This is a genomic window from Aeromonas sp. FDAARGOS 1402 (assembly GCF_019046925.1).
In the GTDB taxonomy this organism is placed as follows: Bacteria; Pseudomonadota; Gammaproteobacteria; order Enterobacterales; family Aeromonadaceae; genus Aeromonas; species Aeromonas caviae.
The window spans coordinates 2724583-2779114 of the sequence record NZ_CP077201.1 but is presented as its reverse complement, the minus strand read 5'-3'; the positions used below and the strand labels follow the sequence as shown (position 1 = coordinate 2779114).

At 62.5% G+C, this 54532-nt stretch carries 60 protein-coding genes and 1 other RNA gene (2 of these 61 running past the window's edge); 27 read left to right on the top strand and 34 right to left on the bottom strand.

All coding sequences use genetic code 11. The annotated features are described in order from the left end of the window. Together I6L32_RS13370 and I6L32_RS13365 are read right to left on the bottom strand one after the other, a co-directional pair. Positions 1-442, bottom strand: partial view of a hypothetical protein gene (locus tag I6L32_RS13370; RefSeq protein ID WP_216943999.1) — the 5' portion only. The gene continues 503 nt to the left of window position 1, outside the view; the window shows 442 of its 945 coding nt (coding positions 1-442); the start codon lies at positions 440-442; the stop codon falls past the left edge of the window. Positions 443-468: 26 nt separating this feature from the next. Then, positions 469-2175, bottom strand: coding sequence for a recombinase family protein (locus I6L32_RS13365; protein ID WP_216943998.1), 1707 nt, complete (start codon positions 2173-2175; stop codon positions 469-471). Between the two features lie 241 nt (positions 2176-2416). Between I6L32_RS13365 and I6L32_RS13360 the strand changes: the two genes are divergently transcribed. The 6 genes from I6L32_RS13360 to I6L32_RS13335 all read left to right on the top strand — a co-directional run bounded on the left by I6L32_RS13360 (position 2417) and on the right by I6L32_RS13335 (position 7938). Beyond that, positions 2417-2791, top strand: a complete 375-nt coding sequence (locus I6L32_RS13360; RefSeq protein ID WP_053288949.1) for an ArsC family reductase — start codon at positions 2417-2419, stop codon at positions 2789-2791. A 22-nt stretch (positions 2792-2813) separates the two neighbouring features. Beyond that, entirely contained in the window at positions 2814-3941 is a 1128-nt protein-coding gene (gene dapE, locus I6L32_RS13355; protein ID WP_010674050.1) for a succinyl-diaminopimelate desuccinylase, read from the top strand. Positions 3942-3970: 29 nt separating this feature from the next. Then, the gene (locus I6L32_RS13350) at positions 3971-4657 is read left to right on the top strand and encodes a M15 family metallopeptidase (RefSeq protein ID WP_128342928.1); all 687 of its coding nucleotides are present in this window, start codon (positions 3971-3973) and stop codon (positions 4655-4657) included. Beyond that, positions 4657-4803 carry a hypothetical protein gene (locus tag I6L32_RS13345; protein WP_010674048.1) on the top strand — a complete coding sequence of 49 codons (147 nt, stop codon included), beginning with the start codon at positions 4657-4659 and terminating at the stop codon, positions 4801-4803. Before I6L32_RS13350 ends, I6L32_RS13345 begins: the two co-directional genes overlap by 1 nt. 258 nt (positions 4804-5061) lie before the next feature. Further along, positions 5062-6789, top strand: coding sequence for a potassium/proton antiporter (locus I6L32_RS13340; protein ID WP_010674047.1), 1728 nt, complete (start codon positions 5062-5064; stop codon positions 6787-6789). A 45-nt stretch (positions 6790-6834) separates the two neighbouring features. Then, positions 6835-7938, top strand: coding sequence for a beta-N-acetylglucosaminidase domain-containing protein (locus tag I6L32_RS13335; protein ID WP_102948164.1), 1104 nt, complete (start codon positions 6835-6837; stop codon positions 7936-7938). A 125-nt stretch (positions 7939-8063) separates the two neighbouring features. Here the strand turns inward: I6L32_RS13335 and I6L32_RS13330 are convergent, their stop codons facing one another. Then, positions 8064-8696, bottom strand: a complete 633-nt coding sequence (locus tag I6L32_RS13330; RefSeq protein ID WP_039039878.1) for a LysE family translocator — start codon at positions 8694-8696, stop codon at positions 8064-8066. Between the two features lie 164 nt (positions 8697-8860). Here I6L32_RS13330 and I6L32_RS13325 point away from each other — a divergent pair, with 164 nt between their 5' ends. From I6L32_RS13325 to I6L32_RS13315, 3 genes are all read left to right on the top strand, one after another. Beyond that, positions 8861-10483: a methyl-accepting chemotaxis protein gene (locus tag I6L32_RS13325; protein WP_202014213.1), complete on the top strand. Its 1623-nt coding sequence runs from the start codon at positions 8861-8863 to the stop codon at positions 10481-10483. Positions 10484-10667: 184 nt separating this feature from the next. Beyond that, the gene (locus I6L32_RS13320; RefSeq protein WP_202014211.1) at positions 10668-11198 is read left to right on the top strand and encodes a DUF1523 family protein; all 531 of its coding nucleotides are present in this window, start codon (positions 10668-10670) and stop codon (positions 11196-11198) included. Next, positions 11195-11491: a helix-turn-helix domain-containing protein gene (locus I6L32_RS13315; protein WP_039039881.1), complete on the top strand. Its 297-nt coding sequence runs from the start codon at positions 11195-11197 to the stop codon at positions 11489-11491. The genes I6L32_RS13320 and I6L32_RS13315 overlap by 4 nt, the downstream gene beginning before the upstream one ends. Positions 11492-11587: 96 nt before the next feature. Here the strand turns inward: I6L32_RS13315 and I6L32_RS13310 are convergent, their stop codons facing one another. Beyond that, on the bottom strand, positions 11588-12064 hold the full coding sequence (locus I6L32_RS13310; protein ID WP_029314217.1) for a hypothetical protein: 477 nt from the start codon (positions 12062-12064) through the stop codon (positions 11588-11590). A gap of 29 nt (positions 12065-12093) precedes the next feature. Further along, positions 12094-13029 (bottom strand): pyrimidine-specific ribonucleoside hydrolase RihA, encoded by a 936-nt coding sequence (gene rihA, locus I6L32_RS13305; RefSeq protein ID WP_039039882.1) that lies wholly within the window; start codon positions 13027-13029, stop codon positions 12094-12096. A gap of 161 nt (positions 13030-13190) precedes the next feature. Between rihA and I6L32_RS13300 the strand changes: the two genes are divergently transcribed. Then, positions 13191-13955 carry an RluA family pseudouridine synthase gene (locus I6L32_RS13300; protein ID WP_181824795.1) on the top strand — a complete coding sequence of 255 codons (765 nt, stop codon included), beginning with the start codon at positions 13191-13193 and terminating at the stop codon, positions 13953-13955. A gap of 107 nt (positions 13956-14062) precedes the next feature. Here the strand turns inward: I6L32_RS13300 and udp are convergent, their stop codons facing one another. After that, a complete protein-coding gene (gene udp, locus I6L32_RS13295; RefSeq protein WP_010674037.1) occupies positions 14063-14818 on the bottom strand; it encodes a uridine phosphorylase in 756 nt (251 codons plus the stop codon). A gap of 392 nt (positions 14819-15210) precedes the next feature. Between udp and yiaY the strand changes: the two genes are divergently transcribed. The 3 genes from yiaY to I6L32_RS13280 all read left to right on the top strand — a co-directional run bounded on the left by yiaY (position 15211) and on the right by I6L32_RS13280 (position 17569). Beyond that, a complete protein-coding gene (gene yiaY, locus I6L32_RS13290; protein WP_216943997.1) occupies positions 15211-16362 on the top strand; it encodes an L-threonine dehydrogenase in 1152 nt (383 codons plus the stop codon). Between the two features lie 132 nt (positions 16363-16494). After that, complete coding sequence (gene bamE / locus I6L32_RS13285) at positions 16495-16833, top strand: outer membrane protein assembly factor BamE (protein WP_216943996.1); 339 nt, start codon at positions 16495-16497, stop codon at positions 16831-16833. 100 nt (positions 16834-16933) lie between these two features. After that, entirely contained in the window at positions 16934-17569 is a 636-nt protein-coding gene (locus tag I6L32_RS13280) for an NAD-dependent epimerase/dehydratase family protein (RefSeq protein WP_041212681.1), read from the top strand. Positions 17570-17636: 67 nt separating this feature from the next. On the opposite strand, the gene I6L32_RS13275 is transcribed toward I6L32_RS13280, so the two are convergent. Both I6L32_RS13275 and I6L32_RS13270 read right to left on the bottom strand, forming a co-directional pair. Then, a complete protein-coding gene (locus I6L32_RS13275) occupies positions 17637-17993 on the bottom strand; it encodes an RnfH family protein (protein ID WP_102948158.1) in 357 nt (118 codons plus the stop codon). After that, the gene (locus I6L32_RS13270) at positions 17986-18420 is read right to left on the bottom strand and encodes an SRPBCC family protein (RefSeq protein ID WP_202015530.1); all 435 of its coding nucleotides are present in this window, start codon (positions 18418-18420) and stop codon (positions 17986-17988) included. The genes I6L32_RS13275 and I6L32_RS13270 overlap by 8 nt, the downstream gene beginning before the upstream one ends. 248 nt (positions 18421-18668) lie before the next feature. Between I6L32_RS13270 and smpB the strand changes: the two genes are divergently transcribed. Then, positions 18669-19157 (top strand): SsrA-binding protein SmpB, encoded by a 489-nt coding sequence (gene smpB, locus I6L32_RS13265; RefSeq protein WP_010673973.1) that lies wholly within the window; start codon positions 18669-18671, stop codon positions 19155-19157. Between the two features lie 122 nt (positions 19158-19279). Continuing rightward, positions 19280-19639: a transfer-messenger RNA gene (gene ssrA / locus I6L32_RS13260) on the top strand. A gap of 283 nt (positions 19640-19922) precedes the next feature. On the opposite strand, the gene exuR is transcribed toward ssrA, so the two are convergent. The 4 genes from exuR to I6L32_RS13240 form a co-directional block, all read right to left on the bottom strand. Beyond that, entirely contained in the window at positions 19923-20702 is a 780-nt protein-coding gene (exuR, locus tag I6L32_RS13255; protein WP_043154540.1) for a transcriptional regulator ExuR, read from the bottom strand. A gap of 130 nt (positions 20703-20832) precedes the next feature. After that, complete coding sequence (locus I6L32_RS13250) at positions 20833-22134, bottom strand: TRAP transporter large permease (RefSeq protein WP_043154537.1); 1302 nt, start codon at positions 22132-22134, stop codon at positions 20833-20835. Continuing rightward, complete coding sequence (locus I6L32_RS13245) at positions 22134-22655, bottom strand: TRAP transporter small permease (RefSeq protein WP_202015525.1); 522 nt, start codon at positions 22653-22655, stop codon at positions 22134-22136. Before I6L32_RS13245 ends, I6L32_RS13250 begins: the two co-directional genes overlap by 1 nt. Positions 22656-22699: 44 nt before the next feature. Further along, positions 22700-23689: a TRAP transporter substrate-binding protein gene (locus I6L32_RS13240; protein ID WP_045525242.1), complete on the bottom strand. Its 990-nt coding sequence runs from the start codon at positions 23687-23689 to the stop codon at positions 22700-22702. Positions 23690-24125: 436 nt separating this feature from the next. Between I6L32_RS13240 and uxaC the strand changes: the two genes are divergently transcribed. The 6 genes from uxaC to I6L32_RS13210 all read left to right on the top strand — a co-directional run bounded on the left by uxaC (position 24126) and on the right by I6L32_RS13210 (position 30748). Continuing rightward, entirely contained in the window at positions 24126-25538 is a 1413-nt protein-coding gene (uxaC, locus tag I6L32_RS13235; RefSeq protein WP_216943995.1) for a glucuronate isomerase, read from the top strand. Positions 25539-25660: 122 nt separating this feature from the next. Next, positions 25661-27124 (top strand): tagaturonate reductase, encoded by a 1464-nt coding sequence (locus tag I6L32_RS13230; protein WP_202015514.1) that lies wholly within the window; start codon positions 25661-25663, stop codon positions 27122-27124. Positions 27125-27133: 9 nt separating this feature from the next. After that, on the top strand, positions 27134-28621 hold the full coding sequence (locus I6L32_RS13225) for a UxaA family hydrolase (protein WP_128296021.1): 1488 nt from the start codon (positions 27134-27136) through the stop codon (positions 28619-28621). Beyond that, positions 28618-29166: a YgjV family protein gene (locus I6L32_RS13220; RefSeq protein ID WP_139736699.1), complete on the top strand. Its 549-nt coding sequence runs from the start codon at positions 28618-28620 to the stop codon at positions 29164-29166. Before I6L32_RS13225 ends, I6L32_RS13220 begins: the two co-directional genes overlap by 4 nt. Before the next feature lie 21 nt (positions 29167-29187). After that, a complete protein-coding gene (locus I6L32_RS13215; RefSeq protein ID WP_202015512.1) occupies positions 29188-30135 on the top strand; it encodes a sugar kinase in 948 nt (315 codons plus the stop codon). Further along, positions 30128-30748, top strand: coding sequence for a bifunctional 4-hydroxy-2-oxoglutarate aldolase/2-dehydro-3-deoxy-phosphogluconate aldolase (locus I6L32_RS13210; RefSeq protein WP_202015510.1), 621 nt, complete (start codon positions 30128-30130; stop codon positions 30746-30748). Before I6L32_RS13215 ends, I6L32_RS13210 begins: the two co-directional genes overlap by 8 nt. A 133-nt stretch (positions 30749-30881) precedes the next feature. On the opposite strand, the gene I6L32_RS13205 is transcribed toward I6L32_RS13210, so the two are convergent. Next, positions 30882-31322 (bottom strand): GNAT family N-acetyltransferase, encoded by a 441-nt coding sequence (locus I6L32_RS13205; protein WP_128342902.1) that lies wholly within the window; start codon positions 31320-31322, stop codon positions 30882-30884. 182 nt (positions 31323-31504) lie between these two features. Between I6L32_RS13205 and I6L32_RS13200 the strand changes: the two genes are divergently transcribed. After that, on the top strand, positions 31505-32005 hold the full coding sequence (locus tag I6L32_RS13200) for an SRPBCC domain-containing protein (protein ID WP_202015508.1): 501 nt from the start codon (positions 31505-31507) through the stop codon (positions 32003-32005). Between the two features lie 72 nt (positions 32006-32077). On the opposite strand, the gene I6L32_RS13195 is transcribed toward I6L32_RS13200, so the two are convergent. After that, on the bottom strand, positions 32078-32584 hold the full coding sequence (locus I6L32_RS13195) for a GNAT family N-acetyltransferase (RefSeq protein ID WP_010673966.1): 507 nt from the start codon (positions 32582-32584) through the stop codon (positions 32078-32080). Positions 32585-32736: 152 nt separating this feature from the next. Next, on the bottom strand, positions 32737-33927 hold the full coding sequence (locus I6L32_RS13190) for a GNAT family N-acetyltransferase (RefSeq protein WP_234921233.1): 1191 nt from the start codon (positions 33925-33927) through the stop codon (positions 32737-32739). A 261-nt stretch (positions 33928-34188) separates the two neighbouring features. Between I6L32_RS13190 and I6L32_RS13185 the strand changes: the two genes are divergently transcribed. Genes I6L32_RS13185 through I6L32_RS13175 form a run of 3 tightly spaced genes read left to right on the top strand, consistent with a single transcriptional unit; the run spans position 34189 to position 36634 of the window. Further along, a complete protein-coding gene (locus tag I6L32_RS13185) occupies positions 34189-35007 on the top strand; it encodes a DUF3100 domain-containing protein (protein ID WP_010673963.1) in 819 nt (272 codons plus the stop codon). Then, positions 35004-35453 (top strand): hypothetical protein, encoded by a 450-nt coding sequence (locus I6L32_RS13180; protein WP_010673962.1) that lies wholly within the window; start codon positions 35004-35006, stop codon positions 35451-35453. Before I6L32_RS13185 ends, I6L32_RS13180 begins: the two co-directional genes overlap by 4 nt. Continuing rightward, on the top strand, positions 35453-36634 hold the full coding sequence (locus I6L32_RS13175; protein WP_202015506.1) for a M20 family metallopeptidase: 1182 nt from the start codon (positions 35453-35455) through the stop codon (positions 36632-36634). The genes I6L32_RS13180 and I6L32_RS13175 overlap by 1 nt, the downstream gene beginning before the upstream one ends. A gap of 66 nt (positions 36635-36700) precedes the next feature. Here I6L32_RS13175 and I6L32_RS13170 read toward each other — a convergent pair whose 3' ends face one another. From I6L32_RS13170 to I6L32_RS13155, 4 genes are all read right to left on the bottom strand, one after another. Beyond that, positions 36701-37660 carry a LysR substrate-binding domain-containing protein gene (locus I6L32_RS13170; protein WP_216943994.1) on the bottom strand — a complete coding sequence of 320 codons (960 nt, stop codon included), beginning with the start codon at positions 37658-37660 and terminating at the stop codon, positions 36701-36703. Then, positions 37660-38298 (bottom strand): pyridoxamine 5'-phosphate oxidase, encoded by a 639-nt coding sequence (gene pdxH / locus I6L32_RS13165; protein ID WP_010673959.1) that lies wholly within the window; start codon positions 38296-38298, stop codon positions 37660-37662. The genes I6L32_RS13170 and pdxH overlap by 1 nt, the downstream gene beginning before the upstream one ends. A gap of 157 nt (positions 38299-38455) precedes the next feature. After that, positions 38456-38779: a hypothetical protein gene (locus I6L32_RS13160; RefSeq protein WP_010673958.1), complete on the bottom strand. Its 324-nt coding sequence runs from the start codon at positions 38777-38779 to the stop codon at positions 38456-38458. After that, positions 38776-40743 carry a reprolysin-like metallopeptidase gene (locus I6L32_RS13155; RefSeq protein WP_010673957.1) on the bottom strand — a complete coding sequence of 656 codons (1968 nt, stop codon included), beginning with the start codon at positions 40741-40743 and terminating at the stop codon, positions 38776-38778. The genes I6L32_RS13160 and I6L32_RS13155 overlap by 4 nt, the downstream gene beginning before the upstream one ends. Positions 40744-40954: 211 nt before the next feature. Here I6L32_RS13155 and I6L32_RS13150 point away from each other — a divergent pair, with 211 nt between their 5' ends. Beyond that, positions 40955-42166, top strand: coding sequence for an RsmB/NOP family class I SAM-dependent RNA methyltransferase (locus I6L32_RS13150; RefSeq protein ID WP_069652836.1), 1212 nt, complete (start codon positions 40955-40957; stop codon positions 42164-42166). Between the two features lie 67 nt (positions 42167-42233). Here I6L32_RS13150 and I6L32_RS13145 read toward each other — a convergent pair whose 3' ends face one another. Next, positions 42234-42578 (bottom strand): Grx4 family monothiol glutaredoxin, encoded by a 345-nt coding sequence (locus I6L32_RS13145; protein WP_010673955.1) that lies wholly within the window; start codon positions 42576-42578, stop codon positions 42234-42236. A gap of 287 nt (positions 42579-42865) precedes the next feature. On the opposite strand from I6L32_RS13145, the gene sodB reads away from it, so the two are divergent. Beyond that, positions 42866-43450 (top strand): superoxide dismutase [Fe], encoded by a 585-nt coding sequence (gene sodB, locus I6L32_RS13140; protein ID WP_010673954.1) that lies wholly within the window; start codon positions 42866-42868, stop codon positions 43448-43450. Between the two features lie 110 nt (positions 43451-43560). Here sodB and I6L32_RS13135 read toward each other — a convergent pair whose 3' ends face one another. The 14 genes from I6L32_RS13135 to I6L32_RS13070 form a co-directional block, all read right to left on the bottom strand. Beyond that, positions 43561-44373, bottom strand: coding sequence for a VacJ family lipoprotein (locus I6L32_RS13135; protein ID WP_029314176.1), 813 nt, complete (start codon positions 44371-44373; stop codon positions 43561-43563). Positions 44374-44451: 78 nt separating this feature from the next. Then, on the bottom strand, positions 44452-45714 hold the full coding sequence (gene ccmI, locus I6L32_RS13130; RefSeq protein ID WP_104452537.1) for a c-type cytochrome biogenesis protein CcmI: 1263 nt from the start codon (positions 45712-45714) through the stop codon (positions 44452-44454). Next, complete coding sequence (locus tag I6L32_RS13125) at positions 45711-46193, bottom strand: cytochrome c-type biogenesis protein (protein WP_143237236.1); 483 nt, start codon at positions 46191-46193, stop codon at positions 45711-45713. The genes ccmI and I6L32_RS13125 overlap by 4 nt, the downstream gene beginning before the upstream one ends. 10 nt (positions 46194-46203) lie before the next feature. Beyond that, a complete protein-coding gene (locus tag I6L32_RS13120) occupies positions 46204-46734 on the bottom strand; it encodes a DsbE family thiol:disulfide interchange protein (protein ID WP_041215578.1) in 531 nt (176 codons plus the stop codon). Next, entirely contained in the window at positions 46731-48686 is a 1956-nt protein-coding gene (locus I6L32_RS13115) for a heme lyase CcmF/NrfE family subunit (protein ID WP_216943993.1), read from the bottom strand. The genes I6L32_RS13120 and I6L32_RS13115 overlap by 4 nt, the downstream gene beginning before the upstream one ends. Positions 48687-48765: 79 nt before the next feature. Then, entirely contained in the window at positions 48766-49257 is a 492-nt protein-coding gene (gene ccmE / locus I6L32_RS13110) for a cytochrome c maturation protein CcmE (protein WP_048207244.1), read from the bottom strand. Next, positions 49254-49460, bottom strand: coding sequence for a heme exporter protein CcmD (gene ccmD, locus I6L32_RS13105; protein WP_039039901.1), 207 nt, complete (start codon positions 49458-49460; stop codon positions 49254-49256). The genes ccmE and ccmD overlap by 4 nt, the downstream gene beginning before the upstream one ends. Positions 49461-49462: 2 nt before the next feature. Then, positions 49463-50203 (bottom strand): heme ABC transporter permease, encoded by a 741-nt coding sequence (locus tag I6L32_RS13100; protein ID WP_010673946.1) that lies wholly within the window; start codon positions 50201-50203, stop codon positions 49463-49465. 166 nt (positions 50204-50369) lie between these two features. Next, entirely contained in the window at positions 50370-51038 is a 669-nt protein-coding gene (gene ccmB / locus I6L32_RS13095; RefSeq protein ID WP_010673945.1) for a heme exporter protein CcmB, read from the bottom strand. Positions 51039-51041: 3 nt separating this feature from the next. Beyond that, a complete protein-coding gene (ccmA, locus tag I6L32_RS13090) occupies positions 51042-51677 on the bottom strand; it encodes a cytochrome c biogenesis heme-transporting ATPase CcmA (RefSeq protein ID WP_039039903.1) in 636 nt (211 codons plus the stop codon). Positions 51678-51895: 218 nt separating this feature from the next. Then, on the bottom strand, positions 51896-52282 hold the full coding sequence (locus tag I6L32_RS13085; RefSeq protein WP_010673943.1) for a DUF2802 domain-containing protein: 387 nt from the start codon (positions 52280-52282) through the stop codon (positions 51896-51898). Positions 52283-52353: 71 nt separating this feature from the next. Further along, positions 52354-52842 (bottom strand): chemotaxis protein CheW, encoded by a 489-nt coding sequence (locus I6L32_RS13080; RefSeq protein WP_010673942.1) that lies wholly within the window; start codon positions 52840-52842, stop codon positions 52354-52356. Between the two features lie 69 nt (positions 52843-52911). Then, on the bottom strand, positions 52912-53778 hold the full coding sequence (locus I6L32_RS13075; RefSeq protein ID WP_104455537.1) for a chemotaxis protein CheW: 867 nt from the start codon (positions 53776-53778) through the stop codon (positions 52912-52914). Next, positions 53775-54532: the 3' portion of a ParA family protein gene (locus I6L32_RS13070; protein ID WP_010673940.1), read on the bottom strand. The gene runs 37 nt beyond the window's last position; the window shows 758 of its 795 coding nt (coding positions 38-795); its start codon lies off the right edge, out of view; it ends in the stop codon at positions 53775-53777. Before I6L32_RS13070 ends, I6L32_RS13075 begins: the two co-directional genes overlap by 4 nt.

Below are 54532 nucleotides of genomic sequence, written 5' to 3'. Positions count from 1 at the left end.
AATCTATTCGGTAAGGACCGCAAGCGGACTGCGGGATCACTTCGATTCGCAAACCCGGCTGCTGTTCTTCAAACCAAGCAAGCAGCGAAACTAGGTACTCTGTGTAAAATGCTGCCTCATAGCGGCTCTGACCTTCCTCTCGTGGTAATGATTGTCCGGTCAACCGCTCGATCTCCGCTATCAACGCTGCGTTCAGGTGAGAGCTGGGGCCATAGGTCAACACAGCCAAGGCTTGTAAGGGAGTCCATGTCCCCAATCCATTATCCGGTTCGGGAACCTCCGGCAGGTCGAGTCCTCGCACCTGCCGGATGTTGTTGATTGCCCGCCTGACGTACTGACTGTACCGCCGAGTGCTTCGCTGGCTGAACCCAGGTATCTGAGATAGCAATGCTTCTGGGTCGATGATTCCTCGGGCAGGTTGGCCAATGAAAATTGCTGTCATGTTCAATAGCGCCTCCTGACAGCTTTTTACTTGGAATATGCCGAGCTCAAATCTTCGAAATCCGGATCTGTACCATCATCATTCTTCTGGAGATTTCGAATGTAATCGTCCATCTCTTGCTGCATAACAGAAGGGTCAACACCATAAGGAGCTTCAGTTTGAGTCTTTCTTACTAGGTAGCTAGACCCGTCATAAATCGAACTCCCCGCCAACTTGTCTTCAAAGGTCTGCGTCAACACGCGACTACCATCAATGTCCATATACTCAGCCCACAGATAGCCGCCATCAAAGCGGAATCGAATTTCCTTCAACGCTGTTTTCAACTGACCGTTGAATCGTTGGCGTTGCTCCGTACTGCGAAGGTCTTCAGGAGCTACGAAGTATTGGAGCGTTTTCACTGATAGCTCCCGGCTCATAAGGTCACTTTCAGCTCGTTGAATTTGCTTTTCTAAGGCTTGCGTCTTCTTCTTGCATTGCTCGAACAAGACTCGATAATCCGCATCATTATCGTTATCCAGCACAAGTTGAGCTGCCTTCTTTCTCTTCTGGGTCTCAACCTCTAGCTGAACTCGTAATTCGGCTAGCGTGGTTCTAAGAGCGATTGTTTTATCCTCCCCCTCAACCCGTTGCTTCATTACCCTGTTCAGCAAGAACACTGCTTGCAAAAGTTGTGGTTCAATCTTGTCGTAAAGCATGTTCGGTAATTTGCACCCAGCGGTGTTTTGCTTGGGACAAACCAGATAGTTTCTTGGGCTCCCTGCTCGCCCTTTGTTTTGATAACGTAATGACTCACCACACTGACAGCGAAGTACACCACTGAAGAGATTGTTAAAAGTTCCCTTGCGATAGGAACCACTATGCTTGTTTCTCTTGCTGATAAGGTGTTGCACCTCTTCAAACAAGGCTGGGGAGACTATCGTGGGGTAGTACCCCAAGATTGGCTCATCAGCAGGCACTCGCTCACCGTTCTCGATAACATGTGGTTGGAAAACACCGATCACCGCTTGACTCTTGATGACCGCTTGAATACCTGCCGGACGCCAGTCAGCCTCTTTGCCGAATGTTTTGTAGCCCTTTTCTAGGAAAACCTTGGCAATCTGCTCATAGCCACAGCCTGACTTCGCCATTTCAAACATCTCGTTCACAATAGCTACTCGTTCGGATATAGGGACGATCTGCTCCCCATCCCTAGTGAGCCATGAAGGTAGACGGGAGTTAGCTATCACTTTGTTGTTCTTTCTTGCCTGCTCACGGCCATTTGACCATGCTGCACGGCTCCGACGGCTTTTCATCTCTGACTCATCATTAGCACGGGCCATGTAGACGATTGAGACTATCAGCTTGGTGAAGTCCACCTGACCTCTACGAAAGACCTGCTTATCGGAGAGGGTTACAATGACAATCCCCGCCCTCACAATAGCCAGGAACTGTTCAAGGGCCTCTTCTACTGCTTGTCTGCTCAGACGATCTACTGACTCAACCAGCAGGTATGACCCCTGTTCAATCTCACCATGCTTCACAGCATCAACGAAGCGACCTAACGCCCCTTCAGACATGTTGGCACCACGAAATGCACTCGTGCCGAAATCATCAATCGTCTTGTCATCAAGCTGGAGGTTGTGCTCAGCACAGTAATCCATAGCTTGCTGAAGCTGGCGGCGATAACTATCCCCTTGCGCCTGCTTGGGGGTACTGAACCGAATATAGGAATAGGCTTTGATGGGGCGACTCATGGCAACTCCTTTGCGATTGGCTCACATCGGAAGCAAGTGAGCACGGCTGAAAATTAAGATGGGATGAGCCTACCAGTAGATCGGCACTTTACACAATATGCAGTTGAAGTTATTTTTGCCGAATGAGCCACGATGCAGCAGAACCAGCCCATCGCCAGACGACCAGCCCAAGGCAGCCACGTTTCCCTGCATAGTGATCGTCTGTATGCTATGGCCCATTGAACGGAACACGGCGAACTCCATGGAAAACAAGACCGAATGTAAAGTCGTACTATACGGCATTTCCCCCAAGAACTGCGACACCATCAAGAAGGCCCGCAAGTGGCTGGAGGAGGCGGGTATCGATTACCGCTTTCACGATCACCGCGCCGACGGTCTGAGCCCGGAGCAGCTCGATCTCTGGCTCGCCAAGCTGGGCTGGGAAGCCCTGCTCAACACCCGTGGCACCACCTTCCGCGCCCTGCCGGAAGCAGAAAAACAGGGGCTCGACACCGCCAAGGCCCGTGACCTGCTGCTGGCCCACCCGGCCATGATCAAGCGCCCGCTGCTGGACCAGGACGGCACCCTGACCCTGGGCTTCAAGGCAGACCTCTATCAATCCCTCTTCTCCCGTTAACTTTTTCTGTTAAGGAACACCGATGTCGGACGTCATCACACTGGCCAAGGATCTGATCAGCCGCCCCTCCGTGACCCCCCTGGATGAAGGGTGCCAGACCCTGATGGCGGAGCGCCTCGCGCGCCTGGGGTTCGTCATCGAACCCATGGTCTTTGAGGACACCACCAACCTCTGGGCACGCCGTGGCAGCGAGGGCCCCCTCTTCTGTTTCGCCGGCCACACCGACGTGGTGCCCGCCGGCCCCCTGGAGAAGTGGGACACCCCGCCATTCGAGCCGACCATCAAGGACGGCATGCTCCATGGCCGGGGCGCCGCCGACATGAAGGGGTCCCTGGCCGCCATGGTGGTGGCGACCGAGCGCTTCGTGGCCGAGCACCCGGACCACAAGGGCTCCATCGCGTTTCTCATCACCTCGGATGAAGAGGGGCCCTTCATCAACGGCACGGTACGCGTCATCGACACCCTGGAGGCACGCAACGAGAAGATCCGCTGGTGCATCGTCGGCGAACCCTCCTCCACCGCCCAGGTCGGGGACGTGGTGAAGAACGGCCGTCGCGGCTCCATCACCGGCGATCTGCTGGTGCGCGGGGTGCAGGGCCACGTCGCCTACCCCCATCTGGCGGACAACCCCATCCACAAGGCGGCCCCGGCGCTGGCGGAGCTCGCCGCCATCGAGTGGGACAAGGGCAACGCCTACTTCCCCCCCACCAGCTTCCAGATCGCCAACATCCAGGGCGGCACCGGCGCCTCCAACGTCATTCCGGGGGAGTTGCAGGTCCAGTTCAACTTCCGCTTCAGCACCGAGCTCACCGATGCGGCTATCCGCGAGCGGGTCGAGGCGCTGCTGACCCGTCACGGCCTGGACTTCGAGCTGAAGTGGACCCTCTCCGGCCAGCCCTTCCTGACGGACACCGGCGCCCTGCTGGACGCCACTGTCGCCGCCGTGGCGGCAGTGAATGGCCAGCAGCCGGCCCTACTCACCACGGGGGGCACGTCCGATGGGCGCTTCATTGCTCCCACCGGGGCGGAAGTCATCGAGCTCGGCCCGGTCAACGCCACCATCCACAAGGTGAACGAGTGCGTGAAGGCGGACGATCTGGATCTGCTGGCGGACATGTACCAAGGGGTGCTGGCACGACTGCTGGCATGAGCGGCGCTCCGGACAAGAGAGACCAGACCATGAATCAGGATCAACTGCTTGGGCTGGATGAGAGCCACCTCATCCTGGTGGGGCGCGGCCCCCATCGTCTGACCGCCGCCACCGCGGCGGCCTTCAACGACATGCAGGTGGCTGCCGCCCATGCCGGTTTCAACCTGCAGGCGGCCTCCAGCTGGCGCGGCTTCGAGCGCCAGCTCGCCATCTGGAACGGCAAATGGCGCGGGGAGCGCCCTCTGCTGGATGCGCACAACCAGCCCCTCGATGCCCTGCAACTGGGCGAGACCGAGCGACTGCACGCCATCCTGCACTGGAGCGCCCTGCCCGGCACCAGCCGCCATCACTGGGGCACGGATCTCGACATCTACGATCCGGACTGCCTGCCCGCCGGCACCCGGCTCGCGCTGGAACCCTGGGAGTACGAGGCGGACGGCTGGTTTGCCGATTTGCGCGAATGGCTGGACGATCACATGAACGACTTCGGCTTCTTCCTGCCCTATGCAAAAGGGGAGCAACCGGATCAGGGGGTGGCCTACGAGCCCTGGCACCTGAGCTTCGCGCCCGAATCCGACGGGCTGGCCCTGGATCCGGCGGCGCTGGCGCTTTGTCTGGAACGGGCGGATATTGAAGGCAAGGAGTGCATCCTGGCTCATCTCGACGAGATCCTGGCCCGCTATGTCACCCCGGCACACCACGAAAGGAGATTCTGATGAGCTTGTGGTTATGGATAGGCTTGCCGCTGCTGTTTCTGCTCGGCCTGTTTCTCAACGCCATCAAGGACATGAAGCAGCTCGAGAAACAGCTGCCCAAGTACAAGGACAAGATCCGGGAGGTCAAGGACGACGAGGACGACTGACCCTCCTCGCAGGAGCCCGTCGGCGCTCCTGCCCCCTCCCCGACCACGGCATTTTTCCGCCCCCTGAGCCGGCCCTGAAAGCCCCATCCATTGCCCCCTTTCCCTGCGCTTTCCCGCGCGGGCACGCCGCCCTCGCCCTGCTTGAAAACTGCGCAACAAACGTAAAAAACTGCAAAACAATGCACAATTAAGCCACACAAAGGGGGTCAATCTGCATATAATGTGCCTGTTTTGCAGCCCGCCATAAGGAGTTCGCCATTGGATGCCACCACCGTCAACAGTTTCTTCTTCATCGGTGCCCTGTTGGTGGGCGCCAGTGTCCTGTTGAGCGCACTCTCCTCCAGAGTCGGCATCCCCATCCTGGTCATCTTCCTCGCCGTCGGCATGCTGGCGGGTGAGGATGGTCCCGGCGGCATCCACTTCGCCGACTACTCGGTCGCCTACCTGGTGGGCAACCTGGCGCTGGCCATCATTCTGCTGGATGGCGGCATGCGCACCCGGGTCTCCTCCTTTCGGGTCGCACTCTGGCCCGCGCTCTCGCTGGCCACGGTCGGGGTGGCCATCACCACCGGCCTCACGGGCCTCGCCGCCGCCTGGCTGTTCGACCTCAACCTGATGCAGGGGATGCTCATCGGTGCCATCGTCGGCTCCACCGATGCGGCGGCGGTCTTCTCCCTGCTCGGCGGGCGCAGCCTCAACGAGCGGGTCAGCGCCACCCTGGAGATTGAATCGGGCAGCAACGATCCCATGGCGGTCTTTCTCACCGTCACCCTGATCGAGGTGCTGGCCACCGCCCAGCAGGGGCTGGATGCCGGCTTCCTGCTGCTGCAACTCGTCAAGCAGTTTGGTCTGGGCGCTGGCATCGGCCTTGCGGGGGGCTGGCTGCTGTGGAAACTCATCAACAGTGCCAAGCTCGCCCCCGGTCTCTATCCCCTGCTCACGGTGAGCGGCGGCCTGCTCATCTTCGCCCTCACCACGGCGGTGGGGGGCAGCGGCATCCTGGCCATCTACCTCACCGGCCTGCTGCTTGGCAACCTCTCCCTGCGCAGCCGCAGTACCACCCTCTCCGTGCTGGACGGCCTGACCTGGCTCAGCCAGATCGGCATGTTCCTGGTGCTGGGGCTGCTCGCCTCTCCCCACAAGTTGCTGCCCATCGCCCTGCCGGCGCTGGCTCTGGCCATGTGGATGATCCTGTTTGCCCGTCCGGTGTCGGTCTGGATTGGACTGCTGCCGTTCAAGAACTTCGCGCCGCGCGAGCGCTGGTTCATCTCCTGGGTGGGGCTGCGCGGCGCCGTGCCCATCATCCTGGCGGTCTTCCCCATGATGGCGGGGCTGCCCAATGCCCAGCTCTACTTCAATGTCGCCTTCTTCGTGGTGCTGGTTTCGCTCATCCTGCAGGGCAGCTCGCTGCCGCTGGCATCAAAGCTGGCGCGAGTGGAGGTGCCCGCACCGCCCTCTCCCATCAACCGCTCTGGGCTGGAGATCGATCTCGACAGCCAGTGGGAGACCTTCGTCTATCGCCTGAGCGCCGAGAAGTGGTGCATCGGCTCCCCCTTGCGGGAGCTGCGCATGCCCCAGGGCACCCGCATCTGCGCCCTGTTCCGCGGCCAGGAGCTGCTCCACCCCTCGGGCAGTACCTGCCTGCAATCCGATGACATCCTGTGCGTCATCGGCCACGAGCACGACCTGCCCGCCCTCGGTCAGCTCTTCAGCCAGGCGCCGGAGCAGGATCTGGGCCCGCGCTTCTTCGGTGACTTCCTGCTGGAGGCCAACGCCAGGCTGGTGGATCTCGCCCCGCTCTACGGGCTGGATGTGAGCGAGGTGGCGGATCAGAGTCTCGGCGATTTTATTGCCCATCAGTTGGGCGATAATCTGGTGGTCGGTGACCATGTCGCCTGGCAGGGACTGCTCTGGACGGTGGCGGAAATGGAAGAGGGTGAACCCCGCAAGATAGGGGTACGCTTCCTGGAAGAAGACCCCGTCTAGGCGCCGGCCATCGTAGCCCGCATTTGTGTGAGAAGGGAGTGAACCATGCCTTATCAAACCCTGTTGTCCGGTCTGTATCCTCCCTCGCCCAAGCTGGGCCTCATCGAGGGTTTCTTTGGCAAGGGCTGGAGCTGGGAAGCCCGTGCCCGCTACGCCCAGTGGCTGCCCCGCCACGGCTATGGCTTCTACCTCTACGCCCCCAAGGAAGACGGCTACCTGCGCAAGCACTGGGCCACACCCTGGCCCGCCGACCAGCTTGAAGCCCTGTGCCAGCTCGCCCGCCAGTGCCGGGAGAACGGTCTGGCCTTCGGGGTGGGCCTGAGCCCCATGGGAGCCCATCACGACTATGCCCGCCAGCGACCCGCCCTGCTGGAGAAGGTGAGGCTCATCGAGGAGGCGCTCAAGCCCGATATCCTGGCGATCCTGTTTGACGACATGAAGGGGGACACCCCGGATCTCGCCCACTGGCAGCTCACCATCGCCCACGACATCGCGGCCCACACCGACGCAGGCCGCCTGCTGTTCTGCCCCAGCTACTACAGCACGGATCCGGTGCTGGAGAAGGTGTTCGGTGCCATGCCCCCCCACTATCTGCAGGATCTGGGTCAGGGGCTCGACAAGCGCATCGATGTCTTCTGGACCGGCCCCAAAGTCTGCTCCACCGAGTATCCGGCTGCCCACCTCAAACAGGCCGCCGACTGGCTCCATCGCAAGCCCTTCCTGTGGGACAACTATCCGGTCAACGACGGCAGCAAGGCGAGCAGCTTCCTGCACCTGCGCGCCTTCGAAAACCGTCCGGCAGAGCTGGCGGATCTCGTGAGCGGCCATGCGGTCAATCCCATGAAGCAGGCGGCCCTCTCGGCCCTGCCGCTCGCCACCCTGCCCATGAGCTACAAGCTCGGCAAGCAGTACGATCCTGACAAGGCGCTGCACGCCTCCCTCAACGCCACCTGCGGGCCGCAGATCTCCGCCATGATCCAGGCCGACCTGCCGCTCTTCCAGGACATCGGTCTGGCCCAGCTCACCCCCGAGCAGGTCATCCACCTCAAGAGCCGCTACCTGCCGTTCCAGGATCAGGCCTGCGTGAACGAGATCCTGCGCTGGCTGGCCGGGGAATATGTGTTCGATCCGGACTGCCTGACCGACTGACCCCATGAGTCCATGAAAAACGGGCCCATGTAAAAGGCCACCTCCCGGGCAGGGAGGTGGCTTTTTGCATGATGTCTCTTCAGGTGCCCCATGGCGTCACATAGGGCGGCAGATTGAGCGAGTGTTTAGCCGAAGGCCAGCCAGACCCCGACAAACAGCATGAGAGAGCCCGCGATCCGGTTCATCAGAGTGACATTGCCGCTCTTGGCGAGGAAATGGCGCAAGGTGCGGCCACCGCTGGCATAGAGCATCAGGCAGGAGAACTCGATGACCAGGATGAGCGCGACCAGGGCCCCTATCTGGGGTGCCATCGGCTTGGCCGCATTGATGAAGGGGGGCAGCAGGGAGACCATGAAGGCCCACCCCTTGGGGTTGGCGATAGCGGTCACGAACCCCTGCACGGCCAGTCCCATGGGGCTGGTCTGCTGACCCGCCGAGAGATCCGCCGGGATGGCCATCTTGCCCTTGGCCTGCCACATCTGGATGCCAAGCCAGACCAGGTAGGCGCCACCTACATATTTGAATGCAGAGAACAGGGCCGGGTAGTTGAGCATGACTGCCGCCACCCCGACCACCGACAGCACGGAAACCAGGCCGACGCCGACAAGCTCCCCCCACATCATGTGCAGGGTACGGCGCACCCCCAGACTCATGCCCAGGGTCATCGCCAGGGTCATGCACATACCGGGGGTTACTGAGACAAAAAAGAACGTGGGAATAAAGAGCGCCAAGATGGCGGGATCAATCCAGTCGGACACACTACACCTCCAGGGTAACAAGCAGACGATCTTGCCTATCACACTCCTTTAACACAAGAAAAACCTTTTCATTCAGCAAGAATTCAGCATTAAAAACCCTGTGACAAGGATTGTCGCGCCTGTGTAAGATGCCGCCTCACTCCTCTTTCGGGTTAGGATCTTTCATGTCATTGAATAATCTGTCCATTCGTCTTCAAGTGCTTATCCCTCTCCTGCTCGCCAGCCTGTTGATGCTGCTGATGGCCGTGATCAGCAAACAGGAAATCGACGGTGCCATTCAGGACATGAATGAAACCACCGCCAGCGTCACCCGCCACAAGGACGACATCGCGGCCCTGATCCACGCCACCTACCGGCTGCGCACCAACGCCATCTACGGCCTGTACGATGAGGCCCTCTTCGCCCAGTTGCCGGCCCAGCTCTCCGCCGCCGAACAGGAGATTGGCGCCATCTTGACCAGACTGGTTGTCACCGGAGCCGAGCAGGACAACCGTCAGGTCGCGGCCGCCCTGCAGGCCTACCTCGGCCATACCCGCAGCAGCATGCTGCCCCTGCTGACCGCCAAGTACCAAGGCAGTGGCGATCCCGCCGCCTATGAGCAGGCCCGCCTGCACTTTCGCGATCTGGGGGAGGCGCTCATCAAGCAGATCGATGCCATGTCCGTCCACATCAATCAGCTGACCCAGACTGAGATTGCCGAGGAGCAGGCCCACTACCGCGCGACCCTGCTGCGCACCCTGCTGCTGATGGGGGGCACCCTGATCGCGGCCCTGCTGGGTGGCTGGTGGATCTCCGGGCGCATCGTGCAGCCCATCGGCCAGTTGCAGGAGGTGATGCACGCCGTCGCCCTCGGCCGCTTCAACGTGCGTGCCAATGCCGAAGGCAACAACGAGCTGGGCCAGCTCGCCAGGGATATCAACCGGACCCTGAGCCAGCTTGCCAACACCATCCAGACCCTGACCGGCATCAGCGGCAATGTGGCCTCCGCCGCCACCGAGCTTGCCGCTGTGATGACCCAGGCAGAGGTCAACGCCCAGCAGCAGCGCGGTGAGACCGAACAGGTGGCCTCCGCCGTCACCGAGCTGGCCAGCACTGCCGACAACGTCAACCACAATGCCGCCCTGGCCGACGAGCTGGCCCGGGATGCCAACAGTCGGGTCGAGCAGGGGCTGACCCTGTTTGCCGAAAGCATCGAGGCCAACGGCCGCATGGCGGGCAGTCTGGAGAATGCCGCGACTGTGGTGGCCAGGCTCAAGTCCCAGTCCGAGCAGATCGGCAAGGTGATCGAAGTCATTCAGAGCATTTCGGAGCAGACCAACCTGCTGGCCCTCAACGCCGCCATCGAGGCGGCCCGCGCCGGTGAAAGCGGCCGCGGCTTTGCGGTGGTGGCCGACGAAGTGCGCCTGCTGGCCGCCCGTACCCAGGACTCCACCAAGGAGATCCAGGCCATCATCGAGCAGTTGCAGAGCCAGTCCCTCTCCGCCAACAGCGGCGTGCAGCAGACCCTGGAGATCCTCGGCCACAACCGGCAGCTCTCCGCCGAGGTACAGGCCTTGCTGGGGGGCATCACGGACGCGGTCAACCAGATCAACGGTGCCAACGCCCAGGTGGCGACCGCGGCAGAACAACAATCCTGCGTCACCGCCGACATCAGCCGCAACCTCACCAACATCCACGAGATCGTGAACCAGAACGCTGCCGGCATCAGCCAGAGTGCCGCCGCCAGTCACGAACTGTCACAGCTCGCCGAGCAGCAGCGCAGGCAGCTCGCCCAGTTCCAGCTCTGATCCCGAGAGGGTCTCTTCGATACCGCGGGGCCCGGCGCAGGCCCCGCACTTGCACTTGCCCCTCCCCCTTCACGCCTCCTGTTTAAAACGGGTTTTTGCCATCAAGGTGCCATTGGGGGCTGGGCTGCATTCACAAATGTGGGTATGGTAGAGGCACGTCACTCCCCCTCATCGAGAGATCATCATGAGCCTGAAGTTCAAGAAACCCGCTTTTATCACGCTCGGCCTCATCGCCCTGCTCTCCGCACTCTGGCTCGATTTCTATCTGCCGGAACACACCATCGCCACCATCACCGGGGTGGAGGTGAAGCGCACCGACAAGGATGGCCCCATCAGCCAGAAGAACCCGGCTGACGGCCCCACCACCGACGTCTATTACATCTACACCGAGCGCCCCGGCGAGAAGATCCGGGTGTTTCGCAATGAAGACACCGAATGGGGCTGGCCCTTCTACTTCAAATTCAACGCCGCCGACGTCCAGGCCAAGGCCAAGTCCATGGAGTTCGAAAAACGCCTGGCCATCATCACCTCCTACGGCTGGCGCGTGAACATGTTCTCCATGTTCCCCAACGTCACCAAGATCGCGAGCACCGAGCCCGATGCCTCCACCTGGAGCTTCTTCCGCTGGTTCTGGTTCGGTGTCTGGGCCCTGGTGATGGGCAAGGCGGCCATCGCCACCTGGCGCTACTTCGATCACCTCGAGGACGAGATATGAGCGAGCCGAGCAAGACCCGCACCAGCTTCTATCGCCGGCTCTACGTGGCTCACCTCATCAGTCAGGGCACGGACACCGTGCCCGCCATCATGGAGGCGACCGGCATGCCGCGCCGCACCGCCCAGGACACCCTCAGCGCCCTGGCGGAGCTCGACATCCAGTGCGCCTTCGAGCAGACCGAGGGGGCTCGCCATCTGCAGGGGCACTACCGCATCAGCGACTGGGGGCCCATCAATCCGGCCTGGATTGCTGCGCAGCTTCCCGTCATCAGGCAGACCCTGGGGTATCCCTGACACCCCGGACCCGGGTCTGCTCCCATAGAGAAGGGGCCAGCCTTGCGGCTGGCCCCTTTCTTGTCTGGCCTGATATCCCGTTGCCCTCCCCCGGACTCACTCCCCTTCGCCGAAAGACTCTTCCGGCAGCGGCTCCGCCGACTCACCCCGGGTGCAGTCGATGATGGAGCGCTTGGGATTGTTGGGGTCGCGCAGCAACAGGGGGGCCATCCCCTCGTCATGCAGCCTCTCGTCGGAAAATTCGCTGCCATAGGCGTTGTGGGTCAGCCTGCGGGCATTGGCGATGGGGGTATCCACGAAGAGGGCATGTACCTCGAAGGTGGAGGCCGGCACCAGGAAGCCGACGATGGGCAGGCCGTGCAACTCCTGATGGACCTTGTACCAAGCAAAGCCCTCGCTCACCTTGTCAGGGGTATACATGGCGAGCTGCGGATTGGCCGGGCGCCCGGTCTCGATGTCGAGATGAAGGGTGTCCAGCTCGCAGGTCGCCAGCCCCTGCCACATCTTCTCGAACGGGGTCGCGCAACCCGTCAGTTGCATGCATGTCAGCAGCGCCAACGTCCCTTTCCACATTCCCAACCCCTTATCCGATGTCCAGGATGTCAACCAAATGAGCGCAGTCGCTGCACCAGCAACTCGATGAAACCGACCCTGTCGAGCCCCAGCAGCACCAGGGCATTGGCCGGTTTGCCGGTCAGGTCGTAGCGATCCACCACCGTCATGCCCAGGGTATGGGTTCCGCCGGTTTCGATATCGACCCGGCACTCCACCCCGTGAAACAGGGAGGGCGCCAGCAGCCAGGCGATGGTACAGGGGTCATGGAGCGGCGCGCCAGCAAATCCCCACTTGGGATCCCGATGATAGATCATGAAAAAGTCGAGCAGTTGTGCCACGCACTGCGCCACCGGGTTGGGAATGGCGCGTACCCGCTCGATATCCTCGTCCATCACCTGGGCCTCGTGGGTCACGTCCAGCCCGCACATGGTGATGGGCAGCCCCGACTTGAAGACCATATCGGCCGCTTCGGGATCCACATAAATATTGAATTCCGCCGCGGGGGTCCAGTTGCCCGCACCGGCGGCGCCCCCCATCAGCACAATGCGGGCGATCTTCTGCTTGAGCTCGGGGTGGGTCGCCAGCAAGAGGGCAATGTTGGTGAGCGGCCCGGTCGGCACCAGGGTGACCGGCTCCGGGCTCTCGCGCAGACACCTTGCCATCAGTTCAAGGGCGCTCATCGCCCGGGGAGCAAAGGCGGGATCCGGCAGCTCTGGGCCGTCCAGCCCCGATTCGCCGTGGACGTTGTCGGCGATGATGAGCTCACGGGCCAGGGGCTTGGCAGCCCCCGCCGCCACCGGGATGTCGTCGCGGCCGAGCAGGGTCAGGATGCGCAGGGCATTGTTGAGGGTCTTGTCCGGGGTCTGGTTGCCCGCGCTGGTGGTGACCGCCAGCACCTTCAGCTCGGGGCTCGCCAGCGCCAGAATGAGGGCGATGGCATCATCGTGGCCGGGATCGCAATCGAGAATAACGGGCAACGCCATGGACAGACTCCTTACAGCATGACAGGGAGCCATACCTTAGCAAGAGATGGCCAGATGAACTCAGGAGGGAGTCACAAAACGCCTCAACCAACGAGATCAAGTACTTGGCGACAGGCCTTGGGAGCGGACACCCAGATTCGCCGCGCCGCCATCGTTCGGGTATGATCCCCCCCCCTTCATCGTCCGGTTGCCCCATGTCCGCCATCATCGACACCTTTGTTGCTCCGCCCTGCGCCGCCACCATCGAGATCCTGTTTGAGGATGCGCATCTGCTGCTCATCAACAAGCCGAGCGGCCTGCTGAGCCTCTCGGGCAAGAACCCGCAGAACCTCGATTCGGTCCATTACCGGCTGGTACAGGATTACCCCGGCTGCACCCTGGTGCACCGCCTCGACTTTGGCACCTCGGGCGTCATGGTGGTGGCCAGAAACAAGAGCATCAACGCCCTGCTCTGCCACCAGTTCAGCCAGCGCACCGTGAGCAAGGCTTACGAGGCACTGCTCTGCGGCCATCTGGCGGCGGATGAGGGCGTCATCGACGCATCCATTGCCAAGGATCCGGCGCGGTTCCCGCTGATGAGCATCTGCGCCGCCAGCGGCAAGCCCGCCCGCTCACGCTATCGGGTAATGGAGCGGCTCACCCTGGAGGGGGCAGGCCAGCCGGTGCCATTGACCCGGGTCAGGCTGGTACCGGAAACCGGGCGCACCCACCAGCTGCGCATCCACAGCCAGTGGCTGGGCCATCCCATCCTGGGATGCGATCTCTATGGCGGCCTGCTCCCGCCCGGCTGCGAACGAGCCCCCAGACTGATGCTGCACGCCAGTGAACTCGGTTTTGTGCACCCGGTGAGCGGCGAAGCGGTACAGATCCGCTGTGAAGCGCCCTTTGCGCAGGCACTGGCGGCCATGACGGGGCAACAGGGGTAACGAAGAAGGGGGAAAGCAGAGCCAGGAAGGTAAAAGGGGCAAACGGCGGATAAAGATAGGGGCCGCGCTTTCGCAACGGCCCCCACCCCCCACTCGGTGTGGTGCTATCAGATCAGCTTGCGGGCGGCGCCCAGCACGATCTTGATGGCATCAGATTCGGTTTTCGCCATGGTTTCGGCGTTCGGGATTTCCTGCTGGGTACGGTTCACGATGACACCGGCCACCATGCCCGCACGCAGGCCCTGGCTGGTACACATGGTCAGCAGAGTGGCGGACTCCATCTCGTAGTTCAGCACGCCCATGGCTTGCCACTCTTTCATGGAACCCTGGAAACGTTGTACTACGCGGCCGGATACGGTGTCGTAACGCTCCTGACCCGGGTAGAAGGTGTCAGAAGAAGCAGTGACGCCCACATGCAGCTTCGAGCCCAGCTCCTTGGCGGTGTTCACCAGGGCGGTGGTGCAGTCGAAGTCGGCCACGGCCGGGAACTCCATCGGCGCGAAGTGCAGGCTGGCACCGTCGAGGCGCACGGAGCCAGTGGTGACGATCACGTCGCCCACGTTCAGGTGCGGCTGGATGGCGCCGGTGGTGCCGATGCGCAGGAAGGTACGGATGCCCAGCTGGGCCAGCTCTTCCACCGCGATGGAGGTGGACGGGCCACCGATACCGGTGGAGCAGATGATCACGGCCTTGCCGTCCATCTCGCCGCGCCAGGTGGTGAATTCACGATGGCTGGCCAGGTGCACCGGGTTGTCCAACAGTTCTGCGATGCGCTTCACGCGCTCGGGGTCACCGGGGACGATCGCCAGGGTGGCGCCTTGCAGATCCGCTTTTTTCAAACCCAAGTGAAATACATCAGACATAGTGGACTCCTGGTTGCGCCCCGCCGCATGGCAGCCGAGTGCAGTTAAGGTGATTCTTTACGGTACTTTCAAGCCGGTGTCCCCTCATCCGGGGAGGCGCCAACTATGGTCGAAAGCGCTTTCCAATTCCTTGATGCGCCTCACACTTCTGCGCTTCAAAGCTGACAAAAATGGCGCGAAACGTTTGCTAAGATGATGAATTTCTTGAAAAACGTTTTTACGCTCCTTTTGCTCTCCCGTCCCTTGTCAAGCCTTGAGCGACCGTCCATTTAAAGAGCGCGATCGAGTCCACAAAGTTGCAAACGAGATACCATTGACCCCTTCTCATCCCCTCCGACGCTGTTATGTTGGCGCCCGAATACCACTTAATGGATAATCATACGGAGTCCATCATGGCGACATTCAAGTTCTACATTCCCGCAATCAACCTGATGGGGGCGGGCTGCCTGCAGGAAGCGGCAGCAGATATCCAGGGACATGGCTATCGCAAGGCGCTCATCGTCACCGACAAGATCCTGGGCCAGATTGGCGTGGTGGGCCGGCTTGCCGCCCTCCTGGCCGAGCACGGCATCGACGCAGTGGTGTTCGACGAGACCAGACCCAATCCCACCGTGGCCAACGTCGAGGCGGGTCTTGCGATGATCCGGGCCCACGGCTGCGACTGCGTCATTTCGCTCGGCGGCGGCTCACCCCACGACTGCGCCAAGGGCATCGCCCTGGTGGCCGCCAATGGGGGCAGCATCAAGGATTACGAGGGGGTGGATCGCTCCGCCAAGCCGCAGTTGCCGCTCATCGCCATCAATACCACCGCCGGCACCGCCTCCGAGATGACCCGTTTTTGCATCATTACCGACGAATCCCGTCAGGTGAAAATGGCCATCATCGACAAGCACGTCACGCCGCTGATGTCGGTCAACGATCCGGAACTGATGCTGGCCAAGCCCGCCGGCCTCACCGCCGCCACCGGCATGGATGCCCTGACCCACGCCATCGAGGCCTATGTCTCCACCGCCGCCACCCCGGTCACCGATGCCAGCGCCGTGATGGCCATCGCACTGATTGCCGAACACCTTCGCACCGCCGTGCATCAGGGGGAGGATCTCCATGCCCGTGAGCAGATGGCCTATGCCCAGTTCCTGGCCGGCATGGCCTTCAACAACGCAAGCCTGGGCTATGTGCACGCCATGGCTCACCAGCTCGGGGGCTTCTACGACCTGCCCCACGGGGTGTGCAATGCGGTGCTGCTGCCCCATGTCCAGGCCTACAACGCCCGGCTGTGCGCCGGCCGGCTCAAGGATGTGGCCCGTCATATGGGGGTGGATGTGAGCGCCATGAGCGATGGGCAGGGTGCGGCGGCAGCCATTGACGCCATCCGGCAACTGGCTCGCGACGTCAAGATCCCCGCCGGTCTGGAGCAGCTCGGGGTCAGGGCCGACGACCTCGACGTGCTGGCCAACAATGCGCTCAAGGATGCCTGCGGTCTCACCAACCCCAGGCAGGCGACTCACGCGGAGATCGTCGCCATCTTCCGCGCCGCCATGTAAGGGGGCAAGATCTGCCAGGGCCGCCACGCGGCACTTTTTATTGGCTGATGGATCAATGGCTTTTTACTTCCGCACGGGGAGTGGGTATGATTTGCCGAGCTAAAAAGACTGTATGGATGATCTGAACCCGATATGCGGATGAAACACCTGATTGCCGCGGCCCTGACCGCCCTCACCCTGTCCGGTTGCAGCCTGGTCTATCGCATCGATATTCCCCAGGGCAACTATGTGGAACAAAAGCAGGTCGACAAGCTGCGCCAGGGCATGACCCGCGAACAGGTCGAGTTCGTGCTGGGTTCTCCCATGTTGCGCGACAGCTTTGACCCCAACACCTGGTACTACGTCTATGAGTTCCAGCCCGGTCGGGGCGACAAGGAGCGCAAGGAGCTGACCCTCAACTTCGTGGGTGACAGACTGGCCACCGTGACCGGTGATTTCCCTCTCCCTGCCGCCTTCACCACACCGCTCTAGATGACATTACAAAACCGGCTTCTGCCGGTTTTGTTCTCTCTGGCCCCGGTGATGTCGCCGGGCCACACTCTGGATGCCTCATTGCCCCGAGGAGATCATCATGAGTCGATTCCTGATTGCCGGCGCCACCGGTCTGATTGGCAAAGCCTTGCTGCGCGAGCTGGGGACGGAACACGACCTCCTCCTGCTCTGCCGCAAACCGGGCGATCCCGCTCCGGGACGCACCTGGCTGCCCACCTCGTTCGACGCGCTGGACAGATTGACGCTGCCCTCCCCTGTGGACATTGCCTTCTGCTGCCTTGGCACCACCCGCAAGGATGCCGGCTCGGCCGAGGCATTTCGCCGGGTCGATCTCGACTATGTGCTGGCCTTTGCCGCGCTCGCCCGTCGCCACGGCTGCCGCCGCCTGCTGGTGGTCTCCAGTCTGGGCGCCAACCCGGGTTCCCCTGCCCTCTATCCCCGCACCAAGGGCGAGATGGAGCAGGCCCTGCTGGCCCAGGAGTGGCAGCGGCTCGTCATCCTGCGCCCGGCCATGCTGCTCGGCCATCGCGAACCTGCGCGCCGTTCGGAGCAGATCATCCAGGCCATCTATCCGCTGGTAAAGCCCCTGCTGCGCGGGTCGCTGCGCCGCTGGCGTGCCATCGAGGCCAGTCAGGTGGCGCACGCCATGGCGCGCCTTGCCATCCAGGAGAGCGGGATAGAGACGGTGGAAAACGAGCGCCTGCTCACCCTGTGATGCCCCGTGCCGGGCGAGACGATCACAAAGGGGCGCCACGGCGCCCCTTGTCACAACCCATCACCCGTCAGGTGCCGGCATCGTCTCGCTTGCGGTGCACATCGGGTCGCCCGCCGGTGACCACATCGGCGCGCCCCTCTTCCTTGGCTTTCTCCGCCCGCTTCTTGCGCATCTCCTTGGGATCGGCGATGAGAGGGCGGTAGATCTCGATGCGATCCCCCTCCTGCACCGGCTCTGCGCCCTTGACCGGACGGCTGTAGATACCGAACTTGTTGACCGACAGGTCGATCTCCGGGTGCTTTTGCAGGATGCCGGACTGTTCGATGGCCGCCAGCACGCTGGTCTCGGGCGCGACCCGGATGCACAGCACCGTCTGCCGCTCGGGCAGGGCATAGGCCACTTCGATATTGAGGAGCTCAGACACCGTAAACCACCTTGGCACGATTGGAGAAGGCGAGCACCATGGAGCTCACCAGCTCGCGGAAGATCTGGCCAAAGGCCAGCTCAATGAGCTTGGAGGTGAACTCGAAGTCGAGATCGAACTCCACCTTGCAGGCATCCACGTCCAGGGGCGTGAAGGTCCACCATCCCGCCAGCTTGCTGAAAGGCCCCTCCACCAGCTCCATCTTGATGGCACGATTGGCATCGAGCTGGTTGCGCGTGGTAAAGGTCTTGGCGATACCCGCCTTGGCCACATCGACCGAGGCCATCATGTAGTCTTCACCCGACTCATGAACACGGCTGCCGACACAGCCGGGCAGGAACTCAGGATAGGCATCAACATCATTGACCAGCCGGAACATCTGTTCCGCGCTGAACATCACCAGGGCACTGCGAGTAATACGGGGCATGGGTTTTCCTCATCCAATCGGCCCGATTTTATCACCTTGTCAGCCAAAATCACCGCCGAAACTGTTCGCGGGTCACCAAGCACGGCAATCGCACACTTTCCGGCCAGTGTGGCCTGCTCTCGCCCCGCCCTTCCCTCAAAATCGTCATCGAACTGCTCACAAAGCCGCCACTCGGAGCGCTGTGCGTTTTACAGCCGCCGCCACCCACGTATAATGCGCCTTCCTAAACATTGCCTAAGGCCCCCGTCATGAGCAAAAAAAACAGTAAAAACAAAGCCGGGTCCAGCACCATTGCACTCAACAGAACCGCCCGTCACGAGTACTTCATCGAAGAGCGCGTGGAAGCCGGCCTGTCCCTGCAAGGGTGGGAAGTGAAGTCCCTGCGGGCGGGCAAGGCCAACATCAGCGAAGCCTATGTCATCTTCATGCAGGGAGAAGCCTTCCTGTTCGGCTCCAGCTTCCTGCCGCTGAACGCCGCCTCCAGCCACGTGGTATGCGATCCGACCCGCACCCGCAAATTGCTGCTCAGTCGCCGTGAACTCGACAAGCTCGAGAGCCTGACCGCTCGTCAGGGCTACACCATAGTGCCGCTGGCCCTCTACTGGAAAGCGTGCTGGGTCAAGGTCGAGATCGGCCTGGTGAAGGGCAAGAAAGAGCACGACAAGCGGGAAGACACCAAGGCACGGGAATGGGACCGTGAGAAGGCCCGCATCATGAAGAACAAGCACCGCGGTTGATTGTGCGCCGCCGGCCCCCATGCGGCGACCAATAAACCAGCAATCGACCGGCCAAGGCCGGTCGATTGCCATCAACGCCTTGCTATGACAGGATTTTTGCGTACAATCCCTTTTGACAACTTGGGGCTGATTCTGGATTCGACAAGATTCACGAAACCCAAGGTGCATGCCGAGGTGCGGTAGGCCTCGTTAATAAACCGCAAAAAAATAGTCGCAAACGACGAAAACTACGCACTCGCAGCTTAATAACCTGCGCTGAGCCCTTCTCCCCTAGCTTGCCTGTGTCCTAGGGAAATGGAAGGTCATCCTTCACAGGATCGTGTGGAAGTCCTGCTCGGGGCGGAAGCATTAAAACCAATCGAGCTAGTCAATGCGTGGCGTGTCTCTCCGCAGCGTGTTGGCGAATGTAAAGAGTGACTAAGCATGTAGTACCGAGGATGTAGTAATTTTGGACGGGGGTTCAAATCCCCCCAGCTCCACCAAACGTTTGGAAAGGGCCACTTCGCAAGAAGTGGCCCTTTTTGTATCCTTTTTCTCGCCTTCAGAGGATGTATCCGCCCCGCGAGTGCTGTGCATCTCCAGACCAAGGGCCAAAGGCTCTGCGGGTCGTGACTGCATTTGACATGGGCCAGCATCCAGGTGATGCGGCCAGCAAAAACCGGCGAGTGGAACGGCAATTTGCCCGGGAGCTCTGGGCTACGCCATCAGCCCAGCGCCTCCATGGGGTTGAAACAGCCTCGAGGATTCGCCCCCGAGAACTTTCCACTAGCCGTTGGCAGTGGAATGCTGGGTCAGATGAACGACGGGATTTTCGGAGAAGAGGTAGCGGTCATCCTCCATTTCGTCATCGAAGATGGTGGCCTGGAAGAGCATCTGCTTGGTGTTCTCCAGGTGCTGCCACATGGCCAGCTTGGCCGCCTGCGGATCCTTGCGCATCAAGGCCTTGAGGATCTGGTCGTGATCGTCGCACCAGCTGGAGATAGCCTTGTCGTCGATATGCTCGTGGAGCTTGCGCCAGTAGGGGTTGCGCTCGCGATGCAGCCAGAGCTGCTCGGTCAGGATCACCAGCACGGAGTTCTGGGTCGCCTTGGCCACCTGGATATGGAACTGCTTGTCCCACTCCGAATCGCGGGCACGATCCTCCTTGCGGGCCAGGGCCTGGATCTTCAGCAGCTCCATGATGTCCTGCTTGGTCACCTGGGTCGCGGCAAACTCGGCGATGTTGCTCTCCAGCAGTTGCCTGGCTTGCAGCAGCTCGAAGGGGCCCGCCGTCAACAGGGCGTCATCCAGGGTGGGAATCGCTTCGGCATACTGGCTCTCCCGGGCGATCACGTGGATCCCGGACCCTTTCTGCACCGCCACCAGCCCTTCCACTTCCAGCATGATGATGGCTTCGCGCACCACGGTGCGACTCACGTCCATCTCCTCGGCAATCAGCCGCTCGGCCGGCAGACGCTCGCCAACTTGATAACGCTGGCTGGCAATGCGTTGTTTCAGCTCGGCGGCGACTTTCTGATAGAGACGCTTTGATTCAACCAAGTCCATATTCATCTCACTCACACCCCAGCCTCATACTCTTCAAGTGCCGGGACTGTCCCCCGGATACGGTAACTTGTTATACCAATTTACATGAAAATGAACAAGTGAGCCCTGGGCTCACTTGCTCTCTCATGACTCAATGCATGCCAAACAGTCCCGGCAGGAAGAGGCTGAGTGACGGTATGTAGGTCACCGCCATCAGGCTCAGCAGCAAGACGAAGAAGAAGGGCAGCATGGGCCGGATCAGGGCCTGCAGCTTGACCCCCGAGACCGAACACCCCACAAACAACGCACTGCCCACCGGCGGTGTACAGAGCCCGATGCAGAGGTTGAAGATCATCATGATGCCGAAGTGGACCGGATCCATGCCGAGCTCGGTGACGATGGGCAGGAAGATCGGGGTGAAGATCAGCACCGCCGGGGTCATGTCCATGAAGACGCCCACGATGAGCAGGATCACGTTGATGATGAGCAGGATGACCAGAGGGTTATCGGAGACATTCATCAAGGCGTCACTGATGGTGTAGGGGATATCCGCATTGGTCATGGCCCAGGACATGCCCACCGAGATGCCGATCAGCAGCAGCACGATGGCGGTGGTGATGACCGAGTCCAGCATGATGGCCGGCAGATCCTTGAACTTCACTTCGCGGTAGATGAGCACCGAGAGCACGAAGGTGTAGACCACGGCGATGGCGGAGGCTTCGGTGGCGGTGAAGATGCCCCCCAGGATCCCGCCCATGACCACCACCACCAGCAGCAGGCTGGGGATGGCATCCCAGAAGGCGCGCATCACCATGGCAAAGGAGGGTCGCTCCGCAACCGGGTAGCCACGGCGCTTGGCGATGATGGCTCCCACGGCCATGATGCTGAGCCCCATCAGGATGCCGGGGACGTAACCGGCCATGAACAGGGTGGCCACCGAGATGCCGCCGGCGGTCAGGGCATAGATGATGAGCACGTTGGAGGGCGGGATCAGCAGACCCGTGATGCAGGAGGTCACGTTGATGGCCGCCGAATAGGCCGGATCATAGCCGGACTTCTTCTGCATGGGGGCCATGGTGCCACCCACCGCGGCCGCGGCTGCCACCGCCGACCCCGAGATGGAGCCGAACAGCATGTTGGCCATGACATTCACGTGGCCGAGCGAGCCCGGCATGCGGCCCACCAGCACCTGGGAGAAGTTGATGAGCCGCTGGGCGATGCCGCCGCAGTTCATCAGGGTCCCCGCCAGGATGAAGAAGGGGATCGCCAGCAGGGAGAAGCTGTCGAGGCCGGTGGCCATCTTCTGGCCGACCACCGCAAGGATGGTTTCCATCGGCAGCATCATCATGCCGGAGGCCAGGGTCGCCAGGCCGATGGAGAAAGAGATGGGCACGCCCGCGAACACCAACACGAAGAAGGAGCCGAACATGACCAGGGCTATGGTCCAATCCATCAGATGTTCTCCTCTGAGGGGGCAAGATCGGGGGTGGGCGCCAGACTGTCGAGCAGGGTCTCCAGCATGAAGAGCACACAGTAATAACTGATGATGAGGCCGCTCAGGGGCAGCACGGCGTAGACATAGGCCATCGGCAGTTGCATGGCCGGGGAGACCTGGCCGGTGCTGTAGACCTTGGTCACCAGGGTCAGGCCGCCCCACACCATGGCGCTGCTGGAAAACAGCAGCACGCAGAGATCCACGAACAGCTGGTTGGCGAGCTTGCGCCCTCCCTTGAGGTCGGAAACGAACAGGTCGATGCTGAGGTGGCGACGCTTGCCGGTGGCGTAGGCCGCTCCCAGCAATCCCACCCAGATCATGCTGAAGCGGGCTATCTCGTCGGTCATGGTGCTCGGCTGTGCCAGCACGTAGCGACTGAACACCTGCCAGACCACGCAGACTACCAGCATGGCCATCACGGCGACGGTAAACCCGGCGAGCAACCTGTCGATGGGTTGCTTGAACTTTTCAAGACGCATTGCGGTTCTCCCGGGAGGGCGATCTCGTCGCCCTCCCCTCATGATTACTGACCGGCTTCATTCTCGATCTTGGTGAGCCACTCACCGCGTACCGGATCCTTGCGGAAATCGTCATACAGGGGGGCCAGCGCAGTGCGGAAAGCCTCCTTGTCGACCTGGATGAAGGTGGCCCCCGCGTCGGTCGCCTGCTTGCGAGATGCCGCGACCTCCTTGTCCCACAGCTCCTGTTCGTAGGTTTCCGAGTGCTTGGCGGCAGTGGTGAGGATGGCCTTCTGCTCGTCGGAAAGCTTGTCCAGCACCTTGCTCGAGATCACCAGGAAATCGGGCACAGAAGTGTGCTGATCTTCGGCGTAGAACTTGGCCACCTCGACATGACGAGTCTGCACGTAGGAGGGCTCGTTGTTCTCGGCGCCGTCGATGACCCCTTGCTGCAGTGCGGTGTAGACCTCACCGAAGGGGATCGGGGCCGGGGCCGCACCCAGCAGTTCGATCAGCTTGATGGTGGTGGGGGTGGCGACCACCCGGATCTTCATCCCCTTCATGTCGGCCGGGGTGTGAATAGGCTTGTTGGCGTAGAAGCTGCGGGTCCCCGCCACGTAGGCGGCGATGGAGACGAAGCCCTTGTCACGGGTCTGGGCCATCATGGATTCGCCCACGGGGCCGTAAATAACCTTGTTGAAGTGGGCCTGATCCTTGAACAGGTAAGGCAGGCTGAAGATGGAGAAGGCGGGCGAGAAGGGTTCCATCTCGCTGGCACTGGCCTTGGTCATGTCCAGGGCGCCGTTTTGCAGCAACTCCAGGGTCTCACGGGGACCGCCCATCTGGCCACCCGGGTAGATGCGCAGCTTCATCTTGCCGTCGGAGGCGGTGCTGATCTCCTTGGCCATCTGGGCCAACGCCTGGTGTACCACATGGTTGGTGTCCAGGTTATGGGCCAGCTTCAGCGTCACTCTCTCCATGGCATGGGAAGAGAAGGCTGTCAGGGCCAGGGGGGCGGCCATCAGGATGGCGGCGGCGATGGTTTTCATTTTCATTGGAGCGGGACCTCAAGTGTGTGCGTTTATCTGCTAGACCTCTTCCCTGAGGAGTCAGTCTTAATGTCCTACATCTTTGTGATGCACACTGTAATTGGTAGAACATCTATGAATATTGAGAACCATCACAAAAACGGCATACCCCCACAAATGGGCTGTGATAAACCCAACGCAGGTCACATTTTCCCGATCCACAAGAGTAAAAAGGTGTCATACAAACCTCTCATCCAGCCTCTTCATCCTCTTTCCCGCTCTTTCTCACCCTGTTAGGCACCATTGAAGGCCCTCTTTGAGACTCAAAATGGTTTAATTCGACGATTTTGTGAGCCGACCGGTGTTTTTTCAATATGGTGACTGGACGAGATGTCTGGCAATGAGAATAATTGGTCCAACAACTATCTCCACTTCACCGAGCACTCTCGTAGGGAGCAAGCGAATGACCGCCTTCATGACCGATGACTTTCTGCTGGATACCGAATTCTCGCGCCAGCTTTATCATGGCTTCGCCGCCGGACAGCCCATTTTCGACTATCACTGCCACCTGCCGCCCCAGCTGATTGCCGAGGATCACCGCTTCGCCAACCTGTATGAGATCTGGCTCAAGGGGGATCACTACAAGTGGCGCGCCATGCGCTCAAACGGAGTGGATGAACGCTTCTGCACCGGGGATGCCGACGACTACGCCAAGTTCGAGGCCTGGGCCCGCACCGTGCCCCACACCATCGGCAACCCCCTCTATCACTGGACCCATCTCGAGCTCAAGCGGCCCTTTGGCATCACGGGCCAGCTGCTGGGGCCGCAGACCGCACAGGCCATCTGGCACCAGTGCAACGACAAGCTGGCCCAGCCCGACTTCTCGGCCCGCGGCATCATGAAACAGATGAACGTCAAGATGGTGGGCACCACGGACGATCCCGTCGACGATCTGCGCCACCACGCCGCCATCGCGGCCGACGGCGGCTTCGACATCAAGGTGCTGCCGAGCTGGCGTCCGGACAAGGCGTTCAACATCGACGCCCATGGCTTTGCTGACTACCTGGCCGAACTCGGCCGGGTCAGCGACATCCAGATCCGCACCTTTGCCGATCTGACCCGGGCCCTCGGCGTGCGGCTGGATCACTTCGCCGCACACGGCTGCAAGATTGCCGACCATGCCCTGGACGAAGTGCCCTTCGGCCAGGCCGGCGAACAGGCGCTCGACGCCATGCTGACTCGACGTCTGGGGGGCGCCGTACTGGAGAGCGCCGATGTGGCCGCCTTCAAGACCGCCGTGCTGCTCTATCTGGCGGGCGAATACCACCGGCGCGGCTGGGTGCAGCAGTACCACATCGGGGCGCTGCGCAACAACAACAGCCGCCGCCTGCTGACCCTGGGGCCGGACACCGGCTTTGACTCCATCCACGACGCTCCCGTGGCCAAGGCGCTCTCCCGCCTGCTCGACGCCCAGGACGCGCAAGGGACGCTGCCCAAGACCATCCTCTACTGCCTGAACCCGAGGGACAACGAGGTGCTCGGCACCATGATCGGCAACTTCCAGGGGGACAACCTTCCCGGCAAGATGCAGTTCGGCTCGGGCTGGTGGTTCAACGATCAGAAGGATGGCATGGAGCGCCAGATGACCCAGCTCGCCCAGCTCGGCCTGCTCAGTCGCTTCGTCGGCATGCTGACCGACAGCCGCAGCTTCCTCTCCTACACCCGTCACGAATACTTCCGCCGCATCCTGTGCCGCATGATCGGGCACTGGGTCGCGGACGGTGAGGCCCCGGCCGATCTCGCGCTGCTGGGCCAGATAGTGGAGAACATCTGCTTCCACAACGCCCGCGACTACTTCGCCATCGAGCTGAACTGACCAGAAATAAAAAATGAGGCGGCGGGCATGTCCCGCCGCCGGAGCGGACCATTCCATGGGTCAAACCGCGCCCATCATCCATATCCGCCACAGGGGCACAGCCCCATGAGGACCACAACAAGATGCAACGCCTGAATCGTGATGCCTTCCCGGGGGCCCAATATCCGGACCGCGTGATCCAGTTTGGCGAGGGGAATTTCCTGCGCGCCTTCATCGACTGGCAGCTGGACCTGCTCAACGAGCACACCCGCCTCGACGCCGGCGTGGTCATAGTGCGCCCCATCGACAGCGACTTTCCCCCCAGCCTGAGCACTCAGGACGGCCTCTACACCACCGTCATCCGCGGGCTGGACGAGTCCGGCAAGGCCATCAGCACCCAGCGCCTGATCCGCAGCGTCAACCGCGAACTGAGCTGCTATCGCCAGTTCGACGAGGTGCTGGCACTGGCGCGCAACCCGGATATCCGCTTCCTCTTCTCCAACACCACGGAAGCCGGGATCAGCTATCACGCCGACGCCCAGTTCGACGACGCTCCGCCCGCGAGCTTCCCGGCCAAGCTGACCCGCTTGCTGTTCGAGCGCTTCAGTCACTTTGACGGCGCCGCCGACAAGGGCTGGGTGCTGCTGCCGTGCGAGCTCATCGACTACAACGGCGACGCCCTGCGCGAGCTGGTGCTGCGCTACGCCGCCCAGTGGCAGTTGCCAGACGCCTTCCAGACCTGGCTGCGCGAACACAACACCTTCTGCTCCACCCTGGTGGATCGCATCGTCACCGGCTTCCCCCGGGACGAGCACGCCGAGCTGCAGGCGCAATTTGGCTATCAGGATCAGTTCGTGGTCACCGCCGAGCACTTCTACCTGCTGGTGATCCAGGGGCCTGCATGGCTGGCGAGCGCCCTCTGCCTCGATCAGCTGCCCGCCGGGCAGGCGCTCAACATCCTCATCGTCGATGACATCAAGCCCTACAAGGAGCGCAAGGTCGCCATCCTCAACGGCGCCCACACCGCCCTGGTGCCGGTCGCCTTCCTGGCCGGGCTCGACACGGTGGGCGAGGCCATGGCCGACGAGGAAATTGGCGAGTTCGTCGAGCGCATCATGCGCGATGAGATAGTGCCGACCTTGAGCCTGCCGCAAGAAGAGCTGCTCTCCTTCGCCCGCGACGTGCAGGGGCGCTTTCGCAACCCCTTCATCAAGCACCAGTTGCTCTCCATCGCCCTGAACGGCATGACCAAGTTCCGCACCCGTTTGCTGCCGCAGTTGCTGACCTATCAACAGCAGCAGGGCACACTGGCGCCGCGCCTGAGCTTTGCCCTCGCCGCCCTGCTCGCCTTCTATCGCGGGGAGCGCAACGGACACGCCTATCCGCTGCAGGACGATCAACCCTGGCTCGACGCCTACGCCCGCCTCTGGCCTGCGGTGGAGCGCGGCGAGATCCCCCAGCGCGCCCTGGTGCAAGAGGTGCTCGGCCAGGAGGCCCACTGGGGCCAGTCCCTGTGCGAGGTGCCCGGCCTGGTCGAGCGAGTCGATGCCTGTCTGACCCGGATCCGCGAGCAGGGCCTGCGCGCGGCGCTGGCCGCCTGCTGCTAAGGAGTGACCATGCAAGCCGTGATTCGCATCCACCCCGCCGACAATGTGCTGGTGACCCTGAGAGAGCTCGCCGCCGGCGAGCAGATAGCGCACGAAGGTGTTGCCTTCACCCTGAGCGACCCCCTCCCCCGCGGCCACAAGCTGGCGCTGGTGGCCCTCAGTGAAGGGGATCAGATCATCAAGTACGGTCTGCCCATCGGCCACGCCACCCGCGCCATCGCGGCGGGGGAGCATATCCATCACCACAATCTCGCCACCAACCTCAGCGAGCTCGACGAGTACAGCTACCAGCCGGAACTCATCGACGTCAGCACCGCGCTGCCGGACCGGGAGATCCAGGTCTACCGCCGTCACGACGGCCAGGTCGGCATTCGCAACGAGCTGTGGATCCTGCCCACCGTGGGCTGCGTCAACGCCCTCGCCAAACAGATGAAGCAACAGCTCGAGCGCGACACCGATCTCGGCGCCATCGACGGGGTGCATCTGTTCAGCCACCAGTACGGCTGCTCCCAACTCGGTCAGGATCACCTCAACACCCGCACCCTGCTGCAAAACCTGGTGCACCACCCCAACTCGGGGGGGGTTCTGGTGGTGGGGCTGGGCTGCGAGAACAACCAGATCGCCGCCTTCAGGGAGACCCTGGGCCCGATCGATGCCGCCCGGGTGCGCTTCATGGTGTGCCAGCAGCACGATGACGAGGTGGAGCACGGGCTGGGACTGCTGCGCGAGCTGCTCGCGCAGATGCAGCAAGACAGGCGCCAACCCGGTCGGCTCGGCGAGCTCAAATTCGGGCTGGAGTGCGGCGGCTCGGACGGCCTCTCCGGGATCACCGCCAACCCGCTGCTCGGCTGCTTCTCCGACTACGTGATCCAGCACGGGGGCAGCTCGGTGCTGACCGAGGTGCCGGAGATGTTTGGCGCCGAGCGCATCCTGATGTCCCGCTGCCAGGACGAGCAGACCTTCGACAAGACGGTGCAGATGGTCAACGACTTCAAGCAGTACTTCATCGACCACCAGCAGCCCATCTACGAGAACCCCTCCCCCGGCAACAAGGCGGGCGGCATCTCGACCCTGGAGGAGAAGTCCCTCGGCTGCACCCAGAAGGCGGGGCACAGCCAGGTGGTGGACGTGCTGCCCTACGGCGCCCGCTTGCAGCGCCCCGGGCTGAACCTGCTGAGCGCCCCGGGCAACGACGCCGTCGCCACCAGCGCCCTGGCCGGCGCAGGCTGCCACATGGTGCTGTTCAGTACCGGGCGCGGCACTCCTTACGGTGGCCCGGCCCCCACGGTCAAGCTTGCCACCAACAGCGATCTGGCCAGGCGCAAGCCACACTGGATCGACTTCAACGCCGGCACCCTGATTGAGGGCACCCCCATGAGCAGTCTGCTCGCCCAGTTCATCGACCTCATCGTCGATATCGCCAACGGCAAGCCGACCTGCAACGAGCGCAACGACTTCCGGGAGCTGGCCATCTTCAAGAGTGGTGTCACCCTGTGAGTCTCGAGCTTGGCTGGCTGCAACCGGTCTGGACCCTGATTGAACAGCAGCCCCTGGCGCAAGGCATCGGCCTTGCCGCCATGCTGGTCGGGGTGAGCGCCTTCCTGCAACGGGATGACAGCCGCTTTCGCTGGCGGCTGTGTCTCTACCAGGGAGCCATCGCGGTCCACTTCCTGCTAATGGGTGCCAGCACGGCGGCTCTCAGCGCCGCCCTCAGCTGTGGTCGCACCATCGCCTCGGGGCGCACCCGCAACCCCTGGGTGATGCTCTTCTTCCTCGTGCTGGTGTGGGTACTGGGCATCCCCGGGATCACCAGTGCGGTGCAGTGGCTCCCCATCATCGGCACCACCATCGGCACCTGGGGCCTGTTCCGGGCCCGCGGGCTGGCGCTGCGGCTGTGCATGCTGGCGGGCGGCCTGTGCTGGACCAGCCACAACATACTGATCGGCTCCATCGGCGGCAGCCTGATTGAGACCACCTTCCTGTTCGTCAACTGCCACACCATGTATCGCATGTGGCGTCATCCCCTGGCGAACCCCCTGTAACGATTGCAAGGAGTCGAAACCATGACCCGACAGATAGCCGTCATCGGCGAATGCATGGTGGAGCTGCGCCGAGCCGGGCAAGGCCTGCTGGCACAAGGTTTCGGGGGCGACACCCTCAACACCGCCCTCTATCTCGCCCGCCTGGGGAGCCAGGCGTTCGCGGTGCACTATGTCACAGCCCTCGGCCAGGACGGGTTCAGCAGCCAGATGCTGGCCGCCTGGCAGCAAGAGGGCATCCACACCGACTGGGTGCTGCGCCTGGCAGACAAGGCCCCTGGTCTCTATCTCATCGACACCGCGGCCGACGGCGAGCGCTCGTTCACCTACTGGCGCAGCGACGCCGCCGCCCGCTACTGGCTGGCGCAACCCGAGGGCGAGGCCATTCTCGCCGCCCTGAGCCAGTGCGATCTTGTCTACGTGAGCGGCATCAGCCTGGCCATACTGCCGCCCGCCTCGCGCCAGCGCCTGCTGGAAGGACTCGCCGCAGCGCGCGCCCGGGGGGCCAGAATTGCCTTTGACAACAACTACCGCCCCCGCCTCTGGCAAGACAAGGAGACCGCCAAAGAGGCCTACACCGCCATCCTGCGCCTGGCGGACATCGCCCTGCTGACCCTGGATGACGAGCAGGCACTCTGGGGCGACGCGGAGGTCGAAACCTGCCTCGCCCGCAGCCAGGGCTTCGGGGTGGGCGAGATCGTCGTCAAGCGCGGCTCTGAGCCTTGCCTGGTGGTCACGGCAGCGCAGCGGATCGAAATCGCCGCCCTGCGGTTGTCCGCCGAACAGGTGATCGACACCACGGCGGCGGGCGACTCCTTCAGCGCCGGTTATCTCGCCGCACGCCTGCAAGGGGCCGACGTCACCGACGCCGCCCGGGCAGGCCACCGCCTGGCGGCGGCCGTCATCCAGTATCCGGGGGCCATCATTCCCCCCTCCCACATGCCATCACTCAAGGAAACGCACCATGTCTGATCTCATCGCCCGCCTCGAAGCCCTCAAGGTGATCCCCGTCATCGCGCTGAAAGATGCTGCCCAGGCCGTCCCTCTCGCCCGGGTGCTGGTGGAAAATGGCCTGCCCGCCGCCGAGGTGACCTTCCGCACCCCCGCCGCCGCAGAGGCCATCCGCCAGATGCGCGCGGCCTACCCGGATCTGCTGATCGGGGCCGGCACCGTGCTCAACCGCGAGCAGGTGGATGCGGCCGTTGCGGCGGGTGCCGACTTCATCGTCAGCCCCGGCTTCAACCCGACCACGGTGCAGTACTGCCTGGACAAGGACGTCACCATCATCCCCGGGGTCAACAACCCCAGCCTGGTGGAGCAAGCCATGAAGATGGGGCTTCGCCACCTCAAGTTCTTCCCGGCAGAGCAGTCAGGCGGCACCGCCATGCTCAAGGCCCTGGGCGCCGTCTATCCGGTGCGCTTCATGCCCACCGGCGGCGTGACGCCGGCCAATCTGAAGGAGTATCTGGGGCTGAATGCCGTGATCGCCTGCGGCGGCACCTGGATGGTGCCGGCCAAGCTCATCGACGAGGGCAGGTGGGAAGAGCTGGCCGCCCTGGTAAGAGAGGCCGTGGCGGCCCTGTGATCATCGGTTGAGCGAGGGAAGGTCTGCCTTCCCCCGGATGTGTTGAAGAGCCACTTCCCGCGAAGTGGCTTTTTTATGCCCTGCGAGGGCTGGAGATCAATGTGCGGTGCGGTTGCCGCAGTCTGCCAGCGGCTTATTCCCCTGCGGCATCGGGCGTCAACACCAGCCTGCGCCAGGGGCCCGTGATGTCGCAATGACCCGTCTCTTCGGTGTTCTCCCAGCCCAGGCGATGATAGAAAGCCATCGCCGTGGTGTTGCGCATGGCCACCTTGAGGGAGGCCGGGGAGGGGTACCCGGCCAAACCGGCGGCAAGCAAGGCCCGCCCCATGCCCTGCCCGTGCCAGTCCGCCACCACGTAGAGATGATGCACGAAGCTCTCGGCCCCCCAGATGGAGACGAATCCGCACGGGCTGCCCCCTTTCTCCGCCACCCAGATCTCCTCGCCCCGGGTCTGATCGGCAAAATCCTCGAGCCGGAACAGGGCGGGATCAACCCAATGGAAGGCCTGGCGCCTTCCCTTGAGGAAGAGCTGCGCCAGCATGGGCTCATCAGCTTCCGTCATCATTCTGATCATGACACCATCCTTGCGTTGCGTGCTTGTCGCTTCCCACTCTCGATGGATCCCGCCGCGCTGTCAAATCGGCAATATGGACCCTCTTGAATACGTAACCCTGTGACACAGGGCTGCCTATTTTATCGCCTCAGGGGCTATACTGCCGAGGTCCCGTCCATGACTGGTTTGAGGTTCACTGATTTATGGATAACAAGCAAATTGAAGGCAGTATTCTGGTACCCGCCCACATTGACGATGTCTGGCGGGCCTGGACCACGGAGAGCGGGCTGCGCGGTTTTCTGGCGCCGGAGTGCCTCATGGTCCCGGAACCCAACGGACCGTTCGAGATTTATTTCAGACCCGATGCTCCCCTCGGCGAGCGTGGCAGCGAAGGGTGCCGGGTGATGGCGGTCATGCCCCATGATCTGCTCAGCTTCAGCTGGAATTTCCCTCCCCAGTTTCCCCACATTCGTCAGCAGAAGACCCAGGTCAGCCTGCGCTTCGTGCCGGAGGGCCAGGGCACCCGGCTCCACTTCCTGCAAACCGGCTGGGCGCAGGATCCAGACTGGGACCAGGGTTATGCCTACTTCCGGGAGGAGTGGCTGGAACTGAGTCTGCCGAGGCTTCAGTACCGTTTCACCCACGGCCCCATCGACTGGAACAACCCGCCGGGCAAGCAGCAGCTGAAATCACTGGCCCAGTGACGTCCATTCAAGCGATGGGCATGGCATGAAAAAGGACCCGCTAAGGGTCCTTTTTCATGGATGGGCAGGCGGTCACTCCACCGGCTCTTCATCGAACAGGGGGTGATAGAGCACCTCGCCCCTTACCCCGTCGAGCCCGCCGGGTTGCAACTCCATCGCCATGAAACACTCCGTCGGCACCTCGTAGATGCAGTGCAGGCCGAAGTCGCTGGCTGGCCGAAACCCGAAACGGGCGTAGTAGGCGGGATCCCCGAGCACCACCACCGCCTTCCAGTCCATCTCCAGTGCCGTGTCCAGCCCTTCCCGCACCAGATCCGAGCCAATGCCCTGCCCCTGCCAGTCGGGATGCACGGCCACGGGTGCCAGTCCCAGCCAGGGCCCTTCCTGTCCCTCAATGGTGATCGGGCTCAGCATCAGGTGCCCCATGAACTCGTACTCTTCCTCCTCGACCATGGTGACCACGGCGGCCCCACATTCTCGCAGGCGGTTGACCAGTTCGGCCTCGTCGGGACGACCAAAGGCGGCACTCACCAGCTCATAGACTGGCAGCATGTCGCCGGGACGCTCGGTTCTCAACATACAGCGTTACTCCTCGTACAGCAGGGCGGCCATTATTCCACAGAAGTGGGGCGCCACTTCACTGCCTTTGTCTGAAAATGGGAGGGCGGACTCAGGAAAACACCTGACAGACCCCGCACCAGGCTTCGCGATGAACGCCCTTGCGCAAGCCATCAGCGTCCGTCGTCAGGCTGTCGCAATCGCCGCAGATAGGCGAGGCCCAGATCCCCGCACTCCTTGAGGAGGGCGCCACCACCATGGGCCTGCACCCCGGGCGCCTCTGGCGCCAGCATGGCCAGGGGATAGCGCCGCACCGTCAGCCCGCTGAGTGTCTGCTCGCCCTCTGTCGTCTCCCCCGCCATGAAGAGCGCCACCTCCTCACCGTGCAGTATGGCCACGACCACCTCCTCGTCATCCAGCCAGGGGGCCAGCGCCTCTTTGCGTGCATCCGTCAGGCGCACCGGGCGATCCAGCCGCCAGTGATCGAGCTCGAGGGCGCCATCGGCCGGATCTGGCCGACGCCCGTCATGGTGCATGCCAGTCTTTTCCATCACCCGGCCTGAGGCGAGGTTGCCCGGCATGTGGCGGGCGGTGAGGGCAGGCAGGTGCCACTGCTCGAAGGCAAACGCCCTGACCAGGCTCGCGGCCCGGGTGGCCAGCCCCCTGTTCTGCCAGGGCACGCCGACCCACCATGCCAGCTCCCCGTGCCAGTGCAGGGAGAGAGAGCCGACCAGGGGAGCGGGCTCGTCTTCACGCCCCTGGGGCAGAGTCAGGGCCCAGGTGCATCCCAGCCCGAGAGCAGCCTTGCGCCCGCTCAGGGCAAGCCAGTCCCGCGCCGCCTCCGGCGAATAGGGGTGGGGGATGTTGAGGGTATAGCGGGCGAGCGCCGCATCCGAACAATAACGCAGGATGGCGCTCTCATCGCCGGGCAGCAGGGGGCGCAGCACCAGCGCGTCCTGCCCGCCAGGCTCGCGCAGCACAGGGGTCATCAGGCGGCGGGCAAGCAGGCGTTGCAGGGCAACCCCGAGGTCGTCATCGGCACCGAGGCGATGATCCGCCCCCGCGGGCCCCAGGGTGAGCAGGCCGCTCTCTCTGGCCAGGGTCAGCAGGGAGCCGGAGGCAGCGATCAGGATCTGCCGGTCCGGCTGTGTCGCCATCAGCGGGGAGGCGGCCTCCCCCAGCCAGGCGGCAAGCAGGTCGCGGGCACGGAGAATGCCATCTGGCGGGCTGACCGACCAGGGTGCCATCTCCCTCGCCTCCCCTTTGCCAAGCAACAGCCACCAGCGGTTTCCCTGGTGCTGCCAGGCCTGCAACGCCGCTTGCCAGGAGGGGCGCCAGAGCGCACCCTCGATCAACAGATCCATTCCTTCCCCCACATCCGCCCCCCGGATCAGGAACCGGGTGCCCGGGCGGCACCACACTCCTGTCTGAGGCAGCATAAGCAGCTACCAATGAGTTGTTAAACCATATGTTTACCATGGTTAAACGGCATACCCCATGAAAAAATGCCATATGGCTGACTTGATGGCGGTCACATTCCTTCCCCTCCTCGCTTCCTATCATGCCCCCATCATGGCGCGACCAAAGACGCCCATGAAGGACAACGGATAACAAGAGAACACACTATGCAGCCAACCAGCCCACTCAAAACGGTAGTAGTCAGTACCCTGGCGACCGCCCTGCTGATCTTCGTGGCCCAATCCCTCATTGGGAAGCAGGAGATCAGACTCGGCATCGCCATCATTCCCATCCTGCCCATGCTCTTTGCCGTCATCATCGGCATGATCGTCTCCGCCAAGCCCGTCAAGGATCGCATTCCCGGCTGGAAGAGGCTCTTCACCGAGCGAGAAGAGGGCTTCTGCGGCAAGATGGTGGGTTTCAGCCTGCTGATCCTCGGGACCCAGTATGCGGGGATGATCATCCCCAACCTCAAGATGATCCTGAGCGTCGGCGTACCGCTCTTCCTGCAGGAGATAGGCAACCTCCTGCCCATCCTCATCGCCATTCCACTGGCGGTGAAGTTCGGCTTTGGCCGCCGCGCCATCGGGGCCTGCTCCTCCATCAGCCGTGAACCCTCGGTCGCGGTGATCCAGGGCAAGTTCGGCACCGGCTCCCAGGAATACATCGGCGTGCTCGCCATCTACCTGTGCGGCTCCGTCATCGGCACCCTCTGGTTCAGCGTGCTCGGCAGCATCGCCCCCCTCACAGGGCTGCACCCCCTGGCCCTGGCCGCCGGTTCCGGCGTGGGATCCGGCTCCATGCTGAGCGCCGCCTCCGGTGCCCTCATCAACGGCCTGGACGAGGCGATGGCCCAGCAGGTGCTCAGCATCGCCGCCGCGTCGAACCTGCTCTCGTCGGCCCTGGGGGCGCTCTCCCTCACCTATCTGGGTCTGCCGCTCGCTGAAAAAATCTATGCCTTGACCGCCAAAGGAGAGAAAGCATGAAAAGCATCGTGATGGATATGCGCTTCGTCTTCCTGGCGATCCTGCTGGCCATGTTCACCCAGACCCTGACCTCGGGCCTGCCGCTGTGGCAGATGGGGGACAGCTTCATCGCCATGTCTCTGGTGGTGTTCGCCTCCCTGGTGACCAAGCGCTATCTGCCCTCCTCCCTGCCGGCCTTTGCCTATGCCACCATCATCGGCATTCTCATCTGCCTGCCCGAGACCCCGGTGCGCGGACTCTTCATCGATGCTGTGGCCAAGATCTCCTTCCTCTCCTGCTGCGTGCCGCTCCTGGCCTTCGCCGGCCTCTCGGTGGGCGGTCAGCTGGAGGAGCTCAAGAAGATGTCGTGGAAGGTGATCCTCATCTTCATGATCGTCTCCACCTGCTGCTTCTTTGGCGCCTCCCTGGTTGCCCAGCTCGGTTTCTCCATTCAAGGGATCATCTGATGAACCACTACCATATCGAACCTGACCTGTTGGCCCTGCGCGACTTCAGCTACGAAGTGCGCCACCACCTGCACCGCATCCCGGAATACTCCGGGGCCGAGTTCAAGACCTCTGCCTACTGCCGTGGGTTGATGGAAGAGTTCGGCTACAGGATCACCCTGTACCCCGGTTTCACCGGTTTTCACGGGGATCTGGCGGTCGACCCCACCCTGCCCACCATTGCCTTTCGTGCCGACATGGATGGCCTGGAGATGCACGACATGAGCGAGGTGGCGTTCAAATCCACCCATGAGGGGATGGCCCACAACTGCGGCCACGACTCCCACATGGCGATCGCTCTGACCGCCGCCAGGTTTCTGGCCGCCAACCGCGATCGCCTGCGGTACAACGTCCGCTTCATCTTCCAGATGGCGGAAGAGGACATGCGCGTCCCCGGTGCCGAAAAGATGGTGGAGCTTGGCTGCATGAAGGGGGTGGACGAGGTCTATGCCCTGCACAACGACGGCGCCATGGAGACGGGCACCATCAAGTTCAACCAGGGGATCATGTCCTCCTGGGGGTCGGCCTGGACGCTTGATGTGCACGGCATCTCCGCCCACGGCTCCACCCCCCACAAGGGGCTGGATGCCATCCGGGAGGCGGTGCGGATCATCGAGGACATGGACTACATCGTCGCCAAGCGCACCAGCCCGTTCAGCCCGGCGGTCTTTGGTTGCGGCATGATCAACGGCGGCACCATTCCCAACGCCATCGCCGATCATGTGCAGGCCCGTGGCACCATCCGCGCCATGGATGCCGAAACCGACCAGATCCTGAAAAACAGCTTCAGGGACATCATCGCCCAGAGCGAGCTGCGCGGCTTCAAGACCACCATGGTCCATGCCGGCTACCCGGCAGTGGAGAACCACCCCCAGGCCTGCGAGCGCCTGCAACAAGCCGCCTCGGAGGTGTTGTCCAGCGACGGGATCAACGCAAAGGGCCAGCCCATGACCGGCAGCGAGGACTTCAGCTACATGATCAACGCCACGCCAAGCCGCATGGGGGCCATGTTCTTCCTCGGCAGCGGCAATCAGGCCAAGGGGATCTGCAACTACCTGCACGCGAACCCCTATTACCTGGACGACGACTGCCTGCTGGTGGGAGCCCAGATCTTCGTCAATCTGGCGACCCGAGCCGCCTGAGGGGTCAGTACAAGGGGATAGCAATGCAAAGAGAGGCCGACGGCCTCTCTTTTTTATGTCTCGGCGTCAGAGCCAGGGCAGGGTCGCAGACGGGGCGGGCGTTCCCTGGTTGAGCAGCGCCAGCTGCACCGTCTCCCGGCTCACATGGGGGGCATAGAGGTGGATGAAGTCGTACATATAGTCCCGCAGGTGGGCGTGCCTGCGCAGGCACACATGGGCCACGCTCGAGGCGATCAGATGATCGATGTTGAGGCAGACCAGGCTCTCCCTGTCCCCTTCGTCGAACGCCGAGGTGGCGATCACCTCGACTCCCATCCCCAGGCGCACATAGTGCTTGATGATGTCGCTGTCGGTGGCTGTCAGCACGATGCGGGGGCTGAGACCATGGCGACCGAACGCCTTGTCCATCTTGGAGCGGCCGGTGAAACCGAACACATAGGTGATGAGGGGGTACCGGGCCAGATCCGCCATGGCCAGCGGCTGGCAGTCCAGCAGCGGATGGCCGTGGGGCACCACCACGCTGCGCCCCCAGCGATAGCAGGGCACGGTCGCCAGCTCGTCGAACAGGTGCATGGACTCGGTGGCGATGGCCATCTCCACATCCCCGTTTTGCGCCATCTGCGCCAGTTGGGCAGGGGCTCCCTGATGCAGCTGGATGCTCACCTCGGGGTAGCGGCGGGAGAATTCGGTAATGACCGCCGGCAGCTTGTAGCGGGCCATGGTGTGGGTAGTGGCGATGCGCAGCACCCCGCTGGTGGCCAGCTGATCCCCGAGGGAAAGCTGACCAATCTGCTCCACCTGGGCCACTACTCCCCTGGCCAGCTCCATTACCTGCTCCCCCATGGGGGTCAGGCCCGCCAGGTTCTTGCCCTTGCGGGTAAACAGCGCCAGCCCCAGCTCCTCTTCCAGCATCTTCATCTGCTTGCTGAGGGTCGGCTGGGAGGTATAGAGCTTCTCCGCCGTCGCCGAGATGTTGAAGTTGTTCTTCACTATCTCGGTGAAGTTCTTGAGCCGGGCGATGTTCATCAGGGCGCCAGGCGCTCGATGTGCCAGCCGTCCCCCTCGCGGGTGTAATAGAAGCGATCGTGCAGACGATGCTCCCCGCCCTGCCAGAACTCGACGGTGTCGATGCGCACCCGGAAACCACCCCAGAAGCTCGGCAGCGGCACCTCGCCATTGGCAAACTTCTGTTTGAGTTCGAGGAACTTGGCCTCGAGCACGCCACGGGCCGAGATGCGGGTCGACTGTTTGGAGACCCAGGCGGCGATCTGGCTGTCCTTGGGACGGCTGTGGAAATACTTCATCACCTCGAAGGTGCTCATCTTCTCCACCCGGCCGGTCACGTGCACCTGTCTGTCCAGGGTGTGCCAGGGGAAAAGCAGGCTGATACGGGGGTTGCCTTCCAGCTGATGCGCCTTGCGGCTGCCCATGTTGGTGTAGAACACCATGCCTTCGGCATCGTAGTGCTTGAGCAGCACGGTGCGCTGCCAGGGCTGACCATCGGCATCCACGGTGCCCACCACCATGGCGGTGGGATCGGTCAGTTTGGCCTCGCACGCCTGGGCCAGCCACTTCTCGAACAGGGCGAGGGGCTCGGCCGGCAGATCGGCCCGGTGCAGTCCACCCCTGGTGTATTCGCGACGCAGATCAGCCACATCCATCATCTTGATTTTCCTTCTCTCTTTCTCTGCCGCCCGTGCGGCGATCGGTGCAGGCATTGTGCGACGAGCGCGCCATGGGTACAAGCCTCGGGGCGGCCAAATGGCGGAGCAAAAAAAGAGGGAGGCTCATGCCTCCCTCTTTATGCCGATGACCGTCAGCCTACTGCTTGCCGTCAACCGGCGGGCAATGGGCCAGCATGCGCCGGTTGTAGTCCGCCGCATAGGCGCTCAGCCTGGCGTGGGCCTCCTTCTGATCCGGCTTGATGACATCCCCGAATCCGTCGAGATAGCGCACGCCGCAGCGCGCCTTGGCCGCCGCCTGCTGATCCGCCGCGATCCCGGGTGCCACCTCGCCGCGCCCGGCCCGCACGATCAGCCGATAATCCTGCCTGGCGAGGCTGGCGCTGACCGCCTGCTCCAGGGTGTCAGCATCGGCCTGACAACCGCCGAGCAGGGTGAGCAGCAGCACCCCGGCCAGTCTCATGCCCGCCTCCGCTGCCAGCCCAGCAACGCCAGGGCCAGGGTCCAGAAGCCGAGGGCACCGCCGCCACCGCTTCCCCCCTCTTCACCGCGCTGGGTGACCGAGAGCTTGAGGGGACTGATGGCGAAGAAGATGTTGTCGCTGCACGCCACCTTCAAGCGGGCAGTGCCATCCTTGCCCGCCGGGATGGTGACGCTCGCCGAGCCCGAGTTGGGTTTGCCGCTGGCAAGGGGAGTCCAGTTTGCCCCCTCGTCCCGGGTCATGAAGAGATCCACCTTGCTGCAGTTGATGGGGGCGGCATTGGTGCCGGCCACTTCCCAACTGATGGTCTGCATCTTGCCCGCCCCCAGGGGGGTCACCACCGGGCTGGTCAGGGCGAAGGCCTTGCCGGTGTTGACCACCTGGATCTTCATGTCATCGCTGGCGACACCGCCCTTGCCGTCCCGCGCCGTGAGGCGGAAGTTCAGGTCCCGGTTGGTGGCAGGCCAGGCCTCCCCTATCGCCAGGGTGTTGGTGAGCAGGGAGGTGAGACTCGGCAGGGTGCGCTCCGGCACGCTGGTCGGCGCCACGAAACGGAACAGCGGGCGGCTGCCGTCGTCCACCATGGTGGCCGGGCTGCTCGACTCCGTCCCCAGATCGATCTGCTCCCAGGTGTAATTCAGCGGATCGCTGTCAAGATCGGCCCCCGCCCCCTTGAGCACGAAGGGGGTGTTGGCAGGGATGACGTAGTCATTGCCTGCCGCCACCTGGGGCGCATTGTTGACCAGCGCCAACGGGGTGCCGCAATTTGGCTCCGTGGCCATGTGGGCCCGCATCTGCTCGATGGACTTGCTGTGGAAATAGGGCTCGCTGTGGGGCTGCAGATCTTCGTCTCCGCAGATCCCCGCATAGGCCATGATGGAGCTGCCGCTGCCCGGCTCCCAGGCTTGGCTTGCCTCCCGGTTGCCGCCGCCACAACTGCCTGTGGTGCCGTTGAAGGTGTGGTCTGCCCCGAACTGGTGACCAATCTCGTGGGCCACGTAGTCGATGAAGAAGGCATCCCCCACCGGCTCGGAGGAGCCCGTCATCCCCGCCGATTTGTCAGGGGTGCAGAGTACGCCCAGTCCCGCCAGGCCGCCGCCACCGGTGTTGACCACATGGCCGATGTCGAAGGCCCCCAGACCCTTGGTCAGGGCATCGGCCTGCACCTGCATGTTGGCATCGACATCGCCGTCATCATTGTTGAAGGGATCGTTCGCCACGTCGGTGAAGATGATGGTGTCGTTGCCGCTGGCCAGCTGGAATTCGGCCGCCACGTCACGCTGGTAGACCTCGTTGACCCGGTTGAGCAGGGTGGTGATGGCGCCAAGACCCGCCTCCACGGTACCGCCGTGATACTGGGTGTACTCCCCCGCCGCCGAGATGGCGATGACATAACGCTTGCGCTCGTTGCCATCCACCAGCACCTGGCGGGCCAGCTTTTTGGCCTCGCCCCCAATCACCTTGTCCGCCTCTTCTTCCAGCCGGCTGTGGGCATCCTGCTGGTAATAGACGGCATAGCCTTCCCCGTTGCGAAGGGGATCGACGAACACCATCTTCCCTTCATGGCTGAACATGGCGTGGAATCCCTGGGGACCGAGATCGAAGCGCCCGGTCTCGCCCGGCGCCGCTTCGTTGTACCCCTTGAAGGCCAGGATATCGGGATATTTGGCGGCCAGATCCGCCGGCAGCAGATCATAGGGTTGCAGGCTGAAGGTCACCTCCTTGCCATCCGGCAGGGGCAGAGTCAGGCGGCGCTCGCCCCCCTTCAGGGCAGCCAGGTAATCGGTGGAGACGGTGACGATACGATACTGGCTGGCCCTCACCTCGTACCCATCGGCGGCGGTGGCCCGCGCCGTGACCGTATGCCACTCGCCGGCCATCAGATTGCCGGACGTCATCAGACCCGCCACCAGCACCGCCAGCGGAGAATATTTCATCAACTGCATCTTTTTAATTCCTTTTTAAACGGATTCACCTGAACTGCCACGGCATCATTTGCCCGCTGGTCCGATTAGTCCAGCAACATCCTCTGTACATTCCCCGAATGGGGAAGGTTGCACCAATGCAGACTAGCCCCTATCATGGCGCGGATTTGTCCGTTCCAGAACCCCTCTTCGACGGGGCCGGTTCACTCTTTCTTTGGCCAAGGTTAATCTCATGCTCAAGTCCCCACTGTTGCCCCGTTTCGGGGATCTGGTCGTTGCCATCGTTGACGATGTGCTGGGTCAGGGTCTTACCCTCGACCGCGCCTATGCACGTCACTTCTCCGGCATCGAACTCAAACCGCAAGAACAGGCAAGGATTGCCCTGGTCACCGGCGATCTGCTGCGCCGCCTCAGCCTCTACTGCTTCCTCACCGGCATCCAGGTCCGTCAGGCGGAGAAGAATGTCTGGCCGCTGCTGCACAGCTGGCACGCCTTCCACAAGATAGATCAGCCCAACCACCCGACCCTGGATCGCTTCAACGAGGAGGCGTTCCGCCGCCGCCTGACCGAGGCCAAGAAGAACCCGGTGCTGATGGACGGCTGCCCTGCCTGGCTGGAAAAGCTCGGCAGCGAGCAACTGGGCGACGCCTGGCCGGCCGAGCGTGCCGCCCTGGCCTGGATGCCCAAGCGTTACCTGCGGGTCAACACCCTCAAGTGCACCCGGGACGAGCTGCAAGCCATGCTGGCCAAAGAGCATGTCACCACAGTGCTCGTCGACGGAGTGGAGACTGCCTTGCAAGTGACCTCGGACGCCGCCCTGTTCCGTACCCAGGCCTTTGCCGACGGCTGCTTCGAGCAGCAGGATGCCGGCTCCCAGCTGGTGGCCGCGGCCCTCGACGTCAAGCCCGGCATGCGGGTCATCGACGCCTGTGCCGGTGCCGGCGGCAAGACCCTGCACCTGGCCGCCATGATGCAGGGCAAGGGCCGTCTGCTGGCCATGGACGTGGAAGAGTGGAAACTGGAGAACCTCAAGCAGCGCGCCCGCCGCGCCGGTGCCCACAACGTGGAGACCCGGGTCATCACCAGCAGCAAGACCGTCAAGCGCCTTAAAGAAAGCGCCGATCGCGTGCTGCTGGACGTCCCCTGCTCCGGCCTTGGCGTGCTCAAGCGCAACCCGGATGCCAAGTGGCGCGACACCGCCGAGCGCCTGCCGGTGCTGGTCGCCCTGCAAGAGGAGATCCTGCAGCGCTACAGCCAGATGGTGAAGGTGGGCGGCCTGCTGGTCTACGCCACCTGCTCCATCCTGCCCGAGGAGAACCGCCAGCAGGTGGACAAGTTCCTCGCCGCCAACGAGCACTTCCGCCTGATCGGCGATCACAACGTCAGCCCGGCCGAGACCGGCTTCGACGGCTTCTACATGGCGCGCCTCGAACGCATCGCCTGATGTCTGTCGTGGGCACAAAGAAAAGGGGAGCCAGTGGCTCCCCTTTTTGCATGGTATGGATGCGGCCTTATTCGGCGGCAGCGTCATCCTGCTTGTGCTTGGCGGCAGTTTCCTTGATCAGGGTCTGCAGCTCGCCGGCCTGGAACATCTCGATCATGATGTCGCAACCACCGACCAGCTCGCCCTCGACCCACAGTTGCGGGAAGGTGGGCCAGTTGGCGAATTTCGGCAGCTCGGCGCGGATGTCCGGGTTCTGCAGGATGTCGACATAGGCGAAAGGCTCGCCGCAGGACATCAGGGCCTGGGAGGCCTGGGCAGAGAAACCGCAGCTGGGCAGCTTGGGGGATCCCTTCATGTAGAGGATGATGGGATTCTCAGCCAACTGCTGTTTGATCTTTTCAATAGTTTCCATAAATGCCTCACTGGAGCGATTTCGGCGGCCATTCTACTGCAATCCGGGCAGACCACAAACTGGCAAACCGTTGCGAATGAAAGAAGTCATGCATCAATACGCCGCAGCTTGATCCGGATCATGGCAAGAATCAAGGGTTGTTCGCCCATCTTTGATACTGCTACAATCGACGGGCTTTGGGCCGTCTGGCCCCCTCATTTCAAGAAAAATTCTTTTCAAGATAGAAAAGAGTACGCAATGTCTTGCAACCGTCGCCTTCGCACGGACCAGCCAATGGAGAGTAGAAAATGGCTTTCGAACTTCCCGCTCTGCCCTATGCAATCAATGCTCTGGAACCGCACATCTCCCAGGAAACTCTGGAATACCACCATGGCAAGCACCACAACACCTACGTGGTCAACCTGAACAACCTGGTGCCGGGTACCGAGTTTGAAGGCAAGTCTCTGGAAGAGATCATCAAGACCTCCACTGGTGGCGTCTTCAACAACGCTGCCCAGATCTGGAACCACACCTTCTACTGGCACTGCCTCTCCCCGAACGGCGGTGGCGAACCCACTGGCGCCCTGGCCGATGCCATCACCAAGGCCTTCGGCTCCTTCGCCGAGTTCAAGGATGCGTTCACCAAGTCTGCCATCGGCAACTTCGGCTCCAGCTGGACCTGGCTGGTGAAAAAGGCTGACGGCTCCCTGGCCATCGTCAACACCTCCAACGCCGGTTGCCCGCTGACCGAAGCCGGTACCACCCCGCTGCTGACCGTCGACCTGTGGGAACACGCCTACTACATCGATTTCCGCAACCTGCGTCCGAAGTACATGGAAACCTTCTGGGCCCTGGTCAACTGGGAATTCGTGGCCAAGAACCTGGCTGCCTGATAAGCCTTTCTTGCCAAAACGCCCCGCACTTGCGGGGCGTTTTTTTATGGTCGAATACCTGCCATCGACAACAAAGGCGCCCGCAGGCGCCTTGTGGAAGATGACCGTGCTTACTGGTCTATCTCGTCCATGTAATCGTCGAGGTTGCCATCATCCGCCGCCTCTGGTTTCTGCTCCTGGAGCTCGGGTTTGCGGCCCGTCACCTTGCCATCGTTGTACTGCAAGTAGAAGTCCTTGGTCAGGGCGTAAGGATCCAGCGCGTTGTCGATGATGCGCTCCTGATCGATCAGCTTGGAGCGGGTACCGAGGCCATCCAGCGCCCAGTGCACTACCTTCAGCGGGAAGGTCAGCAGGGCATAGGGGAAGTAGATGGTATCAATGGTATCCCCTACCAGTTGCCGGGTGGTGGTGGGACCGTAGACCGGCACCATCAGATAGGCGCCATCCCCGATGTCGGCCTTGCCGAGCACGGTGTCCATCTCCAGTGTGTTGCGAGCCAGGCCCGCATGCTTGGCCACGTCGAACAGACCGAGCAGGCCCACAGTGGTGTTGAGGGTGAAGCGGCCCAGGTTGGTACCGGCCCCTTTCAGATCACCCACCAGCAGGTGGTTTACCATGCTGCTCGGCTCGTCGAAGTTGTCCACGAAATTCTCGATGCTGTCCCTCACCCCTTGCGGGACATAGCGGGCATAGCCGTGTACCACGGGGCGCGCCACATAGGGCTCCAGCACGTCATAGTTGACGGCCCACATGGCACGGTTGGGCCCCTGGAAGGGGTCGCGAGGATCGCTGGCCGTGCTGGATGCCCCGGGGCGGCTCGGGGTCTCGCCGAGATCCAGGCTCTCCGGGCCCGGCTTGGGAGGGCCGCCCGCACAGCCCGCGAGCAGCAATGCCACCGCCAATGCTCCTGAACGCAGATACATATGAAAGTCCTAAGATTTTTTTGGGTATTGATATGAATTATACAGGGGGCCCACCCCAAGGGGTGGGCCAAAAGCATATTAGAGGGCGTGATCGATGCGGATGTCAATCGGCGCTGTGGGGATGGTGCTGGTCGGCACGGTGACAGAAACCCCTTCAAAGGCGCCTTCCTTGTTCATGACGTTGCCGCCCCGGGAGAGGCGCGCCTTGAACTGCAGCTCGGCATGGGCCGCCAGCTTGCTCCCCTCCATCATGGCATCCCCGTCCCCCAGGGAGAGGGTGAGCGGGAGATGCGGGCCTGCAATGCGCTTGACCGCGATGGGCATGGGCGGACCGTTGGGGATCACCGCAAAGACGAACAGATGGGCATCTTCCGGCATCTTGATGCCCGGCGCCAGGGTGATGTGCAGGGGGAATTCCCCCTCTTTCACCGCCAGCACCCCGGCTTGTGCCTGGCCTTCGGCAGACGGGGTAGTCACGGCGATGCCACGCTGGCCAAGCTGCTGCCTGGCGTACTCCATGGAGCGCTCCACCATGGTGTAGCGGGCCGAGCCCGGCTCCAGCAGCGGCAACATCCCCTGCCAGCGGTCGAGGGCGGTCTGGAAATCCTCTTTTTGCAGGGCCATGAAGGCGTGGACGGAGCGAGCCTCGATGTTGGCCGGGTCCTCGGTAATGACCGCCTGCAACAGTTGATCCGCACGGGCTTCCTCCCCCGTCATCATCAGGGCCTGGGCATAGGGCACCGCCACCATGGCCTTCTGGGGCGCGAGAGCGTAGGCACGCTCCAGCGCCTCGCGGGCCATCTCGGGATCATTGCCATCCAGGGTCAGACGTCCCAGCAGCAGCCAGCCACGGTAGTCGTTCGGTTCTTGTTTCAGCCGGGTTCGCAGGGCCAGGGTGAAGTCCAGCAGATCCTGCTCGGTCACCCGGGCGTCGCGCTCCACCAGGATGCGATTGCTGAGCTCCCCCAACCGGCTGCTGGCATCCTGCCAGCGGCTCACCTCCTGCCAGGCGCCGAGCTTGGCGTAGAGGCCGATGCTCACCACCGCCAGCACCAGCACACCGGGGATCCAGATCAGGCTCTTGCCGCCACGGGCGGTCTGCTCCACGTCGGGAATGTCGTCCAGGAGGCTGCGCTGCAGCTCCACCAGGGATTCCGGCTCCTCCGCCAGTATCCCCTGCTCCCGCTCCTCCCCTATCTCCAGCAGGCGCTGGCGATAGAGCTGCTTGTTGAGGGCCGAGCGACTGATGCTCTGCCTGCCCTCGCCGCGCCACAGCGGCACGATCAGCGCCAGGCTCGCCAGCACCAGCAGGGCCGCACCCAGTATCCAGAATGGGGTCATGGTTTCTCTTCCTCTTTGAGCAGGGCGGACAGCCTGGCCTGCTCTTCTGCACTCAGGGTGCCTTCAGACTGTTGCAAGGGAGCAGGGGCATGGCGGCGGCTTCGCACCACCACGGTGACGACGCCAATCACGATGACCAGCAAGGGGCCAAGCCAGAGGATCAGGGTCGAGGCCATCAGGGGGGGATCATAGAGAATGAAGTTGCCGTAGCGGGCCACCATGTAGTCCACCACTTCCTGCTTCTCCTTGCCCTCGCGCACCATCTGGTAGGTCTTGTCCCGCAGATCCTTGGCAAGCCCGGCGTTGGAATCCGCGATGTCCTGGTTCTGGCACTTGGGGCAGCGCAGCTCCTTAGTCAGCTCGCGAAAGGTCTGCTCCTGGGCGTCGCTCTCGAAGGTGTAGACATCGATGGCGGCGCGGGCCTGTCCGGCGCAGACGAGACCGGCCAGCAGCAACAGGGATGCAATCAGTGTTTTCATCGGGGAGGCCTCACTTCATGGCATCGAAGATGGGTTTGAGGGTACTGGCCCAGACGTCTGGGTTGATGTCCCCCACGTGGCGATAGCGGATGATACCCTGGCTGTCGATGAAGAAGGTCTCCGGCGCGCCATAGACACCGAGATCCAGCCCCAGCATGCCGTCCGGATCATAGAGGTTGACCTGGTAGGGATTGCCAAGCTCCGCCAGCCACTTGATGGCCTTGTCACGCTCATCCTTGTAGTTCATGCCGACGATGTAGATCCCCTGCCCCGCCAGCTCCTTGAGGTAGGTGTGTTCTCCGTAACAGGTCGGGCACCAGGTGGCCCAGACGTTGAGCAGCATGGGGCGCCCCTTGAGGATGCTCCTGTCGTGCTGCTTGCCCAGGTCATAGATGTCCTGCAGGGTGAACACGGGCACCTCCTTGTCCACCATCACGGATTCGAGCTTGGTGGGATCGGAGTAGAGCCCCTTGAACAGAAACACGGCCCCCATCAGGAAGATGATGAAGGGCAGCAGATAGAGCCAGGTCTTCTTGCTCATGCCTTGGCCTCCTCGTCACGACGTCCGAAGCGGTAGCGCTTGTCCAGCATGGCCAGCACGCCACCGAGGGCCATGAAGACGCCGCCGAACCAGATCCAGCGCACGAAGGGCTTGTAGTAGATCCGCACCGCCCAGGCGCCGTTGTCGAGCTGTTCGCCGAGCGCCGCATAGAGATCCCGGGTAACACCCGCATCGATGGCCGCCTCGGTCATCGGCATGCGGCTCACGGTGTACATCCGCTTCTCAGGTTTGAGCAGGGCTACCTGCTTGCCATCCCGGTGCACTTCCAGCACCCCCTTGAAACCGTCGTAGTTGGGGCCGTTCTTCTCCTTGATGCCGGTGAAGACGAACTCGTAATCAGCGAACTGGACGCGATCGCCGGCCTGCATCCGCAGGTCCTTCTCGATGCTGTAGTTCTGGGTGCAGGCGATGCCGATGATGCTGACCGCGAGCCCCACGTGCCCCAGGATCATGGCCCAGTGGCTGTTGCCAAGCTTGCGCACGCCGGTGGCAAAACCGTGTTTGTGGGTGGCCCGCGCCCAGGTCTCCTGCACGCTGGTGACGATGATCCAGACGCCAAGCCCGATGCCGAGCGCGGCCCAGGGCTTGAACGCCTCGGCGAAGGCCAGCGGCAGCAGGAAGGCGGCGGCCAGGCTCAGCACCAGGGCGAGGATCACCTTGCCCTTGAGCTCACCGAGCTCCTGGCGGCGCCAGCGGAACAGGGGGCCCACCCCCAGCAGCACGGCGAAGGGGATGATGAGCCAGCTGTAGATGTGGTTGAAGAAGGGGGTGCCGATGGAGATGCTGCCAAGCCCCAGCTCCTTGTGCACCAGGGGCAGCAGGGTGCCGAGCAGCACGGTGAGCAGGCCCGCCACCAGCAGGATGTTGTTGCCAAGCAGCAGGGTCTCCCGGCTCCACAGCTCGTGCTTGCCGTGGCTCTTGACCTGGGAGCCCTTGAAGGCAAACAGCAGGAGCGAGCTGCCGATCACCGCCAGCAGGAAGCCCAGAATAAACAGTCCCCGGGTCGGGTCGGAGGCAAACGCATGGACCGACACCAGCACGCCGGAACGCACCAGGAAGGTGCCGAGCAGGCTCAGGGAGAAGGCCGAGAGCGCCAGCAGCACGGTCCAGGCCTTGAAGGTGGCGCGCTTCTCGCTCACCGCGAGGGAGTGGAGCAGGGCCGTGCCCGCCAGCCAGGGCATGAAGGAGGCGTTTTCCACCGGGTCCCAGAACCACCAGCCGCCCCAGCCGAGTTCGTAATAGGCCCACCAGGAACCGAGCACGATGCCCAGCGTCAGGAAGACCCAGGCCGCCATGGTCCAGGGACGGGACCAGCGCGCCCAGGTGGCGTCCAGACGCCCCGTCATCAGGGAGGCGATGGCGAAGGCGAAGGCCACCGAGAAGCCCACGTAGCCCATGTAGAGCATGGGGGGGTGGAAGATGAGACCGGGATCCTGCAGAAGCGGATTGAGATCCCGCCCGTCCACCGGGAAATACGGCAGGGTGCGGGTGAAAGGATCCGAGGTGAACAGCACAAAAGCGGTGAAGCCCACCGAGATAAGGCCGAGCACCCCGAGTACCCGCGCCACCGCATCGAGCGGCAGGCGACGGCTGAAGAGGGCTACCGCCGCCGTCCAGCCCCCCAGGGTCAGCACCCAGAGCAGCAGCGAGCCTTCATGGGCTCCCCACACCGCCGAGATGCGGTATTGCAGGGGCAGCAGGCTGTTGGAGTTGGTGGCCACGTACTGCACGGTGAAGTCGTTGTCGATAAAGGCCCAGGTGAGGCAGATAAACGACAGCAGCAGCAGCAGGAACTGGCTGTAGGCGAGCGGGCGGGCCGCCGACATCATGCCAAGACGACCGAGATGGGCCCCGATCAGCGGGTAACTGCCCAGCAGCAGGGCGGTGGCGAAGGCCAGGATCAGTGAGAACTGCCCTAATTCCGGGATCATTGACTATTCCCTCTCGATTGCACGGAGAAACCTGCCGATTTGGCGGTATAAAGAAGTGAATTCTTGGCGCATACCGGCATCATTGCTTGGCTCCCTGCAACTGCGCCTCTGTGTATTCGGGCTTGAAGTGCATGCCGTTGGTGGCGTCGGCCACTTCCGGCGGCATGTAGTTCTCGTCGTGCTTGGCCAGCACCTCGAAGGCGGCGACCGTGGTGGCATCCTTGAGGGTGCCTTGAGCGACAATGCCCTGCCCCTCGCGGAACAGGTCCGGCAGGATACCGTCAAACTCCACCGTCACCAGATGGCCGCCGTTGTCCACCAGCTTGAAGGCTACCTTGAGGCTCTGGGGATCCCGCACCACAGACCCCGGCACCACCAGGCCACCGATGCGCAGGCGCTGCCCCTCCTCGGGCTTGATCTTCTCCGGCCCCTTCCCTTCCACCAGCTCGCTCGGGGTGTAGAAGAGGTCGATGTTCTGACTCAGGGCATAGAGCACCAGGCCAATCACGCTGACAAGGCCCAGGCTGATGGCCAGGATGATGGTGAGGCGTTTCTTGCGGCGCGGGTTCATAGGGTGTTCTCCATCTGCTGGGCTGCCTTGCGGCGTGCCTCCCGAGCCTGCTTGTTGCGCAGTTCGCCGAGCAGGCTGCGGGTCTTCAACCGGGTGGAAATGACGATGCCGACCAGGCAGAGCAGGGTCAGACCGAAGGAGAGCCAGACGTAGAAGGCATAGCCTCCCATGGCCATGAAATCACTGAACGAGGCAAAGTGCATGCTTACTTCTCCTGCCTGGCGATGTCGGCGACCCAGGGGCGGTGCCACTCCCGCATCAGCAGCTCATTGCGAAAACGCATCAGGGTCAGGGCACCGAGAAACGCGGCGAACGCCAGGATCATGATGAGCAGCGGCCACAGCATCTCGGGGGAGATGGAGGGTTTGTCAAACTTGGTGATGGTGGCCCCCTGGTGCAGGGTGTTCCACCACTCCACCGAGTAGTGGATGATGGGCAGGTTGATCACCCCGACCAGCGCCAGGATGCCGGCGGCGCGGCCCGCCACCACCTTGTCGCTGAAGGCGTTGTAGAGGGCGATGACACCCAGATAGAGGAACAGCAGGATGAGCTCGGAGGTGAGCCGGGCATCCCACACCCACCAGGTGCCCCACATGGGTTTGCCCCAGGCGGCGCCGGTAAAGAGGGCAATGAAGGTGAAGACGGCCCCCACCGGGGCGATGGCCGCCACCGTCATGTCTGCCATGCGCAGTTGCCACACCAGGCCAATGAAGGCGGCCACCGCCATGGTGGAGTAGGCGCCCATGGAGAGGATGGCGGAAGGCACATGGATATAGATGATCCTGAAAGAGTCGCCCTGCTGGTAATCGGCGGGTGCGAAAGCCAGCCCCCAGACGGTGCCGATGATGAAGGCGAGCAGGCTTGTCACGGCAAACCAGGGCAGCAGGGTGCCGGCCAGCCCATAGGCGCGCTCGGGTTTGGCATAAGGGTGCAACCATTTCCACATAGCTCACGAAACCTTTCAGTTATTAATTTTTAAGTGGCGAGGGCTACCATACCCATGGGGGAAAAACATCATATCCCCCGAAAGCAATAAGCAGCCATCCCCTTGATCTATCTCAACTATCTCGCCCCTAACAAGGCTTCAAACGAAAATCTTTTCACCAAATCAATCAGTTGACACTCACCCGCAACGCCGCCGAGATGGCCAGGGGCGTCAGGGTCAATGCCCCCACCAGCATGGCCCCCAGGATGGCGAGCTGACCGGCATAGGGCAGTCCCATGCTCGCCGCGTCGATGGCGGACGTGGCGAAGATAAGCACCGGAATATAGAGCGGCAGCAGCAACAGGCTGAGCAGCACGCCCCCCTTGCGCAGCCCTGCGGTCAGCGCCACTCCGACCGCCCCGAGCAGGCTCAGCACCGGCGTACCGAGCGCCAGGGTGGCCACCACGGCCAGATAGGTCTTCAGCTCCAGGGAGAGCAGGATGGCGAGCAAGGGGGAGACCAGCAACAGCGGCAGACCGGTCAGCAACCAGTGAGCGATTACTTTGGCCAGGGCCAGCAACCCCAGGGGATGAGGCATCAGCATCATCTGCTCCAGGGCGCCGTCACTGAAGTCGTCACGAAACAGCCGCTCCAGGGAGAGCATGGCCGCCAGCAGGGCCGCCACCCAGATGATGCCGGGAGCGATGCGGGCCAGCAACTGGGGCTCGGGCCCGATCCCCAATGGAAACAGGGTGATGACGATGAGGAAGAACCAGAGCGGGTTGAAGATGTCGGCGCGCTGGCGCAGGGCCATCAGCAACTCGCGGTGAATAAGGTGTATGACGGCGCGCAGCATGGGCTACTCCTGCAACAGCGAGGTCAGAGAGAGGGTCTTGAGCCGTCCCTGCATCAGGGTCAGATCCTGGTGGGTAGTAAGGACCACCATGCCCCCCCTGTCCGCGTGGGCGAGGAACAACTGCTCCAGCACCCTGACCCCCTGCTTGTCGATGGCGGTGAAGGGCTCGTCCAGGATCCAGAGCGCCGGTCGCTCGCTCAGCCACAGCCTGGCCAGCGCCACCCGTCGCTGCTGCCCGGCGGAGAGCTGTCCCGCGGGATAGTCTTCGAAACCGGCGAGGCCGACCTGGGCCAGCACCCGCCAGAGATCCACGCCGTCCCCGGCAGGGCCATGAAGCTTCTGGTAGAAGGAGAGATTCTCAAGGGGGGTCAGGGTCGCCTTGACGCCGGGCTGATGGCCCAGGTAAAGCAGGCTGGCGTGGTATTCATCCCGGCAATGGCGGATATTCTCCCCATTCCAGCACACCTCGCCAGCAAAGGGCTGGGAGAGGCCGGTGAGCAGGCGCAACAGGCTGGTCTTGCCCACCCCGTTGGGACCCTCAATCTGCATCAAATCCCCGGCACGCACCGCGAAGGAGAGATGTTCAAACAGGGTGCGATCTTCACGCACGCAGCTCAGATTGTTCGCTTGAAGCAGCATGGGGATGTAATCGTTGAAAATGAGGCGGCCTGCATCTTAACACAGGATCCGGAGGCGTCTTTTCAAAGATGCCAATAATCAACAGGATTTGTGGGGAAGATCGCGCCTCCACCAAAGAGATTGATGCCAAAGGATTATCACCGTCCCGGCATCGAGAAAGAAGTGGCCACGGGCCGAACAGAAAGCGGGGAGGCACCGGCCTCCCCGCGACACATCCGTCAGCTGCGTCCCTTTCGCAAGGAAATAAGCAGCTCCGCTTCCGCCTGGGGCAACTCGCACTCGCTCATCACCTCGTCCAGATCGGCACCAAGCTCCACCATCTTGGCGGCGCGGCTGTAGAGGCGGCGCTCCGGATCCTGCAACGTCAGCTCCTGCTGGCTGTCGTGGATCTTCTGCATGGCCCCTTCTGCGGCTTGCAGACGCTGGCCCATGCCGATGGCGCCCGTGTGCAACTCCATCATCTGCTTGCGCAGACTCTCGAGCTGCCCCTGCAGCGCTTCCACCCTGGCCTCGGACTCTCGCTGGCGACGACGGTGCCCCAGGATCCCGTAAAGGGCCAGCACCAGTGCGAGCAAGGACAACCCCAAGGCTGCAAATTCAATCATCAAACCATCACCTTACCGTCACAGGGAGGCGGACAGGTGCCATCGCCCCCGTCCGCACGTTCCCGTCCCTGTTACAGGGAACCAATGTCTTCCCACTCTTCGTCGGAGAGCAGCTTGTTGAGATCCACCAGGATCAGCAGTTGGCCGTCACGGTTGCTGACGCCCTGGATGAACTTGGCGCTCTCCTCGGTGCCTACCGCCGGGGCGGCATCGATCTCGGAGGAGCGCAGATAGACCACCTCGGCCACGCTGTCCACCATGATGCCGATCACCTGCTTCTCCGCCTCGATGATGACGATGCGGGAGTTCTCGCTCACGTCCCCGGCCGGCAGGCCGAAACGGGAGCGGGTATCGATGACGGTCACCACGTTGCCACGCAGGTTGATGATGCCCAGCACGTAGTCAGGTGCACCCGGGACCGGAGCGATCTCGGTGTAGCGCAACACTTCCTGAACCTGCATCACGTTGATGCCATAGGTCTCGTTTTCCAACTGGAAGGTCACCCACTGCAGCACTTCGTCTTCGGCCAGATTCTGTGCAATATTGCGCTTCTCTGTCATCTTCTTGATCCTTGTATGAACCCGTCAACGGGTAAAATTAGCAATAAAACCATGGCGATGCCGACGTTGTCAGCGGCCTTCGATGTTCACGCCCCGGCCAAGCAGCAGCAAGAGCTCCCTGACGTGCAGCAGGGCACACATCTTCTCCTTGACCATGCCGGCCAACCAGGGGCGCTTGCCCTCCTGATGGCGCCACTTCACCTGGTCCCGGTGCAGCAGTTCTGTGCCCTTCAACTGGTGACAGGCCAATCCCCAGGGTGATTCTCCCAGCATAATCAGATATTTGTAATCGTCCATCTCCAGATGCTGGCCCGGCATGACCCACTGGGCCGTGTCCACCACGTTCATCTTCTGCTCGCGGGAGGTCATGATCCCCTTGTACCAGCCCGGCTGGCCGAAGAGAGAGGTCACCTCCCCCAGTTGATGGATGCCCCCCAACTCGGTCAGAGGCACCGCAAACGTCACCCCGGCCACGTCGAAGAAGAGCGCCTGAAACTCGTTGCCGGTATCCAGGTTCTCCCAGGTCGACGGTGCGGGCGCCGCTTCGAGGGCGGGTGCGGGTTCTGCCACCGCGAGGGCGACGGGCTCGACCTCCTCCACCACGGCTTCCACCACCGGCTCTGCCAGGGCGACCAGAGGCTCACTGTCAACCACCTCTGCCTCGAGCTGGAATGGTTCGACATGCACCTCTTCGTGGCTCAGGGCATCCATCTCGAACTGGACCTGTCCCACCTGGGCAAGCAGCTCGCTCAGCTGGGCCAGTCGGGTATCGGTTTCAAGATAGGGGGTGGCAGCCACCTCCGGCACGGCGACGGTCTGACGTTGCAACGCAGGGGCCGGTGCTTCGTCTTCGGGATCTTCCCGCAGCAGGGCATCGTCCAGCAGCAGGGAGTGGAAATAGTCGTCCATGGCCCGAACCTGGGTGGTCTCTCTCACGGCATCACCTCCTGGGTCCGTTGACGCTCCAGCGCGTCGAGATGGTTGAGCAGGGTCTCATAGGCATAGGTGCCCCGGCTGCCCGGTGCATAGATGGAGGGAGGAATGTGCACCAGACTGGCATCCCTGAATTTGGTGTCGATGGGAATGACCGCATTCCACACCGCCTCCCCATACTGCTCCTTGATGGACTGCAATGTCATCAGGGAGGCGCGGGTACGCTTGTCAAACATGGTCGGAATGATGGTGTAGCGGAACTTCTCCCGCTTGGAGCGCTGCATGATCTCGAAGGTCTTCATCATCCGCTCCAGCCCCTTGAGGGCCAGGAATTCGGTCTGTACCGGCACCAGGATGCGATCGCAGGCCGCCAGCGCGTTCACCATCATCACCCCCAGCACCGGCGGACAGTCGATGAGCACGTAGTCGAACTGATCCTGCACCCGCAGCAGAGCGCGCTTGAGCACCAGCCCCATCCCTTCCCGGTTGCCCATCACCCGATCCAGCGTGGCCAGGGTAATCGAGGCGGGCAGCAGGCTGATGTTCTCGAATCGGGTCTTGAGGGTCATCCGGTTGACCAGCTCGGCGCTGGGTTTGGCCGCCTGGAACAACTCGTACAGGGTGCCTTCCAGCCTGTCCGAGTCGAAATCGAGATAGGAGGTCAGGGAGGCGTGGGGGTCGGTGTCGATCAGCAGTACCCGCTGGCCACGCTGGGCCAGAATGCCCGCCAGGGAGACGACCGTGGTGGTTTTACCGA

What these genes read in the sequence shown, in the direction of transcription:
- I6L32_RS13365 (WP_216943998.1), bottom strand. Translation starts at nt 2,175, where the DNA reads ATGAGTCGCCCCATCAAAGCCTATTCCTATATTCGGTTCAGTACCCCC.
- I6L32_RS13360 (WP_053288949.1), top strand. Translation starts at nt 2,417, where the DNA reads ATGGAAAACAAGACCGAATGTAAAGTCGTACTATACGGCATTTCCCCC.
- dapE (WP_010674050.1), top strand. Translation starts at nt 2,814, where the DNA reads ATGTCGGACGTCATCACACTGGCCAAGGATCTGATCAGCCGCCCCTCC.
- I6L32_RS13350 (WP_128342928.1), top strand. Translation starts at nt 3,971, where the DNA reads ATGAATCAGGATCAACTGCTTGGGCTGGATGAGAGCCACCTCATCCTG.
- I6L32_RS13345 (WP_010674048.1), top strand. Translation starts at nt 4,657, where the DNA reads ATGAGCTTGTGGTTATGGATAGGCTTGCCGCTGCTGTTTCTGCTCGGC.
- I6L32_RS13335 (WP_102948164.1), top strand. Translation starts at nt 6,835, where the DNA reads ATGCCTTATCAAACCCTGTTGTCCGGTCTGTATCCTCCCTCGCCCAAG.
- I6L32_RS13325 (WP_202014213.1), top strand. Translation starts at nt 8,861, where the DNA reads ATGTCATTGAATAATCTGTCCATTCGTCTTCAAGTGCTTATCCCTCTC.
- I6L32_RS13320 (WP_202014211.1), top strand. Translation starts at nt 10,668, where the DNA reads ATGAGCCTGAAGTTCAAGAAACCCGCTTTTATCACGCTCGGCCTCATC.
- I6L32_RS13315 (WP_039039881.1), top strand. Translation starts at nt 11,195, where the DNA reads ATGAGCGAGCCGAGCAAGACCCGCACCAGCTTCTATCGCCGGCTCTAC.
- I6L32_RS13310 (WP_029314217.1), bottom strand. Translation starts at nt 12,064, where the DNA reads ATGTGGAAAGGGACGTTGGCGCTGCTGACATGCATGCAACTGACGGGT.
- rihA (WP_039039882.1), bottom strand. Translation starts at nt 13,029, where the DNA reads ATGGCGTTGCCCGTTATTCTCGATTGCGATCCCGGCCACGATGATGCC.
- I6L32_RS13300 (WP_181824795.1), top strand. Translation starts at nt 13,191, where the DNA reads ATGATCCCCCCCCCTTCATCGTCCGGTTGCCCCATGTCCGCCATCATC.
- udp (WP_010674037.1), bottom strand. Translation starts at nt 14,818, where the DNA reads ATGTCTGATGTATTTCACTTGGGTTTGAAAAAAGCGGATCTGCAAGGC.
- yiaY (WP_216943997.1), top strand. Translation starts at nt 15,211, where the DNA reads ATGGCGACATTCAAGTTCTACATTCCCGCAATCAACCTGATGGGGGCG.
- bamE (WP_216943996.1), top strand. Translation starts at nt 16,495, where the DNA reads ATGCGGATGAAACACCTGATTGCCGCGGCCCTGACCGCCCTCACCCTG.
- I6L32_RS13280 (WP_041212681.1), top strand. Translation starts at nt 16,934, where the DNA reads ATGAGTCGATTCCTGATTGCCGGCGCCACCGGTCTGATTGGCAAAGCC.
- I6L32_RS13270 (WP_202015530.1), bottom strand. Translation starts at nt 18,420, where the DNA reads ATGCCCCGTATTACTCGCAGTGCCCTGGTGATGTTCAGCGCGGAACAG.
- smpB (WP_010673973.1), top strand. Translation starts at nt 18,669, where the DNA reads ATGAGCAAAAAAAACAGTAAAAACAAAGCCGGGTCCAGCACCATTGCA.
- exuR (WP_043154540.1), bottom strand. Translation starts at nt 20,702, where the DNA reads ATGGACTTGGTTGAATCAAAGCGTCTCTATCAGAAAGTCGCCGCCGAG.
- I6L32_RS13250 (WP_043154537.1), bottom strand. Translation starts at nt 22,134, where the DNA reads ATGGATTGGACCATAGCCCTGGTCATGTTCGGCTCCTTCTTCGTGTTG.
- I6L32_RS13245 (WP_202015525.1), bottom strand. Translation starts at nt 22,655, where the DNA reads ATGCGTCTTGAAAAGTTCAAGCAACCCATCGACAGGTTGCTCGCCGGG.
- I6L32_RS13240 (WP_045525242.1), bottom strand. Translation starts at nt 23,689, where the DNA reads ATGAAAATGAAAACCATCGCCGCCGCCATCCTGATGGCCGCCCCCCTG.
- uxaC (WP_216943995.1), top strand. Translation starts at nt 24,126, where the DNA reads ATGACCGCCTTCATGACCGATGACTTTCTGCTGGATACCGAATTCTCG.
- I6L32_RS13230 (WP_202015514.1), top strand. Translation starts at nt 25,661, where the DNA reads ATGCAACGCCTGAATCGTGATGCCTTCCCGGGGGCCCAATATCCGGAC.
- I6L32_RS13225 (WP_128296021.1), top strand. Translation starts at nt 27,134, where the DNA reads ATGCAAGCCGTGATTCGCATCCACCCCGCCGACAATGTGCTGGTGACC.
- I6L32_RS13215 (WP_202015512.1), top strand. Translation starts at nt 29,188, where the DNA reads ATGACCCGACAGATAGCCGTCATCGGCGAATGCATGGTGGAGCTGCGC.
- I6L32_RS13210 (WP_202015510.1), top strand. Translation starts at nt 30,128, where the DNA reads ATGTCTGATCTCATCGCCCGCCTCGAAGCCCTCAAGGTGATCCCCGTC.
- I6L32_RS13205 (WP_128342902.1), bottom strand. Translation starts at nt 31,322, where the DNA reads ATGATCAGAATGATGACGGAAGCTGATGAGCCCATGCTGGCGCAGCTC.
- I6L32_RS13200 (WP_202015508.1), top strand. Translation starts at nt 31,505, where the DNA reads ATGGATAACAAGCAAATTGAAGGCAGTATTCTGGTACCCGCCCACATT.
- I6L32_RS13195 (WP_010673966.1), bottom strand. Translation starts at nt 32,584, where the DNA reads ATGTTGAGAACCGAGCGTCCCGGCGACATGCTGCCAGTCTATGAGCTG.
- I6L32_RS13190 (WP_234921233.1), bottom strand. Translation starts at nt 33,927, where the DNA reads ATGGATCTGTTGATCGAGGGTGCGCTCTGGCGCCCCTCCTGGCAAGCG.
- I6L32_RS13185 (WP_010673963.1), top strand. Translation starts at nt 34,189, where the DNA reads ATGCAGCCAACCAGCCCACTCAAAACGGTAGTAGTCAGTACCCTGGCG.
- I6L32_RS13180 (WP_010673962.1), top strand. Translation starts at nt 35,004, where the DNA reads ATGAAAAGCATCGTGATGGATATGCGCTTCGTCTTCCTGGCGATCCTG.
- I6L32_RS13175 (WP_202015506.1), top strand. Translation starts at nt 35,453, where the DNA reads ATGAACCACTACCATATCGAACCTGACCTGTTGGCCCTGCGCGACTTC.
- I6L32_RS13170 (WP_216943994.1), bottom strand. Translation starts at nt 37,660, where the DNA reads ATGAACATCGCCCGGCTCAAGAACTTCACCGAGATAGTGAAGAACAAC.
- pdxH (WP_010673959.1), bottom strand. Translation starts at nt 38,298, where the DNA reads ATGATGGATGTGGCTGATCTGCGTCGCGAATACACCAGGGGTGGACTG.
- I6L32_RS13160 (WP_010673958.1), bottom strand. Translation starts at nt 38,779, where the DNA reads ATGAGACTGGCCGGGGTGCTGCTGCTCACCCTGCTCGGCGGTTGTCAG.
- I6L32_RS13155 (WP_010673957.1), bottom strand. Translation starts at nt 40,743, where the DNA reads ATGCAGTTGATGAAATATTCTCCGCTGGCGGTGCTGGTGGCGGGTCTG.
- I6L32_RS13150 (WP_069652836.1), top strand. Translation starts at nt 40,955, where the DNA reads ATGCTCAAGTCCCCACTGTTGCCCCGTTTCGGGGATCTGGTCGTTGCC.
- I6L32_RS13145 (WP_010673955.1), bottom strand. Translation starts at nt 42,578, where the DNA reads ATGGAAACTATTGAAAAGATCAAACAGCAGTTGGCTGAGAATCCCATC.
- sodB (WP_010673954.1), top strand. Translation starts at nt 42,866, where the DNA reads ATGGCTTTCGAACTTCCCGCTCTGCCCTATGCAATCAATGCTCTGGAA.
- I6L32_RS13135 (WP_029314176.1), bottom strand. Translation starts at nt 44,373, where the DNA reads ATGTATCTGCGTTCAGGAGCATTGGCGGTGGCATTGCTGCTCGCGGGC.
- ccmI (WP_104452537.1), bottom strand. Translation starts at nt 45,714, where the DNA reads ATGACCCCATTCTGGATACTGGGTGCGGCCCTGCTGGTGCTGGCGAGC.
- I6L32_RS13125 (WP_143237236.1), bottom strand. Translation starts at nt 46,193, where the DNA reads ATGAAAACACTGATTGCATCCCTGTTGCTGCTGGCCGGTCTCGTCTGC.
- I6L32_RS13120 (WP_041215578.1), bottom strand. Translation starts at nt 46,734, where the DNA reads ATGAGCAAGAAGACCTGGCTCTATCTGCTGCCCTTCATCATCTTCCTG.
- I6L32_RS13115 (WP_216943993.1), bottom strand. Translation starts at nt 48,686, where the DNA reads ATGATCCCGGAATTAGGGCAGTTCTCACTGATCCTGGCCTTCGCCACC.
- ccmE (WP_048207244.1), bottom strand. Translation starts at nt 49,257, where the DNA reads ATGAACCCGCGCCGCAAGAAACGCCTCACCATCATCCTGGCCATCAGC.
- ccmD (WP_039039901.1), bottom strand. Translation starts at nt 49,460, where the DNA reads ATGCACTTTGCCTCGTTCAGTGATTTCATGGCCATGGGAGGCTATGCC.
- I6L32_RS13100 (WP_010673946.1), bottom strand. Translation starts at nt 50,203, where the DNA reads ATGTGGAAATGGTTGCACCCTTATGCCAAACCCGAGCGCGCCTATGGG.
- ccmB (WP_010673945.1), bottom strand. Translation starts at nt 51,038, where the DNA reads ATGCTGCGCGCCGTCATACACCTTATTCACCGCGAGTTGCTGATGGCC.
- ccmA (WP_039039903.1), bottom strand. Translation starts at nt 51,677, where the DNA reads ATGCTGCTTCAAGCGAACAATCTGAGCTGCGTGCGTGAAGATCGCACC.
- I6L32_RS13085 (WP_010673943.1), bottom strand. Translation starts at nt 52,282, where the DNA reads ATGATTGAATTTGCAGCCTTGGGGTTGTCCTTGCTCGCACTGGTGCTG.
- I6L32_RS13080 (WP_010673942.1), bottom strand. Translation starts at nt 52,842, where the DNA reads ATGACAGAGAAGCGCAATATTGCACAGAATCTGGCCGAAGACGAAGTG.